The organism is Chitinophaga sp. ARDCPP14 (genome assembly GCF_051362515.1).
Lineage (GTDB): Bacteria > Bacteroidota > Bacteroidia > Chitinophagales > Chitinophagaceae > Chitinophaga.
Genome location: NZ_JBKIXB010000006.1, coordinates 1 through 57671 on the forward strand (window position 1 = coordinate 1; position 57671 = coordinate 57671).

Genomic DNA, 57671 nt, shown 5'->3' on the forward strand with positions numbered 1-57671 from the left:
TTTACACAATAACTTCTGGTGCGTAAACACTTACAACTTCCCTTTTTTTCAACTGCAAATTGTGGATAAAACCATCCTTAAAGCCTAAAATGAAAAAGCTGCCTCATTTATTTATGAGACAGCTTCTTTTTGTTTTAAACGAGAACGATTAACTTTTACTTAATAGCATATATGCGGTAAACTATCTATTGCCTTTTATTTTATCTTTTGACGATTTAGCGGCGCAAAACGATCGGGGTTTTCTGAAATAATTTCAGGTAGCCATTCACATATTGTGATTATGTTAGCATTTTAGTAAAAAAGGATGCTTATCTTTATTGGTATGTTACGGACACTTCTTTTTGCGGTTATTTTTATGTCAGGTATGAGGGTAAATGCACAGATAGACTCCTCTTTCGGGGCTATAAATGGCATGGAACCGGCTTTCAGACACCGTCAACAGGTAGGTGATACTGCCAATATCCATAAGAAATGGTTTGTTACAAAGTATGCCGGCCTTTCTACCGGCTTCATAGGATTTAAAGGAGGTAGCAGTTCCTTCCTGTCGGTACCTTTGGCATTGCAGGTTAACCGCCAGTTAACCAATAACCTGTACGCCTTCGGCGGGGTATCGGTAACGCCTTACGTTTTCCGTTATAACAGCGTGCCTTATCAGCCTGCGGTTAACAAGAACCAGAGCTGGATACAAACGAATAACTTTGCCGCCTGGTCTGATGCCAAAATTGGGGTAATGTATATTAGCAACGACAAAACATTCTCCATTTCCGGTAGCGTTGGCGTAAGCAGAGGCAGCTACAATGGTAATTCTCCCTTTTATTCCCCCATGTACTCTCCTGTGCGGGGCCATAGCCAATGGTAATTAAGTTATCGCTGGAATCGCGCGATGCCCTGACTTTATATCTTATATAATACTGATAGTTCATTTCTTACAGGAATATTTTTGTATGTTCGTTCCCTCAATATTCCTACTATGAAATGTTTGTTTGCTATACCCGTATTCATGTTACTGGGTATTCTTGCCTTTGGGCAAATTAAAATTGTGTCACAAAGCCCGGTTTTGGGAGAAGATGAATCTGTCGGTATTCAAAGGGTATTACTTATGAACAATGGTAATACATTTTATCTTGGCCTGAGTAAGAAGTCGTTGACAGTGAGGGTATACAGTCCTAAATTCACGGTAAAAGCCACCAAACAATTACATCCCCACCTTGGTAAGGGCAGCAGTTTTAAAGTCAAAGGACTGTATGATATGAATGGAGATGTGGTAGTGCTGGTGAGCGCTGTAGATAAGCACCAGGTAGTGTTACAACGGCTGGTAATTGACGGTAAAACCGGGGCGTTAAAAGACGAGGGTACGATTGGGGAACTGGAAAAAGTTTCCTATTTCAAACTCGCTGGTATCGCATTTGCTGATGTGCCGGAACCGGATTTTTTTTCCGAGAAAATGCCTGAAGGAAACGGGTACGCTGTAATAGCCATGAACAGTTTTCAGCCCGACAGGAATAAACGTGTGGTTGTTGCTATCTATGGACCAGACAATAAAGAGCTGAGTCATGCTTTTTATAAATCACCCGAAGAGAAGTATAAGTATATTGAATACCTGGGTATGGCCCCTCTTGAGAAGAATAAACTGGGCGTATTAGCGTATGGTTATAATACCAGGTCTTCGGGTGGCAAGGAATGTGAATTGATATTTGGTACGCTCACCACAGGCGATAGCTTACTGGTAATAGATAAACTTGGCACTTCGAAAAAGCCTGCTTCTTCTTCGGTAGCAAGATATAATCCGGTATCAAAAAGAATGATGCTACTGGAAGTAGTTGCAAAAAACGACTATTCAGCCACGGTGGTAGACCCCTTTGGAAAGACGGCTTCAGCCAGGCTACCGGTTGGTAAAAACAAGGATGGTGCCCCACAGAACCTTTTTGTAAATGAGGATGGTTCATTCTCTGCGGTATATGAAAAGCTTACTGTCTGGACCGATAAATATTCCACTAAGTATTCCTCCGGTTATGATATGGAAGATTATACCGTGAGCGTGCTGGCAAATGATGGGGAAGAAATACAACATTATAGAGTGCCAAGACGTCATTTACGCGCAGAGATGTTAAGGACTCCTATGTTTTACAATGCATATAACGCCTTCGAAATGTCGTATAAACAGCCTTCTCCGCTGGAAGCATTTAACTACCTGAGTGCAGGGGGTACTAATTACCTGTTCCTGAATGATGATGCAGATAATATTGAAAGGGTACAGGCAGGAAAAGATCCCCGTAAAGTAAAATCACTGGACGATTGTGATGCGTTTTGCTATAAACTGAGTGGTGATAAGGAAATCCCTGCAGTGGATTATTTTTTTGCTAAACCATCTGAGAAAAGGGATCATGACCAGGGATTGTTTAAGGCGTATGATTATAATGCGGAGAGTAAGACCTATGTAGTTGTAAAAGCGGAACAACGGGGCCGGGATTTGAACTGGAAGTTGGTTTGGATGAAGCCATAAATAATAAAGAGGTGGCCAAAAGTAATGGAGACCACCTCTTTATCGTTTGCGTCAACAGATCAGCAACAACCTGCTCTCTCCGGGTTTTTCCGTTGGAGCACGGTGAATACAGGGAGGCACCTGGCTTTCAGGATGATCAACCGCCAGCCTCCATAGGTGACCAAGCCCTAAGCTTATTGGCCGTGCATCAGGCGTAGCCTGGTAATGCAGATCAAAGAAATGGTCGCTTAAGAATGATTCAAAACCTTCCGCTGCTCCATGATATAGTTTTTTGAGTTCATCACGTATTGCGGGAATAAGTACCTTCTTTTTGCCTTGTGAATTTGGTAATATTTCACTCGACTCACCATAGTAAGTGCATAAAAAGGTATCGGTTGGTATAGGAGAGCGATCTACATGAAAAGAATAAACATCGGTTGGGAAAAAAGGGAAGGTATCATCCCGGTCGTAGTAGCTGATCACATTAAGGATGGGCGATGCGCCGTGAGCTTTCAATACCTCCAGGTCATGTAAAAGAATTTCACGGGCAAGTTGCCCTTGTTCACTCAGCTGAAGTTCATGAAGTTCCTCTTGTTCAATGGTCGTAATATTTCCGCTTAGCGCTACCTTTTTTACAATCTCAGAAAAATCACCTGTTAGTTGACGGGGCCAGCAAATCGCATTCATTTCTCCACTGAATGGCGTAGCAACAAGGTCCTGAAAATTCGTGACACGGTGAATTTGATGCTCAGCAGGAGATAAATCTGTCATGATAGTTAATATAAAGCAGCCGGTCAAGCCAGCTTTGATGAAGATAACAACAAAAAGCTAACCTCCAGCCATGTACAATAGGGGTGGAATTTACAAAAAAGAAAGAGCCTGCTCATTGAGCGGGCTTTTTATGTATGCCCGGTAGCAGTAAGTTTTCGAACCAAAACAAGCGTAATAACCATCCGCCCTGGTGCCTTCGTCTGACAGGCAGGAGCTTTCTGCTAACAAACACAATGTCAAGATATTATTTACAAAGTTTACACTTCTATTTACAATACAGATTCCTTAGGCTGAAGTAAATCAAAGTATTTTTGTTGCACCAACTTGAAAGGATACGAAAAATAAAAAGGAATGCCTTAAACGGATCTGATTTATCAGAAGATAGATTTATGTTAATTAAACCTAAAAAATATGAAAAAAGCTATTTATGCGCTGATCTTACCGCTGGTGGTGGTAGGCGGACTAGTATTTGCCAATCGCGAAATCAAAAATGAAAAATCAGCCCCAAAGCCACTTTCTGCTGCTGAAATGAAAGCCGAATTGAAAAAATGGGAAGCTACCCCCGAGGGTATAAGGTTCAAAAAATGGAAAGCGTCTCCTGAAGGTCAAAAAGTGCTTGCCGGTGCGGCTAAAATAAAGAAGCAAACAAGTGCTTCTACCAATATGGAAGCTGTTGTAACCTCTCTTTCTCTTCCGCCAGGCTCACGATTAGGTTTCGGAGTGATGGTCAGGATTAATGGTGACGATTATATTCTTAGTTTTGGGCTGGAAAACGCTAATGAATTTCAGCAAATGCATAGCCTGAAGGTTAACGACAAAATAATTATAAGAAGCCATTTTGTATCGTACGCGCCCAAGTATTCATATCCAATTGTATCGGGCGACTATGTAGAACAAGATGGTAGAATAATTTATAAACGTGCCCCTCGCAAAGGTGGCTGCTGAGTAAAGTTATGATGGAAAGATCTTTACGGAATTTAAAGGTAAGAGAGGTATTCTTCAGCATCCCAAAGGAACAAAACTGATTCGAACAAAAAAGGCCTCAAGTCTAATGACTTAAAGCCTTTTTTAATTTCGTGCCCAGAACTGGATTCGAACCAGCACATCCTTGCGAACGCTGCGACCTGAACACAGTGCGTCTACCAATTTCGCCATCTGGGCATCGCTTGTCCCCGTAAAAGGGATTGCAAAAGTAAACACTTTTTTAAACTAACCAAATTTTTTTTCAGGACATAAAAAAACGGCGCCTATAACAGGCGCCGTTCGTCAATATATAAAGATTTATACCGCTACATTAAACTCACGCAAGGTGTCGTTCAGGCTGGTCTTCAGGTCTGTAGAGGCTTTGCGCTGACCAATGATCAGTGCGCAGGATACCTGGTATTCGCCGGCAGGGAATTTCTTGGTGTAAGTTCCCGGAATTACCACGCTGCGGGCAGGTACACGGCCTTTGTATTCTATCGGCTCGCTGCCGCTTACATCAATGATCTTGGTAGATTGCGTCAGCACCACATTGGCGCCCAATACCGCTTCTTTTTCTACAATAACGCCTTCTACCACAATGCAACGGGAGCCGATAAAGCAACCATCTTCAATGATTACAGGGCTGGCCTGTAACGGTTCCAGTACGCCGCCAATACCAACGCCACCGCTCAGGTGCACGTGTTTGCCGATTTGTGCGCAGGAGCCTACTGTTGCCCAGGTATCTACCATCGTTCCTTCATCTACAAAAGCGCCGATGTTAACATAGGAAGGCATCAGGATACAGCCCTTGGCAATGAATGCGCCATAACGCGCTACTGCATGGGGAACTACTCTTACGCCGAGTTCTTTATAGTTCGACTTTAATCTCATTTTATCATAGAACTCAAACGGAGGCACCTCCATTGTTTCCATTGGCTGAATGGAGAAATACAGTAAAATAGCCTGTTTCACCCACTCATTCACCTGCCAGCCGTTTGCTGTTGGCGTCGCAACTCTCAGATGTCCTTTGTCTACCGCTTCTATCACCGCCTTAACTGCATCTGTGTACTGTGTCTCCTGTAAGAGGCTGCGATCAGCCCAGGCAGCCAGTATTTGTTGTTGTAAATCCATTTTTCTTATTTTCCTGCAAACATAATACGTAGAAAATAAAATTACGAATTACAAAGAGGTATTTCCGGAAATCTTATCAGATATACGTAATTCGCCATCCGTAATCCGTAATTTTGCCTTTTGTGGAAGAAAGAACTTTATGAAAATAGGATTCGACGCTAAACGTGCATTCCAGAACGACACTGGTCTTGGGAATTATAGTCGTACCCTGATATCATCTCTGGTAAAGGATTTTCCGGAAGATGAATATTACCTGTTTGCCCCCAGGCAAACAGGTATGTACGATCTCAGTGCCCTGCCGGATCTTAAAGTAGTGGTGCCGGAAAACCCGTTGTACCGCTGGTTTAAGTCGGCCTGGCGCAGCCGTTTTGTGGTAAAGGACCTGTTGCGTTACCAGATCGGTATTTACCACGGCCTCAGTCATGAACTGCCTTTTGGTATTCATAAAAGCGGTATCAGGTCGGTAGTTACCATGCATGATCTTATTTTTGAAAGATACCCCGAGCAGTATAATCCTATTGATGTCATCACTTATCGCCGTAAGGCCCGTTACGCCTGCCAGCAGGCAAACAGGGTAGTGGCCATCAGCGAGCAGACAAAGCAGGACCTGATCACTTACTACCACACGCCGGCAAGTAAAATTGATGTGGTATACCAAAGCTGCGATCCCTCTTTTGCCATCACATACCCTGATGATGATATCGCCGCAATGGGCGCCAGGTACCGTTTGCCGTCCCAGTATTTCCTGTACGTGGGGTCAATTATTGAACGGAAAAACCTGTTAGGCATCGTAACGGCCATGAATACACTAAAAGGAACACTGGATTTTCCATTGGTGGTATTGGGCAATGGCAGTGGCTATAAAAAGAAAGTAAAAGCATACCTGGAAGCCAACGGGCTCACACAACAGGTGATTTTCCTCAATGAACAGGTACGGCTTAAAAACAGTGAGTTGCCCCTCCTGTACCAGGGCGCGGTAGCGCTTATCTATCCGTCTTTCTTTGAAGGATTCGGCATTCCCATACTGGAAGCCCTCTGGAGCCGTACACCGGTAATTACCTCCCACGGGTCCTGTTTTGCAGAAACAGCGGGAGATGCAGCCCTGTACGTAGATCCACGGGAGCCTGGCTCCATAGCTGACGCGATGAGGCAAATCATGGGAAATCCTTCCCTGGTAAGGCAAATGCAGGAAAAAGGATGGCAGCATGCACAGCGTTTTACCCCGGAAAAGTGCGCTGCCGCCATGATGAAAGTATATAAACAATTAAATAAGGAAATATAAAATGTTTGAAGATGATATCAGTGCAGCCATGCCGGTGCTGCGTACCGGCGGACTTATCCTTTATCCTACAGACACCATCTGGGGTATCGGCTGCGATGCCACCGATGAAAAGGCCGTGCAGAAAATTTATACCCTGAAAAAAAGGAGCGAAAGCAAAAGCCTGGTAGTATTGCTGGCCGATGTGAAAGACCTGCTGCATTATGTGGCAAATCCACGCCCCGATATGGCCGACATCATTGCCGGCTTTACCCGCCCTACCACTGTTATTTATGAAGGCGCACTCGGCCTGGCCCCCAACGTGATCAGCGAAGATGGTAGCATCGCCATCCGCATTGTAAAAGATCCTTTTTGCCGCCACCTGATCAAAAGATTGCGCAAACCACTGGTGTCTACCTCCGCCAATGTCAGCGGGGAACCCTCGCCGGCCAGCTTCCGCGACGTGTCCGCCAGCATCCGGAGTGGCGTGGATTATGTGGTGAACTACCGGCAAAACGATGAAACCCCCAGCGCCGCATCCAGGATAATCAGGATAAACAAAGATGGTTCAATCGTGATAATCCGGGATTAAAATCGTTTATTTATTACATTTGCGCCCTGGTTTCAGAGAAAGGAATAAAAATTAACAGGAATATTTAAATATGATCAGCAGCAAGCCGTTGGACATACCCTGCTCCCTGCAGGAAAGAAAAGTGCTGGAAAAGATAGCATTGGCCGCCCAGGAACTGGGCGTTCCCGCCTATCTGATCGGGGGCTTTGTGCGGGATAAACTGTTGGGAAGGAAAACAAAAGATATGGACATTGTTTGCGTTGGCGATGGCATCGCACTCGCACACAAAGTCGCAGCAAATTTAGGTGACAACATTCCCGTTAACTTCTTCAAAACCTATGGTACCGCCCAGGTTAAACTGAATGACCTGGAAATTGAATTCGTTGGCGCCCGCAAAGAAAGCTACCGCGAAGAATCCCGCAACCCCGAAGTGTCTGCCGGAACCCTGCAGGATGACCAGAACCGCCGCGATTTCACCATCAACGCAATGGCCATCAGCCTCCGGGATATTGACTATGGCTCCCTGCTCGACCCATTCGACGGCCTCGTGGACCTCGATAAGAAAATCATCCGGACGCCCCTGGCGCCCGCTCAAACTTTCAGCGATGATCCCCTGCGCATGATGCGTGGCATCCGGTTTGCTTCCCAGCTGCAGTTTACCATCGAAGAAAGCACCTTTACCGCCATACAGGAAAATGCTGAACGGATCAGGATCATTTCCCAGGAAAGGATCTCCGATGAGTTCAATAAAATAATGCTCTCAACAAAACCCTCGGTAGGACTGGACCTCTTATATCAATCCGGCCTGCTCAAAATTATTTTCCCCCAAATGATAGATATGGTGGGAGTAGAGATGTACGAGGGAAAAGGGCACAAAGATAATTTTTATCATACCTTGCAGGTAGTAGACAATATATCGGAAAATACACGGGATCTTTGGCTTCGGTGGGCCGCATTGCTACACGATATCGGGAAACCCGCCACCAAAAAATTTGAACCCGGTCATGGCTGGACTTTTCACGGTCACGATGCGGTAGGTGGTAAAATGGTTCCCCGTATCTTCAGCAGGATGAAACTGCCGATGAGCGAAAAAATGAGATTGGTAAAGAAATTGGTAGAACTACACCTGCGTCCCATCAGTCTCACAAAAGAGAACATAACAGACTCGGCTATCCGGAGATTACTCTTCGATGCCGGAGACGATATAGAAGGACTGATGATGCTGTGCGAAGCGGATATTACCTCAAAAAATAAAACCAAGGTTAAGCGCTACCTCGAAAATTTTGAATTGGTCCGCAGACGCTTAAAAGAAGTGGAAGAGAGCGACCGGATCCGCAACTGGCAACCTCCTATAACCGGGGAGATGATTATGGAAACATTTGGGCTGAAACCTGGCAGGATCGTAGGCGATCTGAAAAGCGCCATCAGGGAAGCTATCCTGGATGGCGAAATCCCAAATACTTACGAGGCAGCATACGCTTTTTTATTGGAAAAAGCCGGCGCATTGAATCTAAGCCCGGTTAAATAAAATTGGTAATTTTACAATACCATAATAAATACACTAGCATTCAGGATCCACCGCTCATTGCGGAGTGTTTAATCATTAAATAACTTATAACCTTTTTGTCATGCCGGTTTTGAAATTCAGAGTTTACTGGGAAGAAGATGAAAGTGTCTACAGGGACATTGCCATTAAGCCGAATCAGACGTTTTTATTATTTCACCAAGCAATTTTGCAGGCATTCGAATTTGATTCAAAACACAAAGCCACCTTTTTCCGCAGCAATGATAACTGGCAACGTGGCCGGGAAATCATCCTGGAAGCAGATAATCAACCCCGTAAAGCAGAACCCCTGCTCATGGCGGACACCATGATTGCTGCCGCAGTGAAAGATCCTAATCAGAAATTTATCTATCTCTACGATTTCGCCAAAAACTGGTCGTTCCTCGTAGAACTCATCGGCGTTTCCAAAGATGAAAACAGCAAAATGGTTTACCCTGCCTGCGTTCGCAAAGAAGGCCTGGCCCCCAGTCAATATGGCACCAAAGGCCTGGTAGGTGATAAACTCGTGGAAATGGAAGAAAAATATGACCTCAATAAAGAAGGTATGGACGCCGACGGCTTCGGCGAAGAAGGGGAAGAAAGCGACGCCTTAGGCGGCGATAGCACAGAAGAATTTGGCGGAGAAGAAGAAAATAACTTTTAAATAGAACTGTCAGTCATTTTAGGGATCTGTTTATTTTTTGCAGAGATTACCCGTTTCATCCACTTAGTTGAAATGGCCCGTCTCCCGGAAAAAATAAACAGATCCCTAAATATTTAGCGCAATACTTATGCAAAAAACCGTCATCATTATCGCAGGTCCCACCGCTTCTGGCAAAACAGCGTTGTCTGTTCAAATGGCACAACTGTTTAATACAGCAGTGATCTCTGCAGATTCCAGGCAATGCTACCGCGAAATCAGCATCGGTACAGCAAAGCCCTCCGCGGAAGAGCTGTCGGCGGTTCCCCACTACTTTATCAATTCCCACAGCATCCGGGAAGACGTAAACGCAGGCGTTTATGAGAAACTGGCCCTGGGCTACGCCCGCGAAATCTTTGAGAAAAACGACGTAGCCATAATGTGCGGCGGCACCGGTCTTTATATCAGGGCCTTCGCGGAAGGAATCGACGATATGCCTGTCATTGCCCCGGGCATCCGCACTCACCTCAATGAACAGTATGCACAACACGGCCTCGCCTGGCTGCAGCAACAATTGCAGGAACGCGATCCCGGCTTCTATGCCGCCGCCGAAACCCAGAACCCGCAACGCCTCATCCGCGCGCTGGAAGTGCTCGACGCCACCGGCCAATCTATCACCTCCTTCCGCAGCGCTACCCGGTCCCCCCGCGATTTCCGGGTAATTAAAATAGGCATCACCCTGCCCAAAGAACAACTCCACCACAATATCCACCACCGCGTAGATACAATGGTACACGCCGGCCTGGTGGAAGAAGTCCGCTCCGTTTTACCTTACCGCGAACACAATGCCCTCCGCACCGTAGGATACCAGGAAATATTCAGCTTCCTCGACGGCCACATCTCCCTCGATCAGGCCATCGACGATGTTAAAACACATACCCGCCAATACGCAAAACGGCAACTCACCTGGTTCAGGAAGGACCCGGCATTCACCTGGTTTGATCCGCGCAATACCGCAGATATCATGAACTACGTGCAGCAACAAGGCTAGTACGCATGCTCCGCGCAGGATTTTGCCACCAGTTGTAACGCCGCGGTATACATCTCCCGGAAAATAATTACGGACAACCACTGTACTGAAACCGAACATTTGCGATAAATATAAAATATATAAATCTCTTGTATTTAAAAGCCTGGTAACATGGCATTTTCTTGGCGGCACCGTGTCTGCACAGCTCACGAAAACAGTTGCTTATGTTTAAAAATTACCTGAAAACGGCCTGGCGCCACCTGCTGAAAAACAGGCGTTTTACGATCCTCAATCTCATTGGCCTGTCTACCGGTCTCGCCTGTACGTTGCTGATTTGTTTGTGGGTATACGATGAACTCAGCATTGATCACTTCCATAAAAACGACCACCACCTTTTCCAGGTAATGGAAAATCAGCCACACGAAAAAGGCATTACCACCTCCAACGGAACACCCGCACTGCTGGCGGATGCGTTGAAAGCAAATATGCCTGAAGTGGAAAATGCTACCGTGAGCACACCGCCATCCTGGTTCCCTAAAATAGCGCTGACCACCGGCAACAAAAGCACGAAATCCGCCGGCATATTTGCAGGTCAGGATTATCTCCAGGTATTCTCCTATCCATTGCTGCAGGGAAACAGCCGGCAGGTACTACAGGACAAAAACAGCATCGTCATCTCTTCAAAGCTTGCACAAACACTGTTTGGTACAACCGATGCACTGGGTAAAACCATCACCTGGCAGGTAGACCGGTTCAAAAAAGTCAGCACTGTTTCAGGCGTGTTAGATGAGCTCCCCACCAATACTTCCACTCAATTCGATTGCCTGCTGCCATTCGATGCATTCCGGGAAATCATGAACATCACGGCGCTGGACCCGCAGGGACCGTTCAATACCTTTCTTGTTATGAAAGAAGGCGCCGATATCCCCGCGTTTAATGCAAAGCTGAGCAGCTTCATGACTGGTCTTACCAAGGGTAGCACTACACCCCGTAACCTGTTCCTGCAGCGCTACAGCGATCATTACCTGCATGGCAATTATGAAAACGGTGTGGCTGCCGGTGGCAGGATTAGCTACGTGAAATTATTCTCCCTCATCGCACTTTTTATCCTGGTAATTGCCTGCATTAACTTTGTAAACCTCTCCACCGCACAGGCTTCCGGCAGAATGAAAGAGATGGGGATCCGCAAAACAATAGGCGCCAACCGCCTGGCGCTGGTACTGCAATACCTCGGTGAATCCATGCTGATGACTATTCTCGCGCTGGGCATCGCATTACTACTGGTGGCACTGCTGCTGCCGGAATTCAATCGTATCACCGGCAAAGCATTGTCTTTCTCGCTAAGTGGCCCAATGGTGGGTATCATTATCGGTGTCGCGCTGCTGACGGGCATCCTGGCGGGTGGCTACCCGGCGTTGTATTTGTCCGGATTTAATCCTCTGCCTGTGCTAAAAGGAAAAGTGCCGGGATCACCGGGGCAATTGATGGCACGCAAAGGCCTGGTGGTATTCCAGTTTACACTCTCAGTTTTATTTATGGTGGGCGTAATTACAGTATACCGGCAAATAGCTTATGTGCAGGATAAAAATCCTGGTTACGACAAAGACAACGTGGTATACTTCGATGTAGAAGGAAAAGTGCCGGAACATATACCTGAATTCCTGTCAGCGTTGAAAAGAATACCAGGCGTGGTGAATGCCTCTGCTATGGTAGGGAATGTGCTGGGCGCGCCTTCCACAGGGTGCACCTGGAAGGGCAGGGGCACCACGGAAACTATTATGTGCCGTCCGTTTATGGTGAACTATGATATGATAGAAACCTTGGGCATCGAAATGGCAGCTGGAAGGTCCTTTTCCCGCGACTACGGTGCAGATGATTCCAGGATCATTTTTAATGAAGCTGCTATCAAGGCAATGGGAATTGATAATCCTGTAGGCAAAGTGATAGAATTTAACGGGATGAAAACGGAGATAGCAGGCGTAGTGAAGAACTTTCATTTTCAATCTATGCACGAAGTTATCAGCCCGTTGTTTTTCCGGCTGGATTCTCTGAACAGCACGGTAATGGTAAAAGTAAAAGCCGGGCAAACAAAAGCAGTGTTGGATGCACTGGCTGCCTTCTACCAGCACTATAACCCCGGGTTTGCGTTCGATTATAAGTTTCTCGATGAAGATTACCAGGCGCAATATACAGCGGAGAAAAGAGTGGCTGCCTTATCAAAATATTTTACTGCACTGGCTATCCTGATATCCTGTCTTGGCCTGTTTGGACTGGCCACTTTTACCGCCGAAAGCAGGCGTAAGGAAATCAGCATCCGCAAAGTATTGGGCGCTACCGCTACCCATGTAATGATGATGTTGTCGGGGGAATTCCTGCGGTCCGTACTAATTGCCGTGCTGATTGGTTTGCCGCTGGCATGGTATTGCATGGACCGGTGGTTGCATAGCTTTGCTTATCACATCGAGGTGGGAGCCGGCGTGTCGCTGCTGGTAGGGATTACGATTGTTGGAATCACTTTACTCACAGTGAGCTTCCAGGCGATCCGGGCAGCGTTGGAAAACCCGGTGAAGAATCTGAAGGCGGAGTAATAGACGATACATAAAAAAAAGCCGTGGTGAATTACACCACGGCTTTTTTTATGTATCGTAAAATGAGGTTGCTTAAAATTTAAATCCTACTGTCAGTACAATGTTGCTTCTGGTAAAATCCAGTGTTGCCGCCGCAGGACTCAGCTGTGCGTCGTACACCGTATAAGGCTGGTACCTGTCTTTGCCCTGGGTGTAGCTGTAGGTAGCATCTGCATAAAGACCTTTATTGCGGAAGCCAATACCACCGCTGTACACTTTCCGGGAAGCGTTTACGCCTGCGTTGTATTTATCATCGCTGTATGGATTGCCATAGGAAGCAAAACCCGCCCTTACCGCGTATATCGCCATAAATTTAACCTCGGCGCCTACACGAATATTGGAAGTAGATTTATACACCGCGCTGATGTTATCGTTCAGGTTTTTTTCCCCGGCCCTGTCGTCACTCATCCTGAATTTACCGGAAGGGGTATTCACGAATTCGTAATCAGCTGTAATAAAGCCCTGGGGGCTTTGTGGTTCCTGCAGGTTACCAAAAAAGTAAGATGCGCCCGCTGCTGCGCGTAAAGGCGCAGTATAGTTGTAGTCGTATTCTACAGGATAACCTTCTGTTTGATCAAAGGAAGTAGAACCCTGTTCACCACGACCATCTTCTATATCTGAGTACAGTTCCGAACTGTAGCTGTCATGAAGGGAATACCAGGTAGGGGTAGCGAAAGTACCACCCAGTCTGAAATGATCGGACACTTTATACAGGATACCAATTTTACCGCCAACGCCTAAGCCGGTACGTTTCAGGTCCTTGTAATAATCGAAGTAGCCAAAGTCGTTGCCTTTGTTACTGCTGGCGTCATCTTCTGACCAGGCGAGTGATTCTTTATAATTAATGCTCGGCAGGTTTAAGCTGGCGCCGATATACAGGCGATCGCCGTAGTTACCGCCGATAGCAAAAGTGTATTCATTCAAACCACCTTCTGTTTTCAGGGTACCTCTTTGCTGGATGCCTTCTGTAAGACCGCCTATTTGCCTGGAAGGAGAGGCCAGTGTCATAGGCTCTTTGTTACCGCCGGTAGGCTGGTAATCAGCCAGTAACCCGGTACTGAATCCCAGATCTGTGCCCAGTGCCTGTGTAGAGGTACTGCCATCGAATATATCATCTACAAAACGATCGGAATAAGAAGACAAGGTATTGTGACCTGCAATGGCAATTTCGTTGTTGTAATTGGCCAGTCGTTCCATACCCAGTGAAAAGGTAATGTTGTTCCAGGTACTGCTGCCGCTATTCTTATTGGTAGCCATAATGAGCCCGATGGATGGCAACTGGAAATTGCTGCGGTTTCCTTTATTATCAAGCTGGCTGTTGCCCAGGTAATTGGAGGTATTTTGAGAGATGCCTACGCCACCTGAAATATGAAATTCGCCGGTCTTAAAAATGGCAATACCTGCCGGGTTAATATGAGCAGATGAATAATCGCCTCCAAGGCCCACACCTGCACCGCCCAGCGCCTGGGTCCTGGCTGTACCGTGAGGCTGCAGGGGGGAGTAAAGTAATGCGTCGTTGGAACTCTGGCCCATGGCTGTTACAGATATAAACAAGCCACCTAAAAGAGGATAAAGTCTTTTAATCATAATCTGTATTCTTAAAATGAGATTTGCTTGCAGGTTAATTTAACGGTTACTAACGCATGCCGCGATAAGTATAACGTGCTGAACTGGCAAAACGTGTGCGAGATAAAAAATAAGCGTAGGTTTTTAGGCTACGCTTATCTTGTAAATGATTTTATTTATTAACGGCCTCCTCTGGATGGACGGCTGTAGCCACCACCACCGCCGCCACCGGAATTACCACCACCTACGCGACCACCGCCGGAACTAGGAGGAGTGTAACTTGGAGCCGGAGTAGGAGCAGGTCTGCTGTACTCTGTTCTTTGCGGACGGGAATAACCGCCGCCATTGTTGCTGCTGCCGCTGTTGTTCTGGTAAGAAGGCCTGGTTACAGGTCTTTCAGAACTGGACTGCTGGAATACACGGCGTGGTCTTTCACCATTGGATGTACCGCCATTGGCAGGCTGGAAAGTACCGGTTCTGGAAGGACGGGTGTAACCGCCGCCGCCTGTGCCGCCACTGTTGGTATAATCTGCCCTGCGAACTCTTTCGTTACCGCCTCTTACGGAACCATAGGAGTTGGAAGGACGTGTGGTATAATGTCCGTAATAACCGCCACCACCGTAGTAACCACCGTGGCCATAGTAGCCGCCGTAGTATGGGTAGTAGTAAGAAGGCCAGTAGCTGCCTACGTATGGATAACCCCATCCGCCATAGAAGCCGGTGCTCCAGGGGCTGTAGTAACCACCCATTCCCCAGCCGAATCCAAGACCCAAACCAAAGGAAGGACCATAAAAGCTGCTGTATGGGCTGTAACCTAAACCAAAGCCGCTACCGTATCCCATACCAAAGCCACTGCTCATGTAAAGGTTGGAGGCTGCATTGTAACCATCCCAGTAATCACCGGAATAGTTGCTGCCACTGCCAAATCTGTTCAGGCGACGTTGATAGTCACCCTGGTCATCGTCCTGGTAAGTTACATAGGTACCGCCATCATCCTGCGTTCCTTCAACATAGTTGGCATCGTTTTCATCCTGGCGGCTGTTGCCGTTCGAACCGTTGCTGGAGGCATAGGTACGCTGCTGCTGACGCGGAGAATAGTATACATCATCCGGAGTCTGAGCCGTTTTATAGGTACTGGAACACGCTCCCAGTGCGAGCGATGCGGCCAGTCCAATGTATAATATAGGCTTCATTTGAAATATGTTTTAAGCGTGATTCGTGTAGTAAATTTACTTCTTTTAAACGGAATTAACAGGAAGAAAGTTACAATAACACAGACTATGTTATATTATTTTATGATAAGTGTTTGCAACGTTATGTTTTTCATCTATGTTTGTGGAATTTTCTTCTTAATATAAATGGACAAAAACTAAGCCAATCCAGCCTTTGGCACCCGGCGGATGGGTTTAATTTTGTCTCGACAAATTGAACCGGAACTAGCTTAAAAATAACGGTATATAAATAAGGTAAAATTTTTATGAGTAAAGAGATAACGGCCCGCTCGGAAGACTATTCAAAGTGGTATAACGACCTGGTATTGAAAGGCGGACTGGCAGATTATTCTGCAGTAAAAGGATGTATGGTCATCAAACCATACGGATTTGCTTTGTGGGAAGCCATGCGCGACGTACTGGACCGCAAATTCAAAGAAACCGGTCACCAGAATGCCTATTTCCCGCTGTTCATCCCCAAAAGCTTTTTAAGTAAAGAAGCTGCGCACGTGGAAGGATTCGCCAAAGAATGCGCCGTGGTAACCCACTACCGCCTCAAAAACGATCCCAACGGCGGCGGCGTAATCGTAGATCCCGATGCCAAACTGGCGGAAGAACTGATCGTTCGCCCCACTTCTGAAACTATTATCTGGAATACTTATAAAGACTGGATACAGTCGTACCGCGACTTACCCCTCCTGATCAACCAGTGGGCAAACGTTGTGCGCTGGGAAATGCGTACCCGCCTGTTTCTCCGTACCACGGAGTTCCTCTGGCAGGAAGGCCATACCGCCCACGCCACTGCACAGGAAGCCATCGAGGAAACAGAACAGATGCTGAATATCTATGCTGATTTCGCAGAAAACTATATGGCCGTGCCTGTTGTGCGCGGACTGAAATCCCCCAGCGAAAGATTTGCAGGCGCCGTGGAAACCTACTGCGTGGAAGCCATGATGCAGGATGGTAAAGCCTTACAGGCCGGTACCTCTCACTTCCTGGGACAAAATTTTGCCAAAGCATTCGACGTACAGTTCTCTAATAAAGAAAATAAACTGGAACATGTGTGGGCCACCTCCTGGGGCGTGTCTACCCGCCTGATCGGCGCACTCATCATGGTGCACAGCGATGATGAAGGCCTTGTAATGCCGCCAAAAATTGCACCTGTACAGGTAGTGATTGTGCCCATTTACAAAGGACCTGATCAGAAAGCAGGACTCGATGAAAAAGTAAATGTCATCGTTAAGGAACTGAGAAGCGCCGGTATCAGCGTGAAATACGATGATTCGGATAACAACCGCCCGGGCTGGAAGTTTGCCGAATACGAAATGAAAGGCGTACCGGTTCGTATAGCCATTGGCGCGAGAGATCTCGAAAACAATGTGGCCGAAGTAACCCGCCGCGACACCAGGGAAAAAATGAGCTTGTCGCTCGATGGTTTACCAACCCGCATCACGGAATTGCTCGACGAAATACAACTCAACCTGTTCAACAAAGCAAAAGCTTACCGCGATAGTCATATCACCCGTGTAGATACTTTTGAAGAATTTGAGAAAGTGCTGGACGAAAAAGGCGGCTTCGTATCTGCTCACTGGGATGGTACCGCCGAAACAGAAGAACAGATCAAAGATCGCACAAAAGCTACGATACGCTGTATTCCGCTCAACAACCCGCAGGAAGCCGGCAAGTGTATCCTGACCGGGAAGCCATCTAAAGAAAGGGTGCTTTTCGCAAGAGCGTACTAGGAAAGAAGTTTCATATTAAGTATTACGGGGCCGGATTTTTGCGGGTGTTTTCCGGAAAAATCCGTAACTCGTAATACTTACAGGTAATACTCCTGCAATAAACCATTAAACTCCGATGCCCTTGAGCCGTTTTATAATGTTATGGGGGTTGGTCTTCTTTTGCACTGTTACAACAACCCTCGCGCAGGGGCTGATGATCCGTAACTATAATGTAAAGGACGGACTGGCCAACGCTACTGTTTATGCTGCTACGCAGGATAAAGACGGTTTCATATGGTTTGCAACTCCTACCGGCGTCAGTAAATTTGATGGTAAAAGATTCCGCAACTACGCCAAAAAAGACGGTCTCACAGACAACGAGGTAGTGAAACTCGCCGCCGACTCCAGGGGAAGGGTATGGTTTTTCACCCTCAACGGAAAACCTTCGTTCTATAAGAAATCAGTGATTCATAACGAAGAAAATGATTCCTCCCTCATTTTTAACAGCCGTAGTCACTATATGCAGTATGCATTTGAAGGCAAAGGCGGTTATATCTGGTTCCTCAACAGCAACAACAGGATTGTTCAATACAACGGTAAAGAAATAATCTATGATAAACTGGGCGCCTCGGGATCAGACCTGTACTTCCTGATGCGGAACGACAGTATCTTCCACCCGCTGCAGGCCTCCTTTCACCTCGAAAGCCTGCGCGACCCCAGTAATTCCAAGCAAGAGATTTATAACGCATCGCCGTACCCGCTGGATGATTCCGCGTTTCACAACCGTATAAACGGAAGCGCCATTGTAATTATCCGGAACACGCTTTACTCCTACACCGCAAAGGATGCCGTGTGTTTTTTTAACGGCGCAGAATGGGGTATTAAAGATGATATCAGCCACATATGTATTGATAACGATAACCTGTGGATTGGCACCCAGCGCGCCTTGTATTACCTGAAAGATTATTTTAAAGGAGAACGGCAGATCACCCGGCTGCTGGATAATCACTTCATTACCTCCCTGCTGAAGGATAGGGACGGCAACATCTGGATCACCACTTTTGGAGACGGCGTGTATAACATCCCCTACAAAAACTTTTACTTCAGCTATCTCGATAATACCAACGGACTTTATTCACATTCCATTTTCAGCATCAGCAAAGATAAGAAAAGCGACCTGCTGCTGATCGGGCAGAATGCCGGCGTTCTCAATACAATGGATGCGGAAAACAGTATCCGGCAATACACAGTGGATACCACTTCCGGCCGTAACAGCGTACTTTCCATTACCCCGTATACCAACGATAATGTACTCATTGGCACCGATAACGGCTTGTACAAGTTTAATACCCTGTCCCGGAAAACAACACTGTTAAAATCCGTGAGAATGCTGAAAGATGTGGATGTGTCGCCTTCCGGGAAGATAAGGATTGCTGCAAAAAACCAGGTAGTAGCACTGGATGATTATGCCATCAGCGACCTCGATATGCTGGTTACTTCGCTGGCAAGCATCAACGACTCCGCTTATTACGTTGGAACCAACGCAGGCCTGTTTTTTTGTACAGACGGCAGGCGGCAACTGTTGCCAGCCGGTGCAGATACCCTGCGGAAGGTAAGTATCAAGGATCTTAAATGGATTGATGGCTCCCTCTGGATTGGTACCAGCGACCAGGGGATTTACGTGATGCAAAATGATAACGTCATCAAACACCTGTCCACCGCCAACAACCTGGCCAGCGATATCTGTCAGCAGCTTTACTACGATGGCGTGGGCCGGCTGTATGTGGCCACCAACCGCGGAGTGTCCGTGATTGATGTAAAAACGCAGACGATTACACGTAATATCACCTCCAGCGACGGCCTGATGTCGGACGATATCCGCGGCGTATATGCCGATAATGATACCCTCTTCATTGCTACCTCCAATGGCCTGTGTTCCTTTAATGCGGATCATATCCCGGTGGATACGGTGCCGCCGGTGATTTACCTGAATAATATCCGCTATGGCGACAGCACCTTCCTCGCCTCCAATAGCTTTGTACACCTGTATCAGCGCAAAGCCTCATTTGAAGCGGAATTCGGTACCATCGTTTTTGACCTGCCGGAGCTGGTGGAATACCAGTATAATTTTTCCGGAGATACCACCAGCGGCTGGGTAACCACCATGTCTAACATCATTCCGTTCCCCGACCTGCAGCCAGGGAATTACACCCTTATGATAAGGGCAAGAAAATATAAGAGCGACTGGTCAAAGCCGGTGAGCATAGATGTGAACATACTACCCAGGTGGTACCAGCAATGGTGGGCAAGAGGCATCCTCCTGCTGGCTGGTTTGCTGGTGGTGCTGATCGGTTTACGGTATATCATCAGGCGGATTAAACAGGCGGAAAAGCGTAAAACAGAGTACAACCGGCGCATTGCGGAGTTGGAAGCCAAGGCGCTGACGAACCAGATGAACCCACATTTTATTTTTAATTCGCTGAACTCCGTTCAACACCTTATATTGGAGAAGGAAGAGAAACAAGCGCTGAATTTCCTGGCAGACTTTGCTACGCTCATGAGGCAGATGCTCAACAACTCCAGGAAATCGTATATATCACTGGAAGAAGAAATCGCTTTCCTGACCCGTTACCTGGAGTTGGAAAAGATCCGGTTTGCACATTCCTTTACCTATCACTTTATCATGGAGGATGCTTTGAAGGAGTATACCATCTACATCCCACCCATGATTATTCAGCCGATAGTGGAAAATGCCATTAAACACGGATTGGCGCCCAAAAATATCAGCGGTTACCTGGAAATCCGCCTGGAAATGGTGGACGACCTGTTATATTGTTCGGTAGATGATGACGGAATAGGTTGGGATAAGTCAAATAGCATTAAAAGTTCAAGGCTCATTAAACACGAGTCTACTGCACTTAGCGTGATTAAAGAGCGGTTGCAGATTATAAAATCTTTTAATGGAAGTGTTGGAAAGTTAGAAATTATTGATAAATTTAAATCTGGTTTCGGCAATAAGGAAGGTACCTTAGTTGAAATACTGATTCCCATTGTTAAGATGTTATGAGTAATATAAAAGCTGCCATTGTAGACGATGAAGTCCGCAACATTCATATTTTACGCAATATACTCGAGAACTACTGCAAAGATGTGACAGTTGTCGGTGAGGCGCAGAATATCAATGAGGCGGCAGAAATGATAAAAAATAACCCCATTGATGTTCTGTTTCTTGACATTGAGATGCCACCACACAATGGATTTCAGCTACTGGAAATGTTTCCGGTACTGAATTTTGAAGTTATTTTTATCACCGCTTTCCAGGAATATGCACTGCAGGCAATTAAATTTGCTGCGCTGGATTACCTGTTGAAACCAATCAAGGTCAGTGAAGTGGAAGATGCACTTGAAAAAGTGAAGAAAAGCAAGAAGGGGCGACTCAACGAGCTGGCATCCATACTGAAAGACTACGTAAAGAACAACGATAACGCCTTCTCAAAGATCGTTATACCGGTGAACGACGGGTATAATGTAATCGATCTGAAGGATATTATTTATTGTGAAGCCTTTGACAGCTATACTAAAATTCAGCTGATCAACAACGTATCTCACCTGATCTCCAAATCATTGAAGGAATATGAGGAAATGCTGTCCGATAAAGGTTTTTACCGGGTGCATAAGTCCTTCCTCATTAATATTCATCACATCGTGAAAATCATCAAAGGGCTGGGAACAGCCGTGGTGATGAGCGATCAGAAGAATATTCCTATCTCTTCCCGTAAAAAGGACGAGTTCTTTACCCAGCTGAAAGGGGTAATTAATCTCTGATATTATTAATTTACTTTAATTATTAAAGCCGGTGAGCCATCGCTTAACCGGCTTTTTTATGCGTTGCCTAAGCCAATTCTCCTGTTTACGGATTACCCCGCCAACTTATCAGATACTTATTTTATTTTCCTAATAGGTTTTCATAGAATGACTGATTGCACGGTCTGCTTTTCCAGGCGAGGCGTGTATGACTTAAAAAGAAAAAGTCCCGCTCCGGCTTGCCGGAAACGGGACTTTTTCTTAAGACCTAAAACCCAATTACTTTAAGGGGATCAGAGGTTTTCGGCCTCAGTGCCGGTAGCAATATTATAGTAATAAATATTTCCGCCTCTTTCAGGATAGAAACCTATCAGCTTGAGGTTCTTTTGCTTTTCCACTATCTGGCTGAGTTCATCCACGGAGGTGACCTGCGTGTTGCCGGCTTTCAGGATCACAAAGCCCGGGGCCATAGTGGTCTGTTTTTTCAGGATACCGTTGCCGATATCGTTTACAATTACCCCACCATTCACACCCAAACGGGCGGCCTGGTCTTTATCAAGTTCGGAGAGGTCTGCACCCAAACGATCCAGGGCAGTTACCTTTACCAGGTCTGTATTGCCTTTCAGGTTCTTCATCACCACATTGTTCACGGTAACTTCTTTACCGTCACGCAGATAGCTTAAACTGATTTTATCGCCTGGTTTGTAGCGTGCCACCTGTTCGCTCAACTGCGAAGTGGTAGGAATTTTTACGCCATTCACAGCGGTGATCACATCACCGGTACGGAGGCCTGCGGCCGCAGCAGAGCTGTTGGGCAATACATCTGTTACCTGTACGCCGTTTACATCCCTTTTAATACCGGCATCCTTTAACTGCTCATCGCTCATATTGGCAATGAGAGAGGAAGGCGCATATCTTACGCCAAGGTACGCCCGCTGTACATTACCATATTTCAGGATATCGTTCACCACTTTTTTGATGAGGTTTACCGGGATAGCGTAAGAGTAGCCGGCATAAGAGCCTGTTGGAGAGGCAATCGCAGAGTTGATACCTACCAGTTCGCCGGCGGTATTTACCAATGCGCCACCACTATTACCCTGGTTCACAGCAGCATCTGTTTGAATAAAGGATTCAATAGCGCTGTTCACTTTGCCACCGCTTCTGTTGATACCGATAGAGCGTGATTTGGCGCTTACAATACCCGCAGTCACCGTAGCATCCAGGTTCAGCGGATAACCTACCGCCAGTACCCATTGTCCTATTTCTACATTGTCGGAGTTGCCATACAGCAGATAAGGAAGGTCTTTCGCATCAATTTTAATAACGGCCAGGTCGGTGCTGGGGTCCGTGCCTATCATCTTTGCTTTGAATACTTTGTTTTCGTTGCTGAGGGAAACGCTGATTTCATCGGCGTCTGCAACTACGTGGTTATTGGTTACAATGTAACCGTCTGCAGAGATCAGTACGCCGGAACCGGATGCCATCTGGCCTGGAACATAGTACCTGCGGCCATCTCCGCCACCGTTAAATTCATCTCCAAAAAAATCATCTCCGAAAAGGTCCTGCAGGATACTGCGTCTTCTTTGCAGGTTATTACCATTGGTTACCTGCCTGGGGTTGATCTTTGTTTTGATATGCACTACACCCGGCACTGCTGCCTTGGCCGCGGTGGTGAAGTCGGAAGGTGGGGTGGCATTCGCATTCCCTTCCGTACCCGGCATGTAGCGGGCATAGTTTACGGGAATTTCAGTACCATTCTGGAAAACAATCGGCTGCTTCGGCTGAATATATTTGCCATACACAAATATGGAGGCAGCTGCCGTTACAGCACTGATAAGAACAGTCGTAACAATTTGCTTGAATTTCATATTATAGTGTGTTTGCGTGATAGTTAATAATAACGCCGGGATATGATCAATTTACATGCCCTTACTACAAATTTAATTCGCCCTGTGAATCAAACGCAACAGGGGTGATTCACTTTAACACATTTTTATATCAATCGTTAAACACGGCTTAATACCGTACTGACAGGAATGACAGCCCGCCTGTCAAGATAACAAGTAATTGCGACAAATTGTTAGGGCGGCGCCTTCGGCGCCTTTAAATTGTCTTGGAGCAGGATTACGCTGATTATGTTGATTACGCTGATTTTCCCACGTCTTGTTGTTTTTATATTTCGGGGAGATAAAAAGAGACCACATTTTATCTTTTCTAATCTTCCCATTACCATCACAACAAAAGGTGGAAAAATCTTCATAACAAAAGGTGGGAAAATCAGCGTAATCAACATAATTAGCGTAATCCTGCTCCAAGACAATTTCCGCGGCAAGCGCCGAAGGCGTGCGCCGCGCTACAACTCCAGCAGGAACTTCAGCGTATCTATCCCGTCTGCATAATCAGCAAGCGACGGCTGCTGGGCATAACCGAACGGCGTGAACTGTTGTCCTACCAGGCACTGCAGGGCGTCTTCACCGGAAAGCTCCTGTTGCAGCTGCGCCATATCTACATAATAACTATAGTGTAAAACGCTGATGGGTGAAAACAGGCCGGTGTTTTCCTGCAGCAGGATACTGCCATTAGTCATATAAGGACTGCTATTCAGCAGCAGCAGGGCCAGGTTATAGTCGTAGTTGTTTTTGTATTTGTGATGGTCAGCCAGGTGGCTGTATTTCTCCAGTGCTTTGAGCAGGGGGGCAAAGTCGTAGTTCAGTGGCACATAAATCTTAGTAACATTCCGACATCCAAGGCCGAAGTACAGCATCACATCATCGGCCAGGGCAAGCAGTTCCTCCGGGGTTTCCTTACCGGTAAGGATGGCGGCGGATGTGCGGTTGTGGCGGATAATGTGCGGGTATTTGGCAAAATAGTAGTGGAAGTACCGGGCTGAGTTGTTGCTGCCGGTGGCAATATAAGCGTCGCAGTTTTTCAGCATGTCCTGTATTTCCGTTTGACTGGCCTGGTCCGGATACCATTCACCGATCTTTTCCAGGATATGTTTCATCAGGATCTCATCTTTACCCGAAAGTTTCATTTTAACCCGGTGTCCGCTGATGAACCCGCAAAGCCAGTCGTGGAAGCCTACCAGCGGGATATTCCCGGCAGAAACGATTCCAACAGTTTTAGGGGTGCGTGCCTCCGCAGCTTTGGGATATCCCTGCAACCACTGCTGTAAAGGGGCAGGGGAGAGGAAATAACGGGAGATATTATCCAGCGCATTGTCGATAAAGGAGGGGATAAACCAACCATTGGCAATATATGCACGCTCTTTTACTGCTTCCAATTCCGGGCTTTTATCCGCCAGATACTGCCCCAGGCGCACCAATGCGGCTTCTTTTTCTGCTATGTTCATGAAACTATATAAATAATGACCTAATTAAACCGGGAAAATTTTATTTTTGTCACACAAAATTAATGGCTTACTACTTAACCAAAAAGTTTACACTATGGCAATTAAGATAACAGACGAATGTATAAACTGTGGCGCCTGCGAACCGGAATGCCCCAATAATGCGATATACGAGGGTGGTGTTGAATGGGCGCTAGCCGACGGTACCACCGTAAAAGGCTCCTATACATTAATGGATGGTAGTGTACTGGATGCTGACCAGCGAAATGCGCCTATCAGTGTAGATACCTACTATATTGTGCCCAACAAATGTACAGAATGCCAGGGATTTCATGAAGAACCGCAATGTGCGGCGGTTTGCCCGGTAGATTGCTGCGTTCCTGACGAAATGTACCAGGAAACCGTCGATGAACTGATGGATAAGAAGGCAAAACTGCACATTTAAGATATTCTCCAGGAAGCTTAATAACCGTTCCCGCGCTGGCTGGAACGGTTTTTTTATGTAATTTGAACAGCCACCGCCCACAGGCGCTGCGGCTCTTGACAATTAACAAATAACCTTTAACTTTACCCGCTTATAGTAAAATCTCTTATGAAGAAGAATATAGCTTTGGTCGCCGGTGGATATTCCGGAGAATATGTGATATCCGTACAAAGTGCCGTAACTATTGAAAATAACCTGGATAGCAGTAAGTATAATGTATACAAGATTATTATCACCAAAGAGAGCTGGAGCCATACCGGCGCCGATGGCCAGGTGACTGAAGTGGATAAAAATGATTTTTCCTTAACCATCAACGGAAAGAAGATCGTTTTTGATTCCGTATTTATTGGTATTCATGGTACACCGGGAGAAGATGGCCGCCTGCAGGGATATTTCGAAATGCTCGGTATTCCTTTTACCAGCTGTGGCATGGTTACCTCCGCACTCACATTCAACAAAAGCTATTGCAATAAGGTAGTAGATGCACTGAACATCGTAAAGGTGTCCAAATCAGTACATATTTTCCGTCATCAGCCCTATAATACAGCAGAAATACTGCAGCAACTGCGTTTACCCGTGTTCGTGAAACCGGCAGAAGGCGGCAGCAGCATTGGTATGTCGAAGGTGAAAACCGCTGAAGAACTGCAGCCAGCTATCGATAAGGCCTTTAATGAAGATTCCCAGATCCTGATCGAAGAGTTTATCAAAGGCCGGGAACTTACCATGGGATTGTACCGTGCAAACGGCGCTATTACCGTGCTGCCCATCACAGAAGTAGTGAGCAGCAAGGAGTTCTTCGACTACGAAGCCAAATACACCCCGGGCGTTTCCAACGAAATTACCCCTGCACCCATAACGGACGATATCGCCCGCCAGGTACAGGAAACCGCTACTGTTATTTACAATAAACTGAATTGTAAAGGCATTGTGCGGGTGGACTTTATCTATGAAGAAGGTACCGGGAAATTATATTTCCTGGAGATAAATACAATGCCCGGGCAGTCTGAAAACAGCCTGGTTCCCCAGCAGGTAAGGGCTGCAGGAAAAACGCTGACAGAATTTTATGGCCTGCTTTTGGAAGAAAGCCTGAAGTAAGGATTATCACACTTAATATAATTATCGTGTTCGACTTTATTACCAAACGCTCTTTTTTATTTAATCTGCTGGCGGTTATTGTAGTGTTTTTTGCCCTGGCCCTGTTGTTTTTCTCCATGCTGGGCTTCATTACCAAACACGGACAACAGCAAACCGTACCGGATGTGCATGGGAAAAATATAAAAGAAGCTGTTGCGTTGCTGGAAAAAGCCGGCTTTGAAGCTGATGTAAGGGATTCTATTTATATTGATTCTATTCCTCCACTGGCAGTGTATGCGCAAACGCCCGACAAGGGAGCACAGGTAAAGGTGGGCAGGACTATTTACCTGACCGTAAATAAAACAGTGGCGCCCATGGTGAAAATGCCGGACCTCGAAGGACTTACCTTCCGCAGCGCCGAAATGATGCTGAAAAGCATGCGCCTCAACGTAGGAGACACCATTTATAAACCCGATTTTGCCACCAACACCGTATTACAGCAACTGCTGAATGGCAGGAAGGTAAAGCCCGGCACCGAAGTAGCGGAAGGCAGCAATATCACCCTGATCCTTAGCAGCGGAACCGGCAGCGTGGAAAACCCGGTGCCCAACTTCGTAGGACTTACCTACGCAGAAGCCCGCGAAATGCTCAGCGCCAGCAATCTTAATTCAGGTACCGTGATCATTGATCCCAGCGTATCCGATACAGCAAATGCCTACGTGATCAAACAGGTGCCTACCCGCAAAAATGAGATCGGCGATTTTAATATGGTAAGGGCCGGTGAAAGCGTGGACTTCTGGTTATCAGCTACCAAACCGGTAACCGACAGTACCGCCGCCCCTAAACCAGTTGAAGAGGATAATTGAAAATGATGTAATTTGATTTTAAATACTTAATAACATGCAAAACATTACGGCAGAAGAACTGAAACAACGCATAGACAACGGTGAAGAACTTTATATATTAGATGTAAGAGAACCACATGAACGCGCAGAGTTCAACATTGGCGGTACGCATATTCCTTTGGGCTTTGTACAGCAGATGCAGGTGGACGAAATTGAGGACTGGAAAGACAAGGAGATCATCGTGTATTGCCGCAGCGGTAACCGCAGCGGACAGGCTTGTATGTTACTCGACTCCATGGGCTTTACCAACACCAAAAACCTGGTAGGTGGTATGCTGAAATGGACAGAGCTGTATAAATAACATTTAGTGCCTTCTGCGCCTGCTTTGCCCGGTTTGTACCGGAAATGTAAGCGCAGAAGGATTCCCTCCATCAGGCTTTCTGCTCTACAATAGCAGTAGCTTCTATCTCCACCAGGTAACGGGGATCAATCAGTTTACTTACTTCTACCATGGTGGTAGCTGGTTTGATGCTTTTAAAGAACTCCCCGTGTGCCCTTCCATACTCTTCCCACCTGGAGATATCTGTTACAAACATCCGGGTACGTACCACATCATGCAGCGTGGCGCCGGCATTGATTAAGGCGGATTCTATTTTTGCCAGGGCAAATTTCGTTTGCTCATAGGCGTTACCTTCCGCTACCACTTTGTCGTTATCCGATGCCACGGTGCCGGATACTTCAATTACATTGCCCACCCTTACTGCCCGGGAGTAACCTACTTTTCCTTCCCAGAGTGCCCCGGAGGAATAATTGGTGCGTTTCATAGCTGTTTTTTAGAAAGATGAGGAGATATGCAAATCTACAACATCTTCTTTAGTGTGTGGCCGCGGTGTTGGTCCCGGAGGTATCTGCCGGGGGCGGCGCGTTCCTGAATTTCACCACCTTTCCCAGCAAATCAAACCAGAAGGGCGCTCCCAGCGATATGGCCAGTGCGGTAATGCACCAGCCGGCGAAGACCAGCCAGCCGTTTTGCTGAAAAGGATGCGTGTAACCGCAGCGCAGGGTAATATGGCCGCCGGTACTGTCGGTTACACAGGCCCGTTTGATGCCAAGCACGTTTGCCGCATCGCCGGCATCGCTGCGCAGCATGCCATACACGCCCAGCAGGGAAGTATCGCTGACGAGTATACGAACAGAAGTATCGGCCCGGAAAAAGGCGCTGTCCTTATGCAGTACGTTTTTACGTATAAGCGTATCAGTGATGGCCGTATAACCCGGCGCCCGGCTGGATGCCAGCTGCACCAGCTGTGATCTTACATTTTTGTCTTTCATGAGGATCCGCGCAATAGCAATGGAATCCACGTTGAACAACGCCGCAATGGCCATACCCATACATAGCAGCCAGGTTTGCGTTTGCTTCCGGTACCAGCCGCTGGCGCGGGTCATGGTTTCATTAAACCATGTTTCCATATTAATCCGGAAAGCTGCCATATTGTGCCCCGCATCTTCAAATAATTGTAACAGGTGCTCCCTGGTACCCGGTACCAGCTGCAGGTAATTGTGCGTCAGCGCCGCTTTGATAGCCAGGGCATCTGTTGCCTTGTGCTCGGGCACACTACTGCGTAACAGGTGCACCATTGCCTGGGAAAAGATCTGCGGACTGATATAAGCAGGGCGCGAAGTGGCGCTGTTCTCGCCCAGGTTCCGGATAGAAGGCGTGCTGTAAAACTTTTTAAGGAAAGGACTTTTCCGGAAAGGCTCGAAGAAATAAACCACACTCCATCCCAGTTCATAAAACCAGTTGAAGAAAGTAAACTTCCCAAACCAGCCCAGGTCTTTACTGTGATCATCGTCCTCCAGCATCCGGCGTAAGCCTTTCGTTAACAGCCGCGCCCTGGAATTGAAGATCCTGGCAACCAGCTCCTGCACCACCGAGGCCAGCAAACTGTATAGCAGATAAATGAAAATAAGGCCGAGGGCCACATCTATGGCCAGGTTACTAAACATAAGGATAGGTATTAAGTTGACATATTTACATAAAAGTAAATATTTATACCAAAGATAAAAGGACACTACGCAATGTATTTGCAAACTCTCCGTTATGTTTTTTAACAAATTGCTGTGTCAGCCGCAGCATGGAAACAATATATCTTTGCCAATATTTTAGTGTATATGAAATTGAAACATTTAGCCTTGTGTTTGGGAATGGCCGCTACCGTCAGCGCTTCCGCCCAAATTAAATACAGGGATACCGAGAAGAAGCCGACTTTAATTCCTTACGACAGCAGCATTGCCTTTCAGCATCTTACACCGGATATTGCCCAGCTGACGCTGGTAGGACAGGAGATCACTTTCCTGAAACTGAATCCCAGGCGTTCGGTGAGAAATAAGGAAGATACCCTGCTGGACAATCTTAAAATGAAAGCCGTAGTGGAAGTGCCTTATAAAAGTGTACTCAAAGGCGGACATTTTTATACGCCCTATAAGGCGATAGAAAATAAGACATTCCGGATCGTTGACTACGACCGGAGAAACCTGGAAGGTACTTCCACACTTATTTTCACGCTGCGTGATGAGGAGCGGAAACTATTGCTTTTCCAGGTGCCGGAAGACAACCTTTCTAACACACCGGTTATTATTAACGGCAACTACGAATGGTTGAAGCGGCAGTATGTAGGAAGAAAATTACATCTCCGGAAAGAAAATAAAAAGACGGAAAATGTTCTGGACGATAACAAGGAAATTACGCTCACCAACGAGGACATTTATTCCTGCACAGACATTGCCGTTATTTTTGCCGGTAAACAGAAATATGGTCAGCCCTTCCTGATCGTTAAAAACAGCGAGAACCAGGAATTGGCTATCGGGGTGGGAAAAAGAAGTGAATACACCACCGGACCGCTGATTGAAGAATTTGCATTTTAGTCTTAACGGGAAAGCAGCTATACCAAATGCTTTCCCGTTATTTATTTTGTATCGCCGGATTCAAAAAAGCAACAGCTGCCACCAACCCAGGTATCTTTGCTGTTGAATCCTACGCCTATCATTTTACCCTTGCTGATCCGGGCCAGGTTATGCACCAGCATCGGCCGCGCAGCGCCATCCTGCCAGATATAGATCATGCGTATTTCGCAGATAGCCGGACCCGTAGGCGTTTCTATGGCAGGTGCATATTTCACCTTATGTTGTAATATCCAGTTCTCAGGATCTTTGATCCGGTCAATATCTTCCGCAGTCACATCTATCAATACTCCCTGCCCTGCAAAAGAAAAAAGCGGCTTTAGTACATAATTTTCCAGGTCGGCAGGCACCACCGGTAATTCATGCAGGAACCAGCTTTTGGGAACATACTCGCTGTGAATAAAAGGCATGATATACTTACTGATGCGGTAAAACCAGTTGGGGTGCGTGATCCACTCCACATCCAATTCCTGGAAAAGATTGACATGAGCGCCAATACTGTCGGCCTGGCGTTGCAGGTCGTCGAAAATAATCCGGTTATAAATACGGCGTACACGGGTTTTTATACCATCTTTCAGGTAAAATAATTGCTTGCCTTCCTGTATGAGGGCCGTTAAGCAAATGGTGGGGATATCCAGGTTTTTCCCGGTGCTGTAAAAATCAATGCGGGTTTTCTGTTCTTCCGGCTTCACTTCCAGCAGTATCACTTCTTCCGGCGCATAAGGCCCGATGATCATTTCACGCAACAGCTGGTAATAGGCTGCTTCATCCAGTCCGTTGAAAAAATTACTGAAGGTATCCGGTATGTTGAAATGCGTTTTAAAACGGCGGGCCATCACTTCCTGGAAAGCCATCATGGTGGGGAATCCCTGCAATTCAATGAGCTGTGGCGCCAATGAACCATCTGCAGCTTTGCAAACGGCAAAATCAATGACAATAAAATGCGGATGCTCATTTTCATTGGGCACCTTCAGTGAAGGTGGAATAGCGTCGCGGGTAATGGTTTTAAAATCGGGGCGCAGCAGCACATCCACTATTTCTTCGCAGGCCTGAACCAGTTTATTACGAAGGGCTGCCGGCACAAATACAGGAGTTTCAGCCACCCGGAAAGCAGGCGCTACACCGGTATCTGCCGCAATACCTGCTAAAAAAGCCTGGTATTGCGCTGGTGTGAATTGTTGATTATATGCCTTTCTTACTGCAGGGATCATAAGTTTTTAATTAGAAGAACGAGTGCTCGTTATCATTATGCGCCGCTACCTGCACCAGCCGTTCAATGGCCGCCAGCCTGTCGGACAGCCGGCCATAAATAGCGTAGTCGAGGAACGCGGTAATAAAGCGATCGTGCGTAAGCATAATCCTGTTGGGATCAGTGAGCTGACGGATCATGCTGTTGTATTTTTCCAGGCCGTGATGCTTCACTACCTGTTTTTTCTTTTCTTCCTGGAGGAGGTACATGTGCATACCGGCAGCATCGGCTTCCGGATGGAACTGGGTACCAATGAAGTGTTCATTGAACCGAATGGCCATGGTAGCACGTTCCAGCGGAACATGCGGCCGTTCTTTTTCCAGTGCAATCACATATCCGCCCATTGCCTGGAGATTTTCATAATCCAGTTCAATCACCTGCCAGTCGCGGCTATCCACAATGTAAAAAGGATCGGGGAGTGCGCTGAATACTTTTTCCTGCATGCCTGCAGCGGTTTTATGCACGGGGAATACGCCGAATGCAGACGATTTGCGTTTGCATACATTTCCCAGTTTATAATAGCGGCACATGAGCTGGTAAGAGTGGCAGATAAAAAAGACGGGCTTTTTTTCTTCGTGGGTACGGTTCCATTCCAGGAGGCTTTCTACCAGGGAGAAGTAAGCGGTTTCCCAGTCGCTGCCTTCACTGGCCACGGGGCTGCCGGGGCCGCCCGTGGAAATATATATATCATAGGAAGTATCAGGAACCTGTATTTGCTGCCTTACTTCAAACTCATCAAATTGCAGGTCCAGTGCATGCATGCTGGCGTATTTCACCAATATTTCACGGATACAGCGCATCCCTTCGTTGGGAACACCCTCATACATGTCCAGCACAGCCACCTTCCAGCTATTTTTAATTGGATGCATGCCACAAAATTACGCGAAATTTATTTTATGGGAATGTACTAACAGCCCTGGAGGAATTGACCCTGGATAAAATCCGTTACTGCCACAAGGTCATTGGTATCCGCATATACCTGCAATTGCTTATCTGCACCGGTGCCGGTTTCCAGTAACCGGGTAGTAGCGCTGATAATATCGCGGCTGCCGAGTTCATCTACTACGTCGTCAATAAAGTCGAGCAGTTCCGAGATAAGCGCGCGGGTATTTATTTCCATCTCTTTACCAAAATCAATCAGGTAGCCATCGATCCCATAGCGGGAAGCTCTCCATTTATTTTCATTGATCAGGGAGCGGTTATAGATAATGAAATTGAGATTCTGCATCCGCAGCTTATAGATCTTTGCACATACCGCCTGGAAAAGCCCGGCTATCATGATGGTATCATCGAGGGTGAGCGGCACATCACAAACGCGGAATTCCACGGTGTTAAAGAAGGGATGTACCCTTAAATCCCACCATACCTTTTTGGCGTTATCAATACAATTGGTTTTCACCAGCAGCTTGATATAATTATCATATTCTTCTATGCTGGCGAAATAATCGGGAATACCGGTGCGGGGAAATTTATCAAAAACCTTTGTGCGGAATGATTTGAAGCCGGTGTTACGTCCTTCCCAGAAAGGGGAGTTGGTGCTCAATGCAAAAATATGCGGGAGGAAATACCGGACAGAGTTAGCGATATGAAGGGCCATCTCCCTGTTTTCCATTCCTACGTGCACATGCAAACCAAAGATGAGGTTGGAGCGGGCGGCGTCCTGCATTTCATTCACTATTTCAAAATAGCGGGGATGATCAGTGATGAGTTGTTTTTCCCATTTGCTGAAAGGGTGGGTACCGGAAGCGCCTATGCTGAATCCCAGGTCGCCGGCTATTTGTGCAATGGTGCGGCGCAGGTAAGCTACATCTTTCCGCGCTTCATGTATGTCCGCACAAATCTGTGTGCCCACTTCCACTACGGCCTGGTGAAATTCTGCTTTTACCTGGTCGTTGATCACTTTATGCGCCTGTTCTACTATTTTTTGTTCATGTGATCTCAGTTCCCGGGTAACGGGGTCCATTACCATATACTCTTCCTCGATCCCCAGCGTGAACGCCTTAAACATGTTGTTAGCTTTTAGCTTTTAGCTGCGGCGTATAGCCAGCAGCGGTAATTAAAGCGATTCATTTCAGTGTAGTGCTTTCCGCAAATCGAAAGACTAAAAAGCATGAACGCTGTCTGCAAATGTAGGGCAGTAAAACGGTTTCACTTTTCTTTTTGTTGTTTTTTAGCAGGGCTTTTTTTAGCGGCCACCTTTTTCTCCTTTTCGGGTGCGCTTTTCTTTGCTTTGGGAGCTGTTGGTTTCTTTTTCTCAACCGTCGTTGCTGCCTTTGCTTTTGCCCGGCCAGGTTGCACAAATTTGCCCCAGGTAAGATTGTCTTTTCCTGGTTTCTGTGCAATGGCCCTTTCAATGGCATACCTGGCGCTGGTTTCCACTACCCATTCAAAATGTTCGGCGCCAATGGAGTGAATATCGGCGTCCGGTGCCGGGTTGCAGAAATCAATGGCATAAGGGACATCACTGCGCACCGCTATTTCCACGGTATTGAAATCGTATCCCAGGTGCTGGTGCAGGGTAAGCACCTGCTCCGTGATCCGGGCCGCGAGTTCCGGGCCGGGTTCATAATCTGCCTGGTAACGCAGGTGCGGTGCATGTTTTGGATTGTATGGCATAATCCGTACTTCTTTACCGCCTATACAAAAGCAGCGGTAATACTGGCTGAAGTCGATCTCTTCCTGCAGCATCATCACCAGCTGTCCGGTTTCGCTGTGTTTATGGAAGAAATCGTCCTTATCCTCTACGCGGTATACGTTTTTCCACCCGCCACCGGCATAGGGTTTCATGTACGCAGGGAAACTGACGTATTCAAAAATACTGTTCCAGTCGAACGGGTAGATCAGGTTACGGAACGACTTATCGGTAGTATCATCCGGCAGTTTATTAGAAGGCAGTAACACGGTGCGTGGCACATTTACGCCGATCTTTTCTGCCAGGGCGTTATTGAAAAACTTATCGTCGGCACTCCACCAGAAAGGGTTATTGATCACCGCAGTGCCGGCAGCAGCGGCATTTTTCAGGAACGACCGGTAAAAGGGCACATCCTGCGAAATACGGTCCAAGATAACTGCATAGCCCGGATCAGCGCCCTGCATCACTTTGTCGATGGTCACAAATTCGGCAAAGATGCCGGGAGGGTTAATACGGTTTACACGGTCTACAAATGCCTGGGGAAAAGTGTTTTCCTGCCCGAATAGAATCCCGATTTTTTTCATGGTACTTACTTGATAAGTGAAACATAATGCGGCAGCATTTCCCGCCATACCGGCCAGTCGTGGGTGGTTTGCGGGCGGATATCCAGCCAGTGGGCTATTTTTTTGCCGGCTAATATGCCGGACAACAATTCGTTTTGCGGCCGGGTTACATCCCTGTCGGCCACGCCCAATACAATACCCATGCGCCAGAGGTCTTCATGCTGGTTTTCCGGCACATAATCGGCCGGATTATTATAGTATACGTTGTCGTCGTAATGTCCGTCCATGCGGAATTTAATATCAAAGATCCCGCTGAGGCTGAATAAATAAGAAACCCGGTCCGGATGCCGGAAGGCAAAGTTGGCAGCGTGATAACCGCCGAAGCTGCAGCCGGCAACCACTATCCGCTGATGTCCTGTTTCCGTAACAATGCGGGGTAATATTTCTTCCATGAGTAGCTTGTCGTAACAGGTATGATTATACGCTCTTTGTTCCGGGGAAATATTTTTATTATACCAGCTGAGTGCATCAATACTATCGGGGCAATACACTTTAATTCTTCCTTCTTCAATAAACCAGCGGAGGGCTTCAATCAGGCCAAAGTCCTTGCTTTCATAATAACGTCCCATAGAGGTAGGAAACAGGAGCAAAGGGTAGCCGCTGTCGCCATATACCAACATCTCAAATTCCTTTCCCAGGTTGGGAGAATGCCATTTTAAATAGTTTTCGGTCACGGGAAAGTGTTTAGATAAATTTAAAGAAGATTATTGGTTTATTGGTAAATTGTTCCGGTGCAAATACGTCAACATTATATCGATTCTGTGTACCTGGCGCGCAGTGTGCAGCTGGATACCTGCTTCACCGGTACATCTCCCCATATACTTTTACTGGTAAATGATGGCCAGGAACTTTCCCGGTTATTACCGGAGCTGCCAGCCACTGTGCTGGTGGCAGGCATTTATGCGGACGCCGACCGGAAAGCGGTTTACGGCACCGCCGGTGTGCCGGATTACCTGGGGCAGGGCCAGCTGGCCGGAAGCTATACCCGCTTTATCATAGAAGAATTGCTGCCATTCCTGCAACAGCAGTATCCGGATATGCGGATTGTAAAACGCGCCTTTGCAGGCTTCTCCCTGGGAGGCTTATCTGCATTGGATATTGTATGGCGCCACCCGGACATCTTCCAGCTGGCCGGCGTTTTTTCGGGTTCATTATGGTGGCGTAGTAAAGCGCTGGGACCTGACTACCAGGATGATACCGATCGAATTATGCACCAACTGATCCGTGCTGGTAGCTATCATCCGGGGCAACAGTTTTTCTTTGAGTGTGGTACTGCCGATGAAACGGCCGACAGGAATAACAACGGGGTGATTGATAGTATGGATGATACCCGGGACCTGATAAAGGAGTTATTACAGAAGGGCTACAAACCGGACAAGGATATTTTTTACCTGGAGATTCCAGGTGGCCGGCATGATATGGCCACCTGGAAAACTGCTATGGATCTCTTCTTACAATTACCTTTCTTTTATTAATAATTAACGGCAATGCCTACATTAAAAGAGGCGCCTTTCCCTTTGGAATAAAACCCGGGCTGCATAAACCACTGAGCGCGTGCGGGGAAATAGTCTTCGTTGAAAAGATTATCAATACCCAGCGTAAGCAGGGTACGGGGAGCTACTTTATAGCTGGCATTGAAATTTACCAGGTTGTAGGCAGACACCTTTCCTTCGTTGCCATTGTAAACACCTTTGGCATTTTTCTCAAAGCGGTTGCGGCCATTTACGCCCATGTACTGCAGTCTTACTTCCAGGGTTGGCAGGGGGCGATAGGCGATGCTGCCGGTTACTTTTGGAGGAGCAATTCTTCGGCCGTTCAGGTATACATTATAGCTGCCGCCTGTTTTAGCGGTATCGGCTTTCCCTTCCAGGTAGCTGTAGCTGGCGCTGATATCGAGGTTATGCAGTACCTGGTACTGAAGCGATGCTTCAAAACCGTATATGCGTTCGGGTGTTCTGCTTACATTGAACAGGTCGGTGTTGGGATCAAAGATCATATCTGCACCCAGCTTGGAAGTGCTGATGAACCCGCTCAGTTCAAAGCGGAGCTTTTTATATTCACTTACAAAGCCCAGTTCATAGTTATTCACCAATACTGCTTCTGTATTGATCTTTTTAATATCGTTTACTTTAGCATCGCGCAGCGCCAAACCTATGTCAGATACGGAGAACCCCTGTGAGAAACTAAAGTAGGGCATGAATGCCGGCAGCCTGTTGTAACGGATGCCTGCGTTAAATAAAGTAGCTGTATAATCCAGGTCGCCGCCTTTTACCGCAATGCTCGGCGCACTCGTGGTGCCGTTGGCGTTAGTAAGCTGAAGGGTGGTATAATCATCCACACTTACCCGGACCCTTTCCACGCGCACACCCGCTTTCAGGATCAGATTCTGCCAGAGCGACCATTGTGTTTCCGCAAAGGGGGCATAGTTCAGCATGTTCATCTCCGGAACCCATACCCTGCCATCTACCAGCGGCTGCGAGGTCACATTGTTCAACAGGTCAGCGCCATAGGAAAGCGTACCGTTAAAGGCGGATTTGTTCGACAACGGGGAGTTAAACATCAACCGCAATCCTTTTTTCTTGTCGATGGTATGCGATTGTCCGTCGCCGCCTTCAAAGCGGCCAAACGATACATAAAAGATATCATCCCTTGATTCATAATAGGCATCTGCCGTGAGGGAAGTCCCGCCAATCAGGCTGTCGGCCTGGTACAGGAGGTGGAGGGTTTGATTTCCTCTCGGCCCGGTGGCTACGCCGGTGGGCGTACCCAATACACCGGAGGCAGGGATGCCTTTGGCGATGTCGCCGTTCACGAGGTTATAGTGGGAGTTCTGCTGGCTGCGGTAGTAGTTGTACATCAGCTGTATACGCTGACGGCTGTTTACCTGGTAGCCAACTTTCGCAAAGGCGTTGTAGCTGTCTGTTTCGCCCAGGCTGTAGTTGGGGCCTACCAGCTTGCCTTTGGCGTCTTTGAATTCGCCGGTTTGCTCTGCCACACCGCTCACGATGTAGTCGAACTTTTTATATTTCCCTTGCAATACCTGGTTTAAACGGCCACCCACACTATTTTTGATGCTGGTGAGCGAACCGGTGGCATTGATCATTGTTTTACCGGACAGAATTTTATCTTCTTTAGGCGTAACAGTGATATAGTTGATCAGCCCGCCGGTAGCACCATTGCCGTAAATGGCGGTGGCGCCTTTCAGTACATCCACCCTTTCCAGGACGGATGGGTCAATAGAGCGCATATCTACTTCCCCGTTACGGAGCGGGGTGGATTGCGGAACGCCGTCGATCATAATGAGTACGGAGCGGCCGCGGAGGGATTGACCAACGTTGCTGTTGGTTTGTGTGCCGGGCGCCAGGCCGGGTACTTCCCGGGCGAGGATATCCGTTACATCTGTATTAACAGTCATGTCGTTTTCCAGTGTTTTCCGGGTGATCACCGTCACCGAGGAAGGAACATTATCCAGTGTTACCGGCTTGCGGCTGGCAGAAACTACAATTTCGCCCAGTGCTCTCGGTTCGCCGAGGGTATCTTTTTTATGGTTGGTGGTATTTTGCTGTTGTGCCATCAAAGGTGCGGTAAATCCGCAGCCGGAGAGTAACAGGAGGCATAATTTTTTGTGTAGCATGTGGTGTATGGCAGTAGTGTTGCCGTTTAAAATGTACAGATTTGCGTATTGGCCGAATTTATTACGGGGGCGAAATTAGGTAAAAGGCGGGCGATTGATTTACGCAATCGGGAAAATTTTGGGGATGGTTTTAAGCTTCCTGGAGAAAGAATAATCATCTGGAAAGACAAAAGGCTAAATAAGAGAGGGCTGACCATCCGGCCAGCCCTCTCTTTATAAATTAATCATTGCTTTCTTAGAAGCTGTAACGAAGACCAAGTTGTCCTCTCCAGCGTGCAGTGAAGTTGTTGATATAGTATGGTTTTTCATCGCCAAAACCATTGATTTCTCTTCTTCTGTCATACTGGAAAACTGCTGCACCTGAGGTAGCATCATATTTTCTGAAGGTGAGTGGAGTAGAAGCGTTGTTGGCGATAAAGTAAGTTCTGCCCCAATCCTGGTTCAGCAGGTTGCCTACGTTCAGGATGTCGAAAGTGATTTCCACTTTATGACCTTTGTAAATGGGCAGTACCTGTGCCACTTTAAAGTCGAAGATATTTTCGAACGGCGTGCGGCTTGCATTTTTCTTTGCATTTTCACCACGGTGTTTGCTCAGGTAGCTGTCGTTGCTGATCAGGCGTTCCAGGTCGGCTCTTTGTTCATCGGGTGTGCGGGTATAGGTCACATTACCTTTAGAATCTTTCTGAGAGATCAGGTCGAAGCTCATTGTAGCAACTTCTGTAGCCTTTGGAATGTAGATCAGGTCGTTGTTACCGCTGGAGTTCAGGTCATCACCGGTAGGATCAACCGTGTTGAAATAAACCCATGAGTAAGGAATACCGGATTGACCGTTATAGAACAGGGTTACGGTAGTACGGAACTTATCTTCTTTACCATATTTAAAGGTTTTGGAAGCTACTGCCAGTACGCGGCTGCCCATGCTGTAGTTAGAGCGGGCCATTTCCAGGTTATTCAAACCGTTGATGTTTGGTCCGAAACGCCAGTTGGAGCCGGCAGTAGAAGAGGTACCATCATTTACTGAGTAGGAGTCTCCGTAAGAATAACCCACTTTCAGGAACAGACCATTGCTTGTTTGTTTGGTCAGTTCACCGGAGATGTTATAGGTATAACCTTCGCTGGTATTTTTCAGCAGGAGGATCTGGTTACCCCAGTTAGTGGTTTTCTTTTTCCAGGTAGGTCTTTTAACACCACCACCTAAAGAAACGCTGTCGCCGGTAGGAACAACGTTCAGGTTTTCCCAGATGGCATTGTTAAGCGTTTTGGTAAAGTTACCTTCTATAGTAGCACTCATTCCCCATGGCAGTCTTCTTTCTACAGCCAGGTTGGTTTTAAACATCTGTGGGAATTTGAAATCCTTGTCTGACAGGTTAATGTTGGAAGGGCTGCTTCCTACGTTAGCACCCATCGCCGACAGGTTGGCGGCAGAATACTGTCCGTAAAAAGGACTGTTACCGTCGTAGTTGAAACGGAAACTATTTGGTAAACCGGAACCGCTCAAACTTACGTTGGTATATACGTTACCGGTATTGCCGTACTGGTTGGAAATCCATACAAACGGTACACGTCCTGTAAAAATACCCACACCACCACGGATGGTAGTCAGTCCATCGTTAGTTACATCCCAGTTAAAACCAATACGCGGAGCAATCAATGGTCTTGATTTTGGAATGGTGGTAGTGGAATAGCCTGCAAAGTTCGGGTCTTTAGAAAATGCTACGTTATCCGGAGGGGTGGTTGGGAAGATAGGAATGTCTATTCTTACGCCATAAGTCAGGGTGAAGTTTTTCCTGATGTTCCACTCATCCTGTGCATAAATACCGATCTGTGCTGCTTTAAAGCCAATACCATCCCGGAGGGTAGAATCAGCGGTGTTGTAGTTGATCTGGTATTGTCTTGGTTTCAGGTTATTGATAAATCCGCTGATGGAATCATAAGTGTAAGAACCGAAAGCACCCTGGATAAAGGTATTTTTGATCTTATAGATTTCAGCATTGGCGCCTATTGTAATGGTATGTTTACCTTTATACATGGTCAGGTTGTCTGTGATAGTCCAGATACTCTGATCCAATGCATTGGCAGTAGAAGAAAACTCACTGCCCAGGTTGATAGTACGCCCGTTATCATTAATGGTAACAGTTGGGAAAGGTTGACCGAGAGAAGTTCTTCTGTCTTTTACATTATTATAACCGACCCTCAGTTCATTACTCAGCCTGTTAGAGAAGTTGGAGTTCAACTCAATCACACTGGAATTACTTTTAGAAGGGAATTTATAATAGTTATTTGCAAAAGCAGCAGAGCTATTGGTCCGGCTGTAGATCAAATCACTTGCATTCAGGTAATTATGACGTACAGTCAGTTTATGAACGGAGTTGATGTTCCAGTCGATACGTCCAAAGAGGGTGGTAGCTGGTTTATCACGTTCCTGGTCTGTATAGCTTCCCAGGTCTACTTTATATTTATTGGAAACAAAGTCGTAGATGCTTTTCAGTTCATCGGTGGTTACGTTGGAAGCTCCGGTGGCAGGGTTATAATCTATCGGGTTATTCCTGACAGATCTCTCCGCGTTTACAAAGAAGAACAATTTGTTTTTGATAATCGGTCCGCCGAGTGATGCGCCGAATATTTTATTGGTGAAACTGCCGTAGTCTGCACGGGTAGAATCCGGGGCTTTACCTACGAGGGATTGACCCTGGTAGAAGAAGTAAGCGGCACCATGAAAATCGTTTGTTCCGCTTTTGGTAATAGCATTGATACCACCACCTGTGAAACCGCTTTGTTTAACGTCGTAAGGATTCAGTACAATTTGTAGCTGATCAATAGTTTCTATGGAGATAGGGTTGGCTCCTGCCTGGCCACCATTGGTACCGGAAGCAGATAAGCCGAATACGTCGTTGGTTACAGCGCCGTCAACCGCGAATTGGTTGTACTTGTTGCTCTGCCCGCCAAAAGAGATACCCATAGGTGACCCATCTTTACCATTGGTAGATACAGATGCCTGTGGGCTCAGTCTTACGAAATCCTGTACGCTTCTGTTAACCGTAGGCAGGTTATCGAGTTGGGTACGGGAAACGTTCAGTGCGGTACCGCCATTACCTTTAGCAATCGCCCTGCTGGCTGTAATGCTTACTTCTTTCAGGCTGGTAGAGCCTTCAGAAAGCGTAACATTTAACTTCAGCGGTTCTCCGAGTTTAAGGAAAATGTCGTTGTAAGTTTCAGTGCCATAGCTGATAAATGAAACTTCCACCTTGTAAGGTCCGCCAACACGAACGTTAGGGATGGTAAATTCACCACTGCCGCGGGTAGTGGTGCCATAAATTGTTCCAGTAGGTGTGTGGGTGGCTTTTACAGTGGCCCCAATCAGGCCCTGGCCTTTTGAATCGGTTACAACACCGGTGATGCTGCTGGTAGTTACCTGCGCATAGGTTACAAACACGGTGAGCAACAATGAAAATGTAAAGAGTAGTTTTTTAAACCCCATAAAGCAAAGAAGTTGTTGTTTCAGACGCAAAGTTGAACAATTTTCCCGTGAAAATTTTAACGCGGAATTAACAAATTGTTAAGTACACTGTGGATATCTCAAGCGGCACAATAAAATTTGAATGACATCTAGCTATAACCGGCTTAATAAATAGTTTTTCCAAGAATTTCCCTGAAAATTACGATTTCTCAAATATGAGATAATAATAATGAGAGAAATCTGCCACCACAGTGAACCTTATAAGGTTTCAGGTGTATAATTCCGTTATCAAATTGACAATCATTATTATATGTTAAAATTCAGCTGTATAATTAACATCTTCCCAATACTTTTCGGGTAGAATCACACTTACTTCCCCCGGCAACTTTTCATAAGTATATGTCGTAACTTTGCGCAATTCAACATTACTGACCCGGAGGGAATAATATATGTTAGATACAATAGAAGCAGCAATAGAAGATATAAAAAACGGTAAGCTGGTGATCGTGGTAGATGACGAGGACCGTGAAAATGAAGGTGATTTTATCACGGCAGCACGCAATGTAACTCCTGAAATCATCAACTTTATGAGCACCCACGGCCGTGGGCTCATCTGCGCACCGCTGGTGGAAGAGCGTTGCGAGGAACTGGGACTGGACCTCATGGTCCGCGATAATACCGCCCTGCACCAAACCCCTTTCACCGTTTCGGTAGACTTGCTCGGGCACGGTTGCACTACCGGCATCTCCGCACACGACAGGGCCAAAACAGTGCAGGCGCTGATTGACCCCACTACCAAACCCGAACATTTGGGTAAACCTGGCCATATATTTCCACTAAAAGCCAAAAGCGGCGGCGTTTTACGCCGTTCCGGCCACACGGAAGCCACCATCGACCTGGCCCGACTCGCAGGATTTGAGCCTGCCGGCGTACTGGTGGAAATTATGAATGAAGACGGCTCCATGGCCCGCCTGCCGGAACTCCGCGAAATAGCCACCAAATTCAACCTTAAACTCATTTCCATAAAAGACCTGATCGCCTACCTCCTCAGCACAGAAACGCTGATCGAAGAAGGCGTGAAAGTACAAATGCCCACCAAATACGGCAACTTTGAACTCATCGCCTTTAAACAAATTAACTCCGGTGAAATTCACATGGCACTGAAAAAAGGCGACTGGAAAAAAGATGAACCGGTACTGGTAAGGGTCCACTCGTCCTGCGTGACAGGGGATATCCTCCATTCACTGCGTTGCGACTGTGGCGAACAACTGCACGCCGCTATGCAAATGGTGGAAAAAGAAGGGAAAGGCCTTATATTATATATGAACCAGGAAGGAAGAGGTATCGGGCTCATGAACAAACTGAAAGCCTATAAGCTGCAGGAAGAAGGCATGGACACCGTAGAAGCTAACCTGGAACTGGGCTTTAAAATGGATGAACGCGACTATGGCGTAGGCGCACAGATCCTCCGCCATCTCGGTATCTGCAAACTCCGTCTTATTACCAACAACCCGCGTAAACGCGCCGGTTTAAGTGGTTATGGCCTGGAAGTTGTTGAAAATGTACCCATAGAAATTCATCCAAACCCACACAACGAGAATTATCTTAAAACCAAACGCGATAAATTAGGGCATGATATCCTCAGGGGATAAGTGACGGTCACCATTGAGAACGCGTATAGTAAGGAATGAATCCATTCCTGCAAAGTAAACCACACAGGGGAGTAATACTGTTTAACAGCAGGTTGCTCCCTTTGTTGTTTTATTCAATGTTGGTAGTATCTGCTTTAACCCGGGAAGAATCTTCCTGTTCCTGTTTCAGCATCGCCGCGCGGCGGAGGGAATCCAGCAACGGCGTGCGCCTGCGCCGCCTGTCGTTAAACAACTCGCTGAAGCGGTTGTATTCCCTGATATAGGAAATACCCACCCCGGATTTCGTACGGTTGTTGAGGTTATATACATCATAATCCGTTTTACTGAAGGCGTTGATACGGAAACGGCCATCCGGCGTAAGGAGGTACTCAATGCGGAAGTCGCCGGCAAAACGGTTGGTATTGGCGGAAGTAGCCGTTTTACCCCAATCGTAATCCCCACCGGCATATAAACGGAAACGGTTATTAAACAAATTGCTCGTAATACCTGCGCTCACCTGGTTACGGTCTACGGACGAGTTGTCCTGTGGCCCGCCCACATTGTACGCGCGGTAATTCACATTCACCCCGATGCCACTTCCTTTCAGCAGCACACCCGTAATATTGTTGAGAATGGCCTGCGCCTGGGCCGATAACGCCTGTCCCACGCTGTTTTTCCCGGTAATGCCCACGTTGGCAGCGGCGGTAGTAGTAGCGTCATCCGGCAGGAACTGGTTGGAAAACAGCAACCCCCACACCTGGAACAATGCCTTGTTCTGGTCATTGTTAATCTCTTTCAGGTGCGCGGCTACACCACTTTCATAAGCCAGGCTGCCGACTTCCGGCAATTCAATGGAGTACGTAATATCCGGCTTCAGCAGGGCGCCACGCAGATTGATCCGCACATCCACTTTTTCGGTGCGCGTGGCCAGCTTATCTGTGCTCACATTGGTACCCTGACCTACCAGGTTATACAAGCTTACCTTTGGCAGGGAATATTTCGCCATAATGTTTACCCTGGCTTCCGACGGATCGCCGTTCCAGGTAATGGTACTGTTCTTTTCTATGTCGAACTTCCAGCTGGTGAGCCGCTGGAAATTGAAGTTGTAGGAACCGTTATTGATTTCGTAGTTGCCAAACATGGTGAAGTCGCCTTCTGTATTCACCGTGATCTGCAGGTTACCGGTACCGTTGGCGGAAATAATATCGCCGGTGGTGGCGTCCAGGATAACATCGATCTGCGCATCAGGGTTGGCGGCAATGTCCAGCTTGACGGTCAGTTTGGTATTGTCTTTTTTCTTCTTCTTTTCAACAATCTCGGTGCCATAGCTTTTGAACGTGATGTAGTCGTATTTCCCGATATCCTTGCTGTCGGACATAGGGAGATAGAAGTGGGTGCCTTTAATCGGGCGGGCCAGGATGTGCATCTGCATATCATTCAGCGGCCCTGAGAAATATACCTTTCCGTCGGCCAGCACATCTCCGTAAAACAGGTCGTTATCGGAAGCGCTGGTATTCAGGAACAGGAATCCGCGGCCGGTGACATCAAAGTCGAAATTGAGCTTGTCGAAATGGTCATGACTGATATACCCGCTGGCAGTGCCTTTGGTATTGTATTTATCTACCAGCGTAAAGTTGCCGAATTCAATCAGGTTGTCATCTATGTTCACATTCAGCTTCGGAATGCGGTAGTGAGTGCCCAGGTAATCTACGGTAACACCCACGGTATCGAGGGTGAGCGCGCCTTTTACAGATGGCACGCGCGTGGTGCCGCTTACATTTAAAGTACCGGTTACCGCACCGGTGAGATTGGATACATAGCCCGCGAGGTATTTATTCAACAGGCTGATAGACGTGCCGTTGAGCTTCACGCTGGCATCAATCCCATTGTTGGACGCCGTTAATCCTACTTTACCACGGGCCAGGAAAGCTTTTCCTTCGTTATCCGATTGTATGTTAAAGGTGGCGTCACCGGTAAGGTGATGATAGGTGCCATCTATGTTTAAAATACCGATGGAATCATTGTCGATGCGCAGTTCCCTTGTTCTCAGCGCTGTATTGATATCCAGGTTCTGCGTGGGATCTGCAATATTAATAGTGCCGTCCGTAATTCCCTCCACCCTGGTGGAAATCAGCTGGGCAGGAATTACATCAGCCAGGTTCAGATTTTTGAGGGTAACGATGAATTTGGATTCATCAGGATTAAACTCATTGGTTTCTACGGTAATGCTTTGGTCGTTGCGGGTTACCCGCAGGTTTTTTACCGTCAGGAAATGTTTGCTCCAGTATATTTCATTGCCGGGGGTAACATTCCATTGCCGTTCATTTACGGTGAAGGCGCTGTTGAGGAAATTGATCTTCAACCCGTCCGATACGGTAATGATCCGGGCGTAGAAGCCATCCAGGGAGGAAGTGTCTTCCGCAGCCAGGTCCACTTTTACAAAAGAGGTGTCATGCCCTGAACTGGCCAGTATCACCGGGTTTTCGAGGATCACATTTTTACCGGATAATACTTTGCCGATGCTCGCACTGATGTTAACCTTATTAAAGTTACCATCTCCCTTAATCTGTAATTCCTGTACATGATATCCCAGGTAGCCGGCTTCGGGTACCTGGATGTTCAACGCCAGGTTGCCGCCATTCATGGTATTGAGGGCGCCGGTTACGGTCGCATGGTCAAACCCCGAAAACTGGTTGGTAAAGCCACTCAGCAGTTTATCCACTTCACCGAGATTAATGGCGTAGGTGAAGTTCTGATTGATGACCGCATTTTGCGGCGCGCTGAAATAGCTGGGATAATATTTATACAGCAGCAGGTGAAAAGCATCCGGCAGCTGGAGGAAACTGTACTGTCCTTTTACAAAGCCGTCGATTTCACTGCCGGTAAATTCAAGCAGCTTTTGGTTATCCACCATATGCGACGATACATACAGGGAATCAAATTCGAGGCGGCGGTTGTCCTTAAACGCAGATACATCGTACATCCGCGCGGTACCATCGAAGTTATCGATGTTGCTGCCCACAAAGTTCAGCTCCAGTTTGGCCTGCAGGGTAACGGAATCTTCTGTGATATGCAGCGCTTTCAGATCTGCTTTACGGATTTCTGAATTGAATTTGAATTCCGGCAGGGCGGCATTAAAATCAATGGTCCCGGCAAAGTCCATGTCCAGGTTAGGATCAGTGGCCGTGAGCGCACCATTAAAAAATTTGCGGCTCATTTCCCCCTTTGTTTTGATATTCCGGTAATTGTATCCCAGCAGGGATATTTCCTGGATATCTGCATCCACGGTAGCTTTCAGCGTTTTAAAATTGAAACCCGCGCCGTCTACTTTGGCATCGAGGGAGATGGTAGAAAGGTTAGCGTTATTAAAAAGGGTGCCGATATCAAAGTTGGTAGCTTTTAAACTCCCGGAGTAAACAGGGACATCGCGGCTGGTTTTAAAGTTCAGATCGGAGTTTACCTTACCAAGGTTGGTCTGGAACTGGCCATAGGCCACAAAGTCGTTGATGAACCCGGTATAGCTTCCCTGGAAGCGGATGGAAGACAGCTTGTCGATGCGCACGGTGCTCACAATGTCCTTTACAATGGGCATGATCTGCATCACGTCATTACCGGTGGTGATGAGTTCTTCTGTATGAAAATCAATAAATGTTTCAAAGATATCCGGCAGTCCGCGCATTTCCAGGCTCCCTTTAAGACGGGTGGTGCTACCTGCGGTCAGATCTATTTCAGATGCTTTCAGGTTGCTCACCGGGCCCCTGGCTTTGCCGCTCAGCGTAATTTCCTTTTTCCAGGAGGAAAGGGGCGGTGCAAAAAAGGCGATATCATCTGACGATAGTTTGCAATTTTTAAACCGGGCCTGCATAAACACATCATTGATATAATCACTCATATCACTGATGTCGCTGTATTGCATGGTGTAATAGTCGCCGATATGACTGCGGTTGGTTTCCAGGTCGAGCTGTGAAAATTCCATTTCCACGGGCGACATTTTAAACCGGCTGGTTAATTTTTTCACCTCAAAGCCGCTGCGTTCTTTGGTGCTCAGGGTAAGATCCCCGATCACACTGTCTTTTACCAGACTGGTATTGCTGAGGGAGAGATTGATGTCATTGAAGCGGATATGATTGGGTGCAAAATAGCCGGGTTCAATTTTCGTGCTGTCGTCGGGGTTATCCACCCCGAAGATGCCGTCTTTGATATTGAGTTCTTTCACCACCAGCTTCCAGTTGGCATTATTCCAGCGCAGCTGCTGCAGTTGCCCTGTATCTGGTACCGGGTGGTCCGGACTGGGTTTCCGCCGGCGCCGCAGGGGAGAGGCGGCATAACTGCTGATAATGAAGTCTGGATTGGTAAGCGTCAATTCCTGTATATCGATGTTATGTTTCTGGAGGTCCAGGTTCTTCGCATCGAGATAAATGCGTTTGGCAGATGCCCGCATATCTTCACCCACCCAGGCATCCACCTGGTTGAGCCGGATGTTTTTAAGATCAATTTTTTTCAGGTCAAGGGAGATGCCGCCGGAGGGTTGACTACTGGTATCGGTTTTGGATGAGCCAAATGCTTCTTCGAGGAAATGATAGTTCCAGACGGAATCTTTGCGGGTACGCAACAGGTTTACCTGGGCGTTTTCCAACCCGATGAATTTGATCACGGGCTTGTCCTGGAAAAAGAACCAGTCGGTAATGCGCACCTGCAGCTTGCCTGCATACAACAGCGTGTCTCTGTGCTGATCTTCAATGAGCGCACCTTCCAGCTGCATGCTGTTGAACAGCCGGAAAGTCACGTGGTCTATTTCCACGCGCGTTTTAAGCTGCTGCGACAAGCGGCTGGTCACTTCATGCACGAGGAAGTTCTGCACTACGGGGATGTTTACCAGTATTCCGATCAGAATGACAAGGCCTAACAAACACAGTAACACGACAGATAATATTTTCCGTACTTTTTTCAGGCGGCAAAGTTTATCCGGCAAAAATAATTAATAGTTGGCAGCCAATGCCATTTAGCAAATAAATAAGATGTATTTCCGGTTTAAGTATGCTGATGGACGATTTCGTATATAGGTGCCAGTGAGTATGTGCAGGTCCGTTATACGTCCGGAAAATCCTCTGGTGATAAGTTTATCACGAAATTGTCGGACCTGTCTTTTTATTGTGATGTTATATTCGTATTTAATAATAGTATTTTGTCTTTAAAAGACAGGTGCTTAAATGGGTCTCTCTTGTTTATATCTGATTGTCAATAATTTACAAGAAGATATAAGCGTTTTCTGTCGCGTGAAAATCTCCGTCACGGTAGTGTCACTAATTCTTTCCGGCCTATTAGGAAAACTTTAACATTTCTAAATTTCCTTCCAGAACAATGAAGTACAAGTGAGCAATCGATGAACAAAGTAGCATTTCAGTGAACAAAACATTTTAGCAACCGGAATTATTCAAGCCAAACTATAGCATACCAGCAACAGTTGTAATTCACCCGTTTCAATAACAGTAACAAGGATTAATTCACCAGTGAACAAATTTCAGTGAGCATTCAGTCAACCAGTCTGATAATTCCAGAATAATTCAATAAACCAGAATCTATGCACAAAAAGTTGCTACTACTAGCGCTAATGGGATTCCTATGCCTGCACGCATGGGCCCAGGAGCGAAAAATTTCAGGTACTGTTACAGATGATAAAGGAGCGGCATTGCCCGGCGTATCTGTAAAAGAAGTAGGTACCAATAATGGGGCAGCCACAAGCCCCGACGGCCAGTTTACGCTTACCCTGAAAGGCAATTCCAACAAACTTTCCATTTCATTTATAGGTTTTGAAACGCAAACAGTGGTGTTGTCGGGGAAAGCATCTATTACTGTTTCCCTGAAGCCGGATGCTAAAAGTCTGAAAGACGTGGTGGTTATCGGCTACCAGGAAGTACGGCGTAAAACCGTATCAGCGGCGGTTTCCAGCGTGAAAGGCAAGGATATCGAAAACCTGCCTTCTCCCAGCTTCGACCAGCTCCTGCAAGGCCGCGCGGCCGGGTTGAACGTACAAAACTTCACCGGTGAACCAGGTGTAAGAGGCTCTTTCGTGGTAAGGGGAAATACCTCCATCAGCCGCGATGCCAGCGCCGCCCGCACCCTCAGCTCCCCGCTGTTCGTGATCGACGACATCCCCGTTTCACTGGACGATGCCGCCGCATTTGACAACACCGGTACCAACTACATCGCCGGGCTGAATCCCAACGACATTGAATCGATAGATATCCTGAAAGACGCATCCGCTGCCGCCATTTATGGCTCCCGCGGCGCCAACGGCGTGGTGATTGTGAAAACCAAACGCGGTAAACAGGGCAAACCACAGGTGAACTTTTCCACCTACGCCGGTATGATCCAGAAACCAAAGTTTGAAACCGTATATGGCGGCGCAGAAGAAAGATGGTTCAAAATGGACTACCTGCAGAAGTATCTTACTGATCAGCAGAAAGTGAATGGTATTCCCATGATGCTGACAGATAGCCTGAACCCTGCCTTCAGCGGAGCGGTCGACTGGCAGGACCTCTTCTACCAGAATGGTATTATCCAGAACTACGACCTGTCTATCTCCGGCGCTTCAGAAAATACCAACTACCGCGTGAGTGGTAACTACTACGATGAAGATGGAACCATCCGTGGTACCGGCTTTAAACGGTACACTATTTCAGCCGCCATGGGCGTAAAAATGTCGTCCCGCCTGAATGTGGCCTCCCTGTTCCGTTTGAGCCGCGGCGACAGATCCCGCGGTCGCGGCGTGTTCCCCGGAGAAAATGTGATCCCGTTAATAGATGGCCAGTATCTTTCTTCCCTGTTCAATATCTCGGATATCGACCGTAAGAACTTTACCGGCGACCTGGAATCCGGTCGTGATAAAAATATCAATGATGATATCACCGCCAGTCTTACCGTGAACTACGATATCTCTAAAAAGCTGCGCTTTGCTTCCATCGGGTCTATCCAGTCCAGCATCAATACCCGCGATATTTTCCGTCCCGGAGAGTTGAACACCGCCGGTTTATCTTACGCACAAAGTGGTAAGTCGCGTTTTGAAAATGCCAACCTCGACAACACCCTGAGCTATACTTCTGATATCATCAATAAAGATCATCATCTGAACGTGCTGCTGGGTAACACTATCAACAATATCAGGAATGAATTTACCGGTATTGGCAGCGGCGCGCTGAGTAATGATAACGTGAAAGTGGTACAGGGCTACAACCTCAGCTACCTGATGTACAGGGATGCATATGGCAACCTCGTTTCAGGTTCCGATTACCAGTCTTCCGGTATGCTGTCCTTTTTCTCCCGTGTGAATTATAACTATAAAGAAAAATACCTGTTGTCATTTGCCTATCGTGCTGATGCTTCTTCCCGTTTTGGCCGTAACAGCAGATGGGGTTACTTCCCCTCTGTATCAGGTGGCTGGAATATTTCCGACGAACCATTTATGGCCCCGCTTAAAAAGTGGGTGGAATATTTCAAGATCCGCGGAAGCTATGGTGTAACCGGAAGTTTACCAAAACAATATTACCTCCAGTATAATAATTACAGCATCAACCAGGGTACCTACGGCGGATCTACCGGCGGCACCTACAACGGCGTGAATGCCGTAACGCCTAACTTCTCAGATGGTGTGGCACAGGACGGACTCACCTGGGAACAGGCCATCCAGTCCAACATTGGTGTGGATGCAAGCTTCTTTGCCGGCAGATTAAATGTAACTGCCGACGCATTTAACAGGGGTACTTCCAAGCTGCTGTTTAACCTGCTGCTGCCTTCCACTGCGGGGTATGATAAAGTAAATACCAACGCGGTAGATGTACGCAACACCGGCGTGGAATTCACGGTGCAGGGCCGTATCACACCGCCCACCAGCAAATTCCAGTGGAGTTCTACCCTGATATTATCTTTCATCAAAAACCAGATTGTTAAATTACCCAATGGTAACCGTGACCTGATGGTACCGGATAACAATACCGGTATGACGTATGTGCTCACTAAGGGCCGCGCTATCAACGAGTTTTACCTGATGAAGAGCAAAGGCGTATATGCCAGCGAAAAAGATATTCCGTTTAACCCTTACACCGGTGAAAAGCTCACCTACTGGAATGGCAACCATACCGTGCAGGCGGGCGACTTTATCTGGGAAGACCAGAACGGCGACTACGACGTGTGGGACTGGAATGACAAGGTGCGCAGCGGTAATCCCAACCCGGCATGTACCGGCGGTTTCACCAACGTATTTTCTTACGGCCCCTGGAGCATGCAGGTGTATATGACGTTTACCCTTAAACGTGATATCTACAATAAATACATGTCCGACAGGCTCACCGGCTTAACCAACAGCTATGCTACTATTGCGGGCATAGATCCTTCTTCGATCAACAGCTGGCATAAAGAAGGCGATAACACCCAATATTCAGAAGTAATTCCTTACAGCCAGCAGTATTACTACCAGTTCCTTCCATTTTCGTCAGCCTTTGTAGAAAATGGTTCTTACCTGCGTATCAAATACCTGAACCTGGCTTACCAGTTCAGTCCTAAGTTCCTGGAACGTGCAAAGCTGAGCAAACTCCAGATCTATGGTGTGGTAGACAATGTAAAGATGTTCCAGAAATCAAGCGTTCCGGATGCGGAAGCAGTGGATGAAAAAGGTACTTACACCGGTGGCGGCTACCCCATACCACGTAAGTTCACCCTCGGTGTAAATGTTGGTTTTTAATTTTAAAAAAGAAGAAGATATGAATTGTCTGAAAAATATATTCACGGTAATAGCTGCAGGACTGCTGTTGTCGCCTTTCGTGTCCTGTAAGAAGCTGCTGGATCAGGAGCCGATCAATTCTCCCTATAATTCCGTTTTCTGGAAAAACCAGCGGGATGCAGAACAGGGTGTGGCCGGCGGCTATGCGTTATTGCGCAGGGCATTAACTACCAATACGGACTGGGACCAGAACATGTCGCATTTTGCATATGGCTCCTTACCCGCGTATGAATTTAACGACTACGACGTGTATGATGTGAGGTTCCTGGTGAAAGGTGGAGATGGGATGAATACGGCCGATTTCCTGGGATCTTACCTGGATAAATATCACGACTGGTCTCCCTACTATAAAGTGATCACACAAGCGAATATTATGTTGCATAATATTCCCAATATCCCCGATGCACAGTTTACGGATCAGCCTACCCGTACCCGTAACCGTTTCGTCGGAGAAGCTTACTTCCTTCGCGCGTTCAGTTATTTCTATATGGTGCGCCTTTGGGGCGATGTGCCGCTGGTAACGAAGTATGATCCTAATCCTGTGGGAGCAGAAAATATTCCGAGAACCAATGAGAAGATCATCCTGGATACTTGTATAGCTGATCTGAAGAAAGCTATCAGCCTGTTGCCGTGGGAATACAAAAACGGCACTGAAAGAGCGGTAAGAGCTAACAGGGGCGCCGCATTTGGCTTACTGGCCCATGCATACATGTGGAGAAACTTCCTGAACAAAGGACAGGTAGTATCCGATGTAACCAATGCGATTGCCGCCATCGATTCGGTTGAGCAAAGCGGTCAATACCAGTTACTCGCCGCCGAAATGTATCCAAAGATCTTCCACGGAAAATCAATGGAAGGCATATTCGAAATCAATATGCAGGTAGCGGATGGAGAACAGCAGGTAGAAAAAGGATTTTATTATAGCATTCTGAAAACACCTTTTATCAGTAATAAAGATGGAAAGGTAGACGCGCCGAATATTGACCTGATCAATTTACTGTATGATGAAGCCGGTACCGATGTGCGCCGTCATTATTACTTCACCAACCTGGATGCGTTTGGGCAGTACGATGTGATGATCTGCAAGTTTGCAGGCCCTAACCGGGAAAACATTAACTACCGTAATCCGGGCAACTTTACAGATGGTGCTGTAGATGCCAACATCATCCTGATGCGGTATGCAGATCTGCTGTTGTTACGTGCAGAAGCCCGTGCCGACCAGGGCAATGTAGGCGCCGCCTTGCAGGATATCAACAGGGTAAGGGCACGCTCGCATGCGGAACCTATTTTAGCAGAAGATGTGGCCGACATTAAAGAAGAAGCATTCCTGGAACGCTCCCGTGAATTATATGCAGAAGGACAACGTTGGTACGACCTGGTTCGCACCGGCATGCTCATGAATGGTAATGTGAACGCTGCTCCAGGTTTCCCGCAGGACCGCTTTGATGCCGGTGGCTGGAAATGGCCGGTAGGACGCTCGCTGTTCCTCAATAACAGCGTGCTTATACAAAATACATACTGGCTGGGTAAAGTGAAATAGCATCTTGAAATTTTAAACGTACTGACATGAACAAACTAAAAATATTTACCACAAAAGCAGGATGGGGCATCTTAATGATCACCCTGTTGTTCGCTGCCTGTAAGAAAGATGATCATTTCCTGGGAGGCAGTCCTACCAACGATCACACCGATCTTACTACCTACGATTACCTGAAAGCAAATCCTAATTTCGATACGCTGATCCTGCTGATCGACAAGGCCGGTTTAAAAGAAACCATCAACAGCGATATTACTTTTGTTGCGCCTACAGATTATTCTATCAAACAATTCCTGGCGGTGAGGACCAAGCTGTTGCAGATTGAGCTGAACGATGAAAACGTTAAGTATACGATTGATAGCCTGAAAACGCCTGAACTGCGCGACTCCCTGCTGGCCTATGCTTTTGCAGGTAAAATTGTACGTGCAGATCTTTCACTGGAATCACAGGTATATAAAAATAAAGTGAACGAAGACTTCGCTTTCAAGCTTACTAAAACCGACGCATTTGGCAATATTTTTTCCGGGGGTGTGCGGTATATGGCGCTTACAAAAGTGATTAATGGTCTCGATCCGGATCCCCGTCCGGATGACTATCCGGAGGAAGACAGGGATATGCAGTATACCTTGCAAACAACCGGTATCATTACCAAAACAGGTGTATTGCATGTACTGCAAAACAACCACGTGTTTTATTGGAAATAGTCATCACCACTAAACTTAAAAGTATGTTGTATAAATATAAAGGGATAAAATTCCTTACATCCGTTGTTCTGCTGGGACTATTGATCGCCGGATGTAAAAAAATTGAGGAAGGCTTTCTGAGCGAAGGACTCTACGTACCGGACACCCCCATAAAAGTGCAGCGGGGTAACGCTTTCCAGAAAACAAGCGCCATCCTTGCAGATGGTACCACCCAGCCCATGACCGTGAAGCTGCTTGACATCAGGAGGGCAGATAACAAAAAACATGCGGATGAATTTTATAAAGAATACCCTGTTTACGTATATACGGCAGCGGTAGATCCCGCGAAAGACACCACCATTGAACTGGTGAACAAAAAGCGTGAACTGAAAAAGATGCAGCCTTATGTATTCCTGACCAGTGGCCAGTTTGTGTTTAACGGTGCTACCGACAGCTTACCGCTGGATGTTACCTACGAATATGATGTGGAAGTATCCAACGTGGCAGGCTCCAAAGTGTATAAGAATATCGGTACGCTCACTACGGTTGATCCGCCATTGGTGACTGAAACAACGGCCAACTGTAACTTCTTCCCGGATGATGCTTCTCCCACCGTGCCAATGGGCGCACCGGTAATGACGATTACCAGGGTGAGTGAAAGCGGCGCCTCTGTTATTCTGAAAATTACGGATAAAGATGGCAAACCTTTCAATCCTAAAAAGGGAGAGATCATTAAGCGTGGCGACCGTCCTATTTTTGAAAACTACGCCAGGTTCCATCCCATTGAGTATACAGATACCGCCATGATCTGCAACTTTGAGATTGCACCATTCCCATTGAGCCGCTATTCCAATGGCGGTACCAACTGGAACTACCTGATGTACTATCGTATTCCTTCTGCCTTTGTATCGGTAGATAAAAATGTATCCAGCAAAATAGGCAGCGTAAACCCGCTGTTTGCTTTCCGCCTGATGAAAGCGGGAACCTATGTTGTGGAGCTGAGGATGCCTAAAACGGTAAAGGTAACGCCATAAGAAGTTGGTAAAACATAAATAAAAACGGGGTTGTATTCAACGTAATACAACCCCGTTTTTTTGTTATTTTCGCCAATCAGGTGTATCTTTAGAGCATGTATAAAACATTGACGTACAATATCTTTCTTTGCGACGTTCGTCTAAACAGAACGCTGAAACCCTGTGCAAGAAGCTGATCCCCAATAGCTTACCGATCAAGTCCACGTCACCTCCACGTCAACACCGTGTTAACTCCATCTCAAAGGCATGTTCAAAGTATTCCCTAAGTATGTCCAAAGCAATGGCGAAGTATGCACTATGGCTGTTTATGTTTTTGTGACACCAAACTCCTGGAGGAACCGGTGCAGCGTTGTCATATCTTCCTGGAGATGTAACGCAGAAACTACCGCCCGGTTGATTACCGGGCTATGTGGCTGCGGATATGCAAAGCTGGAAATGATCACGTCCCTTTCCTGCAGGTATTGTACCAATGCTTCACCGGGTGGAAGAATAAACATGGGCAGGCCATGCGGATTATGCACAGCGGTGTTGGCGGTAAGATGAAGAAGAAAGGCGATGTTTTGCTGTAACGACCGGTGCATTTTGACAATCAGTTCACCGGATTGCAGCCACGCATGGGCATAGGCCGGCATCATAGGCGTGCTGGCGGAAAACACGGGCAGTTTTTTGATGGCCATGATATCGGCTGCATGACCGGCAACAACGCCGCCGGGAATACTGTAGGCCTTTGCCAGTGAGGCGGTGAGCAGGTATCTTACAAAAGGTGTTTGCGGCAGAAAATGGATGGCGCCCTGCCTGGCAGGGCCTAATATACCGATGCCGTGGGAATCATCTGCCAGCACTAACACTTTGCGCTGCAATTCCTGCAACCAGTGAAAAGAATGAATAGTGCCGGTAAGCGGGTTCACCGTATCCGTGATGATCACAAAGTGATGATCCGGGTGAGTGTTTACTTTTTCAGTGGTTTGAGTAATCCATTCGTCGCGGCTCATAGCCGGCAACTCCGGTTGCTGCTGCCACAGCGAAGGATGCGCATCCGGTGCATACAGGGGCTGCTTGTTACTGACAGCGTATTGTGCAGCGGCTTGCGATGCCTGGTACCCGGAAGAAAAAACAACGGCCGACTGCTGCTGCAAATGAACAGCCAGGGCATGTTCTATTTCTTCGTATATGGATAAACGTAAGTTTGCCGACCTGGAAGAAGGAAACAGGGCGCCATACCTTTCAATCCCCTGTATAAGCAGGTGTTTGAAGGCTGGCAGCTGATGCAGCCCCAGGTAGGCAAACCCCGAAAAGAACAGGCAGCTGCGGCCGTCCTGTGTCACTGTTCTGCCGGGCGTGTGATCCGTATACAACATAGCCGTTAATCTTTCTTAGTACATAAGATAAACTGGAAATCGGTAGAAGTTACCTGCATGTCGAAATAATCTTCTGTAAGCCGGGTAACGGTAACCAGGTTCTCCACCTTACGGTCGCCGTTCTTCGCGGTAACAGAGATCATGGCGCCATTGCTGAGGATAAAGTACTTACCCGTATCCGACCTGCCTGCAATAGTGGCCACGAAAACGTTGTTATCGAGGAATTGATAATAAGCATCCCGGTAGTAACCTTTTTTAAGGTCCTGCGCCTGTATGTATTGTGTGTTGCTGATGGGCGACTCCGGTGGAATTTTTACATCGTATACCCGCCACTTTTTATTCATCAGCAGTTCATTGTTCTTTTTACCCTGGCAGGCGGTGATCACAGATAGCACCGCGATAACGGTAAGTAGATGACGTATTTTCATGGATGGTCAGTTCCCTGTTTTTTCTTTATTGAAGGCTGCCGATCCGCCTTTGGGGATGGACAGGCTTTCCCAATTACTTTTCAGGATCATTTTCCCGATGTATACGATTTGTCCCACGTGGTAGGGCACATGAGCCAGTTGCCGGTTAATGGCATCTATCACAATGTGAGGCTCATTACGGATAAACACGGTCCTGTCCAGGTCTGTTTCCTGCAGGCTGCGGATAGCCAGGAGCATACAGTTCCAGCCTTCGTCCCAAAGCTGGAGGATTTCTTCCGGGGAAAGATCGCTTTCTTCAAATTCCCCGTCGCGGTTACGGCCGGGCTTCTCTCCGTCGGTGGTGAGGAAGTCGGTCCAGCGTGATAACATATTGCCATGCAGGTGTTTTATAATCATGGCAATGCTGTTCGGCTCTCCCTCCGGTTGCCAGTTCAGCTGCGCTTTGTTGAGCCGCAACATGGTTTTAAGGCCCAGCTCCCGGTGTATTTCAAGCCGTTTTAGTACACTTTGTAAATAGATAGACTGAATAGACATGTCAATGTTTTTAAGTTAATATCCTGCTGCGCTGTCGTCGCCACGTTTATCCCCGGAAGCTTCC

At 47.0% G+C, this 57671-nt stretch carries 43 protein-coding genes and 1 tRNA gene (1 of these 44 running past the window's edge); 23 read left to right on the forward strand and 21 right to left on the reverse strand.

Features of this window, described 5'->3' with window-relative positions:
• Positions 1–322: 322 nt before the first annotated feature.
• Positions 323–859, forward strand: coding sequence for a hypothetical protein (locus ACLHR0_RS17390; RefSeq protein WP_436488244.1), 537 nt, complete (start codon positions 323–325; stop codon positions 857–859).
• Between the two features lie 111 nt (positions 860–970).
• Complete coding sequence (locus ACLHR0_RS17395; RefSeq protein ID WP_436488246.1) at positions 971–2503, forward strand: hypothetical protein; 1533 nt, start codon at positions 971–973, stop codon at positions 2501–2503.
• Positions 2504–2554: 51 nt separating this feature from the next.
• On the opposite strand, the gene ACLHR0_RS17400 is transcribed toward ACLHR0_RS17395, so the two are convergent.
• Entirely contained in the window at positions 2555–3253 is a 699-nt protein-coding gene (locus tag ACLHR0_RS17400) for a hypothetical protein (RefSeq protein ID WP_436488248.1), read from the reverse strand.
• A 411-nt stretch (positions 3254–3664) separates the two neighbouring features.
• Here ACLHR0_RS17400 and ACLHR0_RS17405 point away from each other — a divergent pair, with 411 nt between their 5' ends.
• Positions 3665–4198 carry a hypothetical protein gene (locus tag ACLHR0_RS17405; protein WP_436488250.1) on the forward strand — a complete coding sequence of 178 codons (534 nt, stop codon included), beginning with the start codon at positions 3665–3667 and terminating at the stop codon, positions 4196–4198.
• 132 nt (positions 4199–4330) lie between these two features.
• On the opposite strand, the gene ACLHR0_RS17410 is transcribed toward ACLHR0_RS17405, so the two are convergent.
• Positions 4331–4414: transfer RNA gene (locus ACLHR0_RS17410), tRNA-Leu, on the reverse strand.
• Positions 4415–4534: 120 nt separating this feature from the next.
• The gene (locus ACLHR0_RS17415; protein ID WP_370912717.1) at positions 4535–5347 is read right to left on the reverse strand and encodes a 2,3,4,5-tetrahydropyridine-2,6-dicarboxylate N-succinyltransferase; all 813 of its coding nucleotides are present in this window, start codon (positions 5345–5347) and stop codon (positions 4535–4537) included.
• A 139-nt stretch (positions 5348–5486) separates the two neighbouring features.
• On the opposite strand from ACLHR0_RS17415, the gene ACLHR0_RS17420 reads away from it, so the two are divergent.
• From ACLHR0_RS17420 to ACLHR0_RS17445, 6 genes are all read left to right on the forward strand, one after another.
• Positions 5487–6629, forward strand: a complete 1143-nt coding sequence (locus tag ACLHR0_RS17420) for a glycosyltransferase family 4 protein (protein ID WP_436488252.1) — start codon at positions 5487–5489, stop codon at positions 6627–6629.
• A gap of 1 nt (position 6630) precedes the next feature.
• On the forward strand, positions 6631–7197 hold the full coding sequence (locus ACLHR0_RS17425) for an L-threonylcarbamoyladenylate synthase (protein WP_436488254.1): 567 nt from the start codon (positions 6631–6633) through the stop codon (positions 7195–7197).
• Between the two features lie 70 nt (positions 7198–7267).
• Positions 7268–8704, forward strand: coding sequence for a CCA tRNA nucleotidyltransferase (locus ACLHR0_RS17430; protein WP_429046041.1), 1437 nt, complete (start codon positions 7268–7270; stop codon positions 8702–8704).
• Positions 8705–8804: 100 nt separating this feature from the next.
• On the forward strand, positions 8805–9383 hold the full coding sequence (locus ACLHR0_RS17435; protein ID WP_370912713.1) for an IS1096 element passenger TnpR family protein: 579 nt from the start codon (positions 8805–8807) through the stop codon (positions 9381–9383).
• A 127-nt stretch (positions 9384–9510) separates the two neighbouring features.
• Entirely contained in the window at positions 9511–10410 is a 900-nt protein-coding gene (miaA, locus tag ACLHR0_RS17440; protein WP_436488257.1) for a tRNA (adenosine(37)-N6)-dimethylallyltransferase MiaA, read from the forward strand.
• Between the two features lie 203 nt (positions 10411–10613).
• The gene (locus ACLHR0_RS17445) at positions 10614–12977 is read left to right on the forward strand and encodes an ABC transporter permease (RefSeq protein ID WP_436488259.1); all 2364 of its coding nucleotides are present in this window, start codon (positions 10614–10616) and stop codon (positions 12975–12977) included.
• 72 nt (positions 12978–13049) lie between these two features.
• Here ACLHR0_RS17445 and ACLHR0_RS17450 read toward each other — a convergent pair whose 3' ends face one another.
• Both ACLHR0_RS17450 and ACLHR0_RS17455 read right to left on the reverse strand, forming a co-directional pair.
• The gene (locus tag ACLHR0_RS17450; protein ID WP_370912710.1) at positions 13050–14603 is read right to left on the reverse strand and encodes an OmpP1/FadL family transporter; all 1554 of its coding nucleotides are present in this window, start codon (positions 14601–14603) and stop codon (positions 13050–13052) included.
• Positions 14604–14761: 158 nt separating this feature from the next.
• Positions 14762–15775, reverse strand: coding sequence for a hypothetical protein (locus ACLHR0_RS17455; protein ID WP_370912709.1), 1014 nt, complete (start codon positions 15773–15775; stop codon positions 14762–14764).
• A gap of 284 nt (positions 15776–16059) precedes the next feature.
• Here ACLHR0_RS17455 and proS point away from each other — a divergent pair, with 284 nt between their 5' ends.
• The 3 genes from proS to ACLHR0_RS17470 all read left to right on the forward strand — a co-directional run bounded on the left by proS (position 16060) and on the right by ACLHR0_RS17470 (position 21339).
• Complete coding sequence (gene proS / locus ACLHR0_RS17460; RefSeq protein WP_436488261.1) at positions 16060–17535, forward strand: proline--tRNA ligase; 1476 nt, start codon at positions 16060–16062, stop codon at positions 17533–17535.
• 121 nt (positions 17536–17656) lie between these two features.
• Positions 17657–20581: a histidine kinase gene (locus ACLHR0_RS17465; protein WP_429046049.1), complete on the forward strand. Its 2925-nt coding sequence runs from the start codon at positions 17657–17659 to the stop codon at positions 20579–20581.
• Positions 20578–21339 (forward strand): LytR/AlgR family response regulator transcription factor, encoded by a 762-nt coding sequence (locus tag ACLHR0_RS17470; protein ID WP_078672331.1) that lies wholly within the window; start codon positions 20578–20580, stop codon positions 21337–21339. The genes ACLHR0_RS17465 and ACLHR0_RS17470 overlap by 4 nt, the downstream gene beginning before the upstream one ends.
• Before the next feature lie 272 nt (positions 21340–21611).
• Here ACLHR0_RS17470 and ACLHR0_RS17475 read toward each other — a convergent pair whose 3' ends face one another.
• Both ACLHR0_RS17475 and ACLHR0_RS17480 read right to left on the reverse strand, forming a co-directional pair.
• Complete coding sequence (locus ACLHR0_RS17475; protein ID WP_429046052.1) at positions 21612–23186, reverse strand: trypsin-like peptidase domain-containing protein; 1575 nt, start codon at positions 23184–23186, stop codon at positions 21612–21614.
• Positions 23187–23671: 485 nt separating this feature from the next.
• A complete protein-coding gene (locus ACLHR0_RS17480; RefSeq protein WP_436488264.1) occupies positions 23672–24670 on the reverse strand; it encodes an acyl-CoA reductase in 999 nt (332 codons plus the stop codon).
• Positions 24671–24764: 94 nt separating this feature from the next.
• Between ACLHR0_RS17480 and ACLHR0_RS17485 the strand changes: the two genes are divergently transcribed.
• From ACLHR0_RS17485 to ACLHR0_RS17500, 4 genes are all read left to right on the forward strand, one after another.
• Positions 24765–25112 carry a 4Fe-4S dicluster domain-containing protein gene (locus ACLHR0_RS17485; RefSeq protein WP_370912704.1) on the forward strand — a complete coding sequence of 116 codons (348 nt, stop codon included), beginning with the start codon at positions 24765–24767 and terminating at the stop codon, positions 25110–25112.
• Positions 25113–25259: 147 nt separating this feature from the next.
• Positions 25260–26246 (forward strand): D-alanine--D-alanine ligase, encoded by a 987-nt coding sequence (locus ACLHR0_RS17490; RefSeq protein ID WP_436488266.1) that lies wholly within the window; start codon positions 25260–25262, stop codon positions 26244–26246.
• A gap of 26 nt (positions 26247–26272) precedes the next feature.
• Positions 26273–27091: a PASTA domain-containing protein gene (locus ACLHR0_RS17495; protein WP_436488268.1), complete on the forward strand. Its 819-nt coding sequence runs from the start codon at positions 26273–26275 to the stop codon at positions 27089–27091.
• Between the two features lie 34 nt (positions 27092–27125).
• Complete coding sequence (locus ACLHR0_RS17500; RefSeq protein WP_079468586.1) at positions 27126–27431, forward strand: rhodanese-like domain-containing protein; 306 nt, start codon at positions 27126–27128, stop codon at positions 27429–27431.
• A 70-nt stretch (positions 27432–27501) separates the two neighbouring features.
• On the opposite strand, the gene ACLHR0_RS17505 is transcribed toward ACLHR0_RS17500, so the two are convergent.
• On the reverse strand, positions 27502–27894 hold the full coding sequence (locus tag ACLHR0_RS17505; protein WP_370912701.1) for a RidA family protein: 393 nt from the start codon (positions 27892–27894) through the stop codon (positions 27502–27504).
• Between the two features lie 49 nt (positions 27895–27943).
• Positions 27944–29077 carry a hypothetical protein gene (locus ACLHR0_RS17510; protein WP_436488271.1) on the reverse strand — a complete coding sequence of 378 codons (1134 nt, stop codon included), beginning with the start codon at positions 29075–29077 and terminating at the stop codon, positions 27944–27946.
• 165 nt (positions 29078–29242) lie between these two features.
• On the opposite strand from ACLHR0_RS17510, the gene ACLHR0_RS17515 reads away from it, so the two are divergent.
• Positions 29243–29995 carry a hypothetical protein gene (locus tag ACLHR0_RS17515; protein WP_436488273.1) on the forward strand — a complete coding sequence of 251 codons (753 nt, stop codon included), beginning with the start codon at positions 29243–29245 and terminating at the stop codon, positions 29993–29995.
• 41 nt (positions 29996–30036) lie between these two features.
• On the opposite strand, the gene ACLHR0_RS17520 is transcribed toward ACLHR0_RS17515, so the two are convergent.
• The 5 genes from ACLHR0_RS17520 to ACLHR0_RS17540 form a co-directional block, all read right to left on the reverse strand.
• Positions 30037–31242, reverse strand: coding sequence for a hypothetical protein (locus tag ACLHR0_RS17520; protein ID WP_436488275.1), 1206 nt, complete (start codon positions 31240–31242; stop codon positions 30037–30039).
• Between the two features lie 10 nt (positions 31243–31252).
• The gene (locus ACLHR0_RS17525) at positions 31253–32149 is read right to left on the reverse strand and encodes a type 1 glutamine amidotransferase (protein WP_436488277.1); all 897 of its coding nucleotides are present in this window, start codon (positions 32147–32149) and stop codon (positions 31253–31255) included.
• 38 nt (positions 32150–32187) lie between these two features.
• On the reverse strand, positions 32188–33288 hold the full coding sequence (locus ACLHR0_RS17530) for a carboxylate-amine ligase (RefSeq protein WP_370912696.1): 1101 nt from the start codon (positions 33286–33288) through the stop codon (positions 32188–32190).
• Positions 33289–33428: 140 nt separating this feature from the next.
• Positions 33429–34496, reverse strand: a complete 1068-nt coding sequence (locus tag ACLHR0_RS17535; protein WP_436488279.1) for an ATP-grasp domain-containing protein — start codon at positions 34494–34496, stop codon at positions 33429–33431.
• A gap of 5 nt (positions 34497–34501) precedes the next feature.
• Positions 34502–35209 (reverse strand): esterase family protein, encoded by a 708-nt coding sequence (locus ACLHR0_RS17540; RefSeq protein WP_370912694.1) that lies wholly within the window; start codon positions 35207–35209, stop codon positions 34502–34504.
• A gap of 57 nt (positions 35210–35266) precedes the next feature.
• Between ACLHR0_RS17540 and ACLHR0_RS17545 the strand changes: the two genes are divergently transcribed.
• Positions 35267–36010 (forward strand): alpha/beta hydrolase, encoded by a 744-nt coding sequence (locus ACLHR0_RS17545; RefSeq protein ID WP_436488281.1) that lies wholly within the window; start codon positions 35267–35269, stop codon positions 36008–36010.
• Here the strand turns inward: ACLHR0_RS17545 and ACLHR0_RS17550 are convergent.
• Positions 36007–38109 (reverse strand): TonB-dependent receptor, encoded by a 2103-nt coding sequence (locus ACLHR0_RS17550; RefSeq protein WP_436488283.1) that lies wholly within the window; start codon positions 38107–38109, stop codon positions 36007–36009. The two genes, ACLHR0_RS17545 and ACLHR0_RS17550, sit on opposite strands and share 4 nt — an antisense overlap.
• Positions 38110–38404: 295 nt before the next feature.
• Positions 38405–41647: a TonB-dependent receptor gene (locus ACLHR0_RS17555; protein ID WP_436488285.1), complete on the reverse strand. Its 3243-nt coding sequence runs from the start codon at positions 41645–41647 to the stop codon at positions 38405–38407.
• Between the two features lie 428 nt (positions 41648–42075).
• On the opposite strand from ACLHR0_RS17555, the gene ACLHR0_RS17560 reads away from it, so the two are divergent.
• A complete protein-coding gene (locus ACLHR0_RS17560; RefSeq protein ID WP_370912690.1) occupies positions 42076–43278 on the forward strand; it encodes a bifunctional 3,4-dihydroxy-2-butanone-4-phosphate synthase/GTP cyclohydrolase II in 1203 nt (400 codons plus the stop codon).
• 109 nt (positions 43279–43387) lie between these two features.
• Here the strand turns inward: ACLHR0_RS17560 and ACLHR0_RS17565 are convergent, their stop codons facing one another.
• Positions 43388–48178 carry a translocation/assembly module TamB domain-containing protein gene (locus ACLHR0_RS17565; RefSeq protein ID WP_429046078.1) on the reverse strand — a complete coding sequence of 1597 codons (4791 nt, stop codon included), beginning with the start codon at positions 48176–48178 and terminating at the stop codon, positions 43388–43390.
• Between the two features lie 660 nt (positions 48179–48838).
• On the opposite strand from ACLHR0_RS17565, the gene ACLHR0_RS17570 reads away from it, so the two are divergent.
• Genes ACLHR0_RS17570 through ACLHR0_RS17585 form a run of 4 tightly spaced genes read left to right on the forward strand, consistent with a single transcriptional unit; the run spans position 48839 to position 55287 of the window.
• A complete protein-coding gene (locus ACLHR0_RS17570; RefSeq protein WP_436488288.1) occupies positions 48839–51994 on the forward strand; it encodes a SusC/RagA family TonB-linked outer membrane protein in 3156 nt (1051 codons plus the stop codon).
• A gap of 19 nt (positions 51995–52013) precedes the next feature.
• Positions 52014–53573, forward strand: coding sequence for a RagB/SusD family nutrient uptake outer membrane protein (locus tag ACLHR0_RS17575; RefSeq protein WP_429046081.1), 1560 nt, complete (start codon positions 52014–52016; stop codon positions 53571–53573).
• Between the two features lie 26 nt (positions 53574–53599).
• A complete protein-coding gene (locus ACLHR0_RS17580; RefSeq protein WP_429046083.1) occupies positions 53600–54274 on the forward strand; it encodes a hypothetical protein in 675 nt (224 codons plus the stop codon).
• 23 nt (positions 54275–54297) lie between these two features.
• The gene (locus ACLHR0_RS17585) at positions 54298–55287 is read left to right on the forward strand and encodes a DUF5007 domain-containing protein (protein ID WP_436488291.1); all 990 of its coding nucleotides are present in this window, start codon (positions 54298–54300) and stop codon (positions 55285–55287) included.
• 305 nt (positions 55288–55592) lie between these two features.
• On the opposite strand, the gene ACLHR0_RS17590 is transcribed toward ACLHR0_RS17585, so the two are convergent.
• The 4 genes in view from ACLHR0_RS17590 to ggt are tightly spaced (at most 15 nt apart) and all read right to left on the reverse strand, a layout consistent with a single transcriptional unit that may run on beyond the window.
• On the reverse strand, positions 55593–56645 hold the full coding sequence (locus ACLHR0_RS17590) for an aminotransferase class I/II-fold pyridoxal phosphate-dependent enzyme (RefSeq protein WP_436488292.1): 1053 nt from the start codon (positions 56643–56645) through the stop codon (positions 55593–55595).
• A 5-nt stretch (positions 56646–56650) separates the two neighbouring features.
• Positions 56651–57073, reverse strand: coding sequence for a hypothetical protein (locus tag ACLHR0_RS17595; protein ID WP_429046088.1), 423 nt, complete (start codon positions 57071–57073; stop codon positions 56651–56653).
• 6 nt (positions 57074–57079) lie between these two features.
• A complete protein-coding gene (locus tag ACLHR0_RS17600; RefSeq protein ID WP_436488294.1) occupies positions 57080–57607 on the reverse strand; it encodes a DUF1572 family protein in 528 nt (175 codons plus the stop codon).
• A 15-nt stretch (positions 57608–57622) separates the two neighbouring features.
• Positions 57623–57671, reverse strand: the end of a protein-coding gene (gene ggt / locus ACLHR0_RS17605) for a gamma-glutamyltransferase (protein WP_429060957.1). The gene runs 1658 nt beyond the window's last position; the window shows 49 of its 1707 coding nt (coding positions 1659–1707); its start codon lies beyond the right edge, outside the window; the stop codon is at positions 57623–57625.

What these genes read in the sequence shown, in the direction of transcription:
- ACLHR0_RS17575 (WP_429046081.1), top strand. Translation starts at nt 52,014, where the DNA reads ATGAATTGTCTGAAAAATATATTCACGGTAATAGCTGCAGGACTGCTG.
- ACLHR0_RS17485 (WP_370912704.1), top strand. Translation starts at nt 24,765, where the DNA reads ATGGCAATTAAGATAACAGACGAATGTATAAACTGTGGCGCCTGCGAA.
- ACLHR0_RS17400 (WP_436488248.1), bottom strand. Translation starts at nt 3,253, where the DNA reads ATGACAGATTTATCTCCTGCTGAGCATCAAATTCACCGTGTCACGAAT.
- ACLHR0_RS17415 (WP_370912717.1), bottom strand. Translation starts at nt 5,347, where the DNA reads ATGGATTTACAACAACAAATACTGGCTGCCTGGGCTGATCGCAGCCTC.
- ACLHR0_RS17530 (WP_370912696.1), bottom strand. Translation starts at nt 33,288, where the DNA reads ATGTTTAAGGCGTTCACGCTGGGGATCGAGGAAGAGTATATGGTAATG.
- ACLHR0_RS17480 (WP_436488264.1), bottom strand. Translation starts at nt 24,670, where the DNA reads ATGAACATAGCAGAAAAAGAAGCCGCATTGGTGCGCCTGGGGCAGTAT.
- ACLHR0_RS17520 (WP_436488275.1), bottom strand. Translation starts at nt 31,242, where the DNA reads ATGATCCCTGCAGTAAGAAAGGCATATAATCAACAATTCACACCAGCG.
- ACLHR0_RS17450 (WP_370912710.1), bottom strand. Translation starts at nt 14,603, where the DNA reads ATGATTAAAAGACTTTATCCTCTTTTAGGTGGCTTGTTTATATCTGTA.
- ACLHR0_RS17585 (WP_436488291.1), top strand. Translation starts at nt 54,298, where the DNA reads ATGTTGTATAAATATAAAGGGATAAAATTCCTTACATCCGTTGTTCTG.
- proS (WP_436488261.1), top strand. Translation starts at nt 16,060, where the DNA reads ATGAGTAAAGAGATAACGGCCCGCTCGGAAGACTATTCAAAGTGGTAT.
- ACLHR0_RS17510 (WP_436488271.1), bottom strand. Translation starts at nt 29,077, where the DNA reads ATGTTTAGTAACCTGGCCATAGATGTGGCCCTCGGCCTTATTTTCATT.
- ACLHR0_RS17570 (WP_436488288.1), top strand. Translation starts at nt 48,839, where the DNA reads ATGCACAAAAAGTTGCTACTACTAGCGCTAATGGGATTCCTATGCCTG.
- ACLHR0_RS17600 (WP_436488294.1), bottom strand. Translation starts at nt 57,607, where the DNA reads ATGTCTATTCAGTCTATCTATTTACAAAGTGTACTAAAACGGCTTGAA.
- ACLHR0_RS17595 (WP_429046088.1), bottom strand. Translation starts at nt 57,073, where the DNA reads ATGAAAATACGTCATCTACTTACCGTTATCGCGGTGCTATCTGTGATC.
- ACLHR0_RS17390 (WP_436488244.1), top strand. Translation starts at nt 323, where the DNA reads ATGTTACGGACACTTCTTTTTGCGGTTATTTTTATGTCAGGTATGAGG.
- ACLHR0_RS17395 (WP_436488246.1), top strand. Translation starts at nt 971, where the DNA reads ATGAAATGTTTGTTTGCTATACCCGTATTCATGTTACTGGGTATTCTT.
- ACLHR0_RS17445 (WP_436488259.1), top strand. Translation starts at nt 10,614, where the DNA reads ATGTTTAAAAATTACCTGAAAACGGCCTGGCGCCACCTGCTGAAAAAC.
- ACLHR0_RS17490 (WP_436488266.1), top strand. Translation starts at nt 25,260, where the DNA reads ATGAAGAAGAATATAGCTTTGGTCGCCGGTGGATATTCCGGAGAATAT.
- ACLHR0_RS17435 (WP_370912713.1), top strand. Translation starts at nt 8,805, where the DNA reads ATGCCGGTTTTGAAATTCAGAGTTTACTGGGAAGAAGATGAAAGTGTC.
- ACLHR0_RS17475 (WP_429046052.1), bottom strand. Translation starts at nt 23,186, where the DNA reads ATGAAATTCAAGCAAATTGTTACGACTGTTCTTATCAGTGCTGTAACG.
- ACLHR0_RS17430 (WP_429046041.1), top strand. Translation starts at nt 7,268, where the DNA reads ATGATCAGCAGCAAGCCGTTGGACATACCCTGCTCCCTGCAGGAAAGA.
- ACLHR0_RS17425 (WP_436488254.1), top strand. Translation starts at nt 6,631, where the DNA reads ATGTTTGAAGATGATATCAGTGCAGCCATGCCGGTGCTGCGTACCGGC.
- ACLHR0_RS17455 (WP_370912709.1), bottom strand. Translation starts at nt 15,775, where the DNA reads ATGAAGCCTATATTATACATTGGACTGGCCGCATCGCTCGCACTGGGA.
- ACLHR0_RS17555 (WP_436488285.1), bottom strand. Translation starts at nt 41,647, where the DNA reads ATGGGGTTTAAAAAACTACTCTTTACATTTTCATTGTTGCTCACCGTG.
- ACLHR0_RS17550 (WP_436488283.1), bottom strand. Translation starts at nt 38,109, where the DNA reads ATGGCACAACAGCAAAATACCACCAACCATAAAAAAGATACCCTCGGC.
- ACLHR0_RS17515 (WP_436488273.1), top strand. Translation starts at nt 29,243, where the DNA reads ATGAAATTGAAACATTTAGCCTTGTGTTTGGGAATGGCCGCTACCGTC.
- ACLHR0_RS17580 (WP_429046083.1), top strand. Translation starts at nt 53,600, where the DNA reads ATGAACAAACTAAAAATATTTACCACAAAAGCAGGATGGGGCATCTTA.
- ACLHR0_RS17500 (WP_079468586.1), top strand. Translation starts at nt 27,126, where the DNA reads ATGCAAAACATTACGGCAGAAGAACTGAAACAACGCATAGACAACGGT.
- ACLHR0_RS17420 (WP_436488252.1), top strand. Translation starts at nt 5,487, where the DNA reads ATGAAAATAGGATTCGACGCTAAACGTGCATTCCAGAACGACACTGGT.
- ACLHR0_RS17405 (WP_436488250.1), top strand. Translation starts at nt 3,665, where the DNA reads ATGAAAAAAGCTATTTATGCGCTGATCTTACCGCTGGTGGTGGTAGGC.
- ACLHR0_RS17525 (WP_436488277.1), bottom strand. Translation starts at nt 32,149, where the DNA reads ATGCATCCAATTAAAAATAGCTGGAAGGTGGCTGTGCTGGACATGTAT.
- ACLHR0_RS17590 (WP_436488292.1), bottom strand. Translation starts at nt 56,645, where the DNA reads ATGTTGTATACGGATCACACGCCCGGCAGAACAGTGACACAGGACGGC.
- ACLHR0_RS17505 (WP_370912701.1), bottom strand. Translation starts at nt 27,894, where the DNA reads ATGAAACGCACCAATTATTCCTCCGGGGCACTCTGGGAAGGAAAAGTA.
- ACLHR0_RS17535 (WP_436488279.1), bottom strand. Translation starts at nt 34,496, where the DNA reads ATGAAAAAAATCGGGATTCTATTCGGGCAGGAAAACACTTTTCCCCAG.
- ACLHR0_RS17470 (WP_078672331.1), top strand. Translation starts at nt 20,578, where the DNA reads ATGAGTAATATAAAAGCTGCCATTGTAGACGATGAAGTCCGCAACATT.
- miaA (WP_436488257.1), top strand. Translation starts at nt 9,511, where the DNA reads ATGCAAAAAACCGTCATCATTATCGCAGGTCCCACCGCTTCTGGCAAA.
- ACLHR0_RS17560 (WP_370912690.1), top strand. Translation starts at nt 42,076, where the DNA reads ATGTTAGATACAATAGAAGCAGCAATAGAAGATATAAAAAACGGTAAG.